The 57,428-nt window shown below is 62.2% G+C and carries 55 protein-coding genes and 1 pseudogene (2 of these 56 cut by a window edge); 22 read left to right on the forward strand and 34 right to left on the reverse strand.

Annotated elements, in window-relative coordinates; genetic code table 11:
- From hemW to Clow_RS05250, 6 genes are all read right to left on the reverse strand, one after another.
- Positions 1-365, reverse strand: the beginning of a protein-coding gene (gene hemW / locus Clow_RS05225) for a radical SAM family heme chaperone HemW (RefSeq protein ID WP_055177300.1). The gene continues 832 nt to the left of window position 1, outside the view; 365 of the gene's 1,197 nt are visible here — the first part of the coding sequence; its start codon is at positions 363-365; the stop codon falls past the left edge of the window.
- Positions 366-388: 23 nt separating this feature from the next.
- Positions 389-1,081, reverse strand: coding sequence for a hypothetical protein (locus Clow_RS05230; protein WP_055177305.1), 693 nt, complete (start codon positions 1,079-1,081; stop codon positions 389-391).
- Between the two features lie 173 nt (positions 1,082-1,254).
- Complete coding sequence (gene phnE / locus Clow_RS05235) at positions 1,255-2,079, reverse strand: phosphonate ABC transporter, permease protein PhnE (protein WP_055177308.1); 825 nt, start codon at positions 2,077-2,079, stop codon at positions 1,255-1,257.
- Entirely contained in the window at positions 2,076-2,882 is an 807-nt protein-coding gene (locus Clow_RS05240) for a phosphonate ABC transporter ATP-binding protein (RefSeq protein ID WP_069724570.1), read from the reverse strand. The genes phnE and Clow_RS05240 overlap by 4 nt, the downstream gene beginning before the upstream one ends.
- Complete coding sequence (locus Clow_RS05245) at positions 2,879-3,811, reverse strand: phosphate/phosphite/phosphonate ABC transporter substrate-binding protein (protein ID WP_211256931.1); 933 nt, start codon at positions 3,809-3,811, stop codon at positions 2,879-2,881. The genes Clow_RS05240 and Clow_RS05245 overlap by 4 nt, the downstream gene beginning before the upstream one ends.
- Positions 3,808-4,935, reverse strand: a complete 1,128-nt coding sequence (locus tag Clow_RS05250) for a TIGR03364 family FAD-dependent oxidoreductase (RefSeq protein ID WP_055177311.1) — start codon at positions 4,933-4,935, stop codon at positions 3,808-3,810. The genes Clow_RS05245 and Clow_RS05250 overlap by 4 nt, the downstream gene beginning before the upstream one ends.
- Positions 4,936-5,097: 162 nt before the next feature.
- Between Clow_RS05250 and Clow_RS05255 the strand changes: the two genes are divergently transcribed.
- Positions 5,098-5,814: a GntR family transcriptional regulator gene (locus Clow_RS05255; RefSeq protein WP_245625703.1), complete on the forward strand. Its 717-nt coding sequence runs from the start codon at positions 5,098-5,100 to the stop codon at positions 5,812-5,814.
- A gap of 17 nt (positions 5,815-5,831) precedes the next feature.
- Complete coding sequence (locus tag Clow_RS05260) at positions 5,832-6,536, forward strand: HAD family hydrolase (protein WP_055177316.1); 705 nt, start codon at positions 5,832-5,834, stop codon at positions 6,534-6,536.
- Here Clow_RS05260 and Clow_RS05265 read toward each other — a convergent pair.
- The 3 genes from Clow_RS05265 to Clow_RS05270 all read right to left on the reverse strand — a co-directional run bounded on the left by Clow_RS05265 (position 6,533) and on the right by Clow_RS05270 (position 8,909).
- Positions 6,533-8,383, reverse strand: a complete 1,851-nt coding sequence (locus Clow_RS05265; protein ID WP_055177321.1) for an AMP-dependent synthetase/ligase — start codon at positions 8,381-8,383, stop codon at positions 6,533-6,535. The two genes, Clow_RS05260 and Clow_RS05265, sit on opposite strands and share 4 nt — an antisense overlap.
- Positions 8,384-8,557: 174 nt before the next feature.
- Positions 8,558-8,698 carry a hypothetical protein gene (locus Clow_RS11895; RefSeq protein WP_169786570.1) on the reverse strand — a complete coding sequence of 47 codons (141 nt, stop codon included), beginning with the start codon at positions 8,696-8,698 and terminating at the stop codon, positions 8,558-8,560.
- Complete coding sequence (locus Clow_RS05270; RefSeq protein WP_156334655.1) at positions 8,691-8,909, reverse strand: hypothetical protein; 219 nt, start codon at positions 8,907-8,909, stop codon at positions 8,691-8,693. Before Clow_RS05270 ends, Clow_RS11895 begins: the two co-directional genes overlap by 8 nt.
- 40 nt (positions 8,910-8,949) lie before the next feature.
- Here Clow_RS05270 and Clow_RS05275 point away from each other — a divergent pair, with 40 nt between their 5' ends.
- Positions 8,950-10,281, forward strand: a complete 1,332-nt coding sequence (locus Clow_RS05275; protein WP_055177327.1) for a carboxylesterase family protein — start codon at positions 8,950-8,952, stop codon at positions 10,279-10,281.
- Between the two features lie 25 nt (positions 10,282-10,306).
- Here the strand turns inward: Clow_RS05275 and idi are convergent, their stop codons facing one another.
- The 4 genes from idi to Clow_RS05295 form a co-directional block, all read right to left on the reverse strand.
- The gene (gene idi, locus Clow_RS05280) at positions 10,307-10,870 is read right to left on the reverse strand and encodes an isopentenyl-diphosphate Delta-isomerase (protein WP_055177330.1); all 564 of its coding nucleotides are present in this window, start codon (positions 10,868-10,870) and stop codon (positions 10,307-10,309) included.
- 31 nt (positions 10,871-10,901) lie between these two features.
- Positions 10,902-12,656, reverse strand: coding sequence for a hypothetical protein (locus tag Clow_RS11720; RefSeq protein WP_156334657.1), 1,755 nt, complete (start codon positions 12,654-12,656; stop codon positions 10,902-10,904).
- Positions 12,657-12,730: 74 nt separating this feature from the next.
- Positions 12,731-13,372 (reverse strand): DUF3558 family protein, encoded by a 642-nt coding sequence (locus Clow_RS05290; RefSeq protein WP_055177341.1) that lies wholly within the window; start codon positions 13,370-13,372, stop codon positions 12,731-12,733.
- A 171-nt stretch (positions 13,373-13,543) separates the two neighbouring features.
- Positions 13,544-14,068, reverse strand: coding sequence for a hypothetical protein (locus Clow_RS05295; RefSeq protein ID WP_069724571.1), 525 nt, complete (start codon positions 14,066-14,068; stop codon positions 13,544-13,546).
- 154 nt (positions 14,069-14,222) lie between these two features.
- Here Clow_RS05295 and Clow_RS05300 point away from each other — a divergent pair, with 154 nt between their 5' ends.
- From Clow_RS05300 to Clow_RS05315, 4 genes are all read left to right on the forward strand, one after another.
- Positions 14,223-16,109, forward strand: coding sequence for an ABC transporter ATP-binding protein (locus tag Clow_RS05300; protein WP_055177347.1), 1,887 nt, complete (start codon positions 14,223-14,225; stop codon positions 16,107-16,109).
- A gap of 53 nt (positions 16,110-16,162) precedes the next feature.
- Positions 16,163-17,308 (forward strand): MalY/PatB family protein, encoded by a 1,146-nt coding sequence (locus Clow_RS05305; RefSeq protein ID WP_055177350.1) that lies wholly within the window; start codon positions 16,163-16,165, stop codon positions 17,306-17,308.
- 45 nt (positions 17,309-17,353) lie between these two features.
- Positions 17,354-18,706, forward strand: a complete 1,353-nt coding sequence (brnQ, locus tag Clow_RS05310) for a branched-chain amino acid transport system II carrier protein (RefSeq protein ID WP_245625704.1) — start codon at positions 17,354-17,356, stop codon at positions 18,704-18,706.
- 61 nt (positions 18,707-18,767) lie between these two features.
- Entirely contained in the window at positions 18,768-19,775 is a 1,008-nt protein-coding gene (locus tag Clow_RS05315; protein WP_055177356.1) for an LLM class flavin-dependent oxidoreductase, read from the forward strand.
- Here Clow_RS05315 and Clow_RS05320 read toward each other — a convergent pair.
- Positions 19,772-21,613 (reverse strand): annotated as a pseudogene (locus Clow_RS05320) (BCCT family transporter). The gene Clow_RS05315 and the pseudogene Clow_RS05320 overlap by 4 nt on opposite strands.
- A gap of 257 nt (positions 21,614-21,870) precedes the next feature.
- Between Clow_RS05320 and Clow_RS05325 the strand changes: the two are divergent.
- On the forward strand, positions 21,871-22,416 hold the full coding sequence (locus Clow_RS05325; RefSeq protein ID WP_055177359.1) for a hypothetical protein: 546 nt from the start codon (positions 21,871-21,873) through the stop codon (positions 22,414-22,416).
- A 6-nt stretch (positions 22,417-22,422) separates the two neighbouring features.
- Positions 22,423-22,725 carry a hypothetical protein gene (locus tag Clow_RS05330; protein WP_055177362.1) on the forward strand — a complete coding sequence of 101 codons (303 nt, stop codon included), beginning with the start codon at positions 22,423-22,425 and terminating at the stop codon, positions 22,723-22,725.
- A 51-nt stretch (positions 22,726-22,776) separates the two neighbouring features.
- Here the strand turns inward: Clow_RS05330 and Clow_RS05335 are convergent, their stop codons facing one another.
- Positions 22,777-23,085, reverse strand: a complete 309-nt coding sequence (locus Clow_RS05335; RefSeq protein ID WP_055177365.1) for a hypothetical protein — start codon at positions 23,083-23,085, stop codon at positions 22,777-22,779.
- Between the two features lie 136 nt (positions 23,086-23,221).
- Here Clow_RS05335 and Clow_RS05340 point away from each other — a divergent pair, with 136 nt between their 5' ends.
- From Clow_RS05340 to Clow_RS05365, 6 genes are all read left to right on the forward strand, one after another.
- On the forward strand, positions 23,222-24,793 hold the full coding sequence (locus tag Clow_RS05340) for an ABC transporter substrate-binding protein (RefSeq protein WP_055177368.1): 1,572 nt from the start codon (positions 23,222-23,224) through the stop codon (positions 24,791-24,793).
- On the forward strand, positions 24,793-25,851 hold the full coding sequence (locus tag Clow_RS05345; protein ID WP_082418535.1) for an ABC transporter permease: 1,059 nt from the start codon (positions 24,793-24,795) through the stop codon (positions 25,849-25,851). The genes Clow_RS05340 and Clow_RS05345 overlap by 1 nt, the downstream gene beginning before the upstream one ends.
- A complete protein-coding gene (locus Clow_RS05350; RefSeq protein WP_055177370.1) occupies positions 25,848-26,675 on the forward strand; it encodes an ABC transporter permease in 828 nt (275 codons plus the stop codon). Before Clow_RS05345 ends, Clow_RS05350 begins: the two co-directional genes overlap by 4 nt.
- The gene (locus Clow_RS05355) at positions 26,675-28,180 is read left to right on the forward strand and encodes a dipeptide ABC transporter ATP-binding protein (RefSeq protein ID WP_055177373.1); all 1,506 of its coding nucleotides are present in this window, start codon (positions 26,675-26,677) and stop codon (positions 28,178-28,180) included. Before Clow_RS05350 ends, Clow_RS05355 begins: the two co-directional genes overlap by 1 nt.
- Before the next feature lie 92 nt (positions 28,181-28,272).
- Positions 28,273-29,550 carry an alpha-hydroxy acid oxidase gene (locus Clow_RS05360; RefSeq protein ID WP_055177376.1) on the forward strand — a complete coding sequence of 426 codons (1,278 nt, stop codon included), beginning with the start codon at positions 28,273-28,275 and terminating at the stop codon, positions 29,548-29,550.
- Between the two features lie 243 nt (positions 29,551-29,793).
- Positions 29,794-30,702 carry a ribokinase gene (locus tag Clow_RS05365; protein ID WP_055177379.1) on the forward strand — a complete coding sequence of 303 codons (909 nt, stop codon included), beginning with the start codon at positions 29,794-29,796 and terminating at the stop codon, positions 30,700-30,702.
- A 2-nt stretch (positions 30,703-30,704) separates the two neighbouring features.
- Here Clow_RS05365 and Clow_RS05370 read toward each other — a convergent pair whose 3' ends face one another.
- The gene (locus Clow_RS05370) at positions 30,705-31,973 is read right to left on the reverse strand and encodes an ATP-binding protein (protein ID WP_156334659.1); all 1,269 of its coding nucleotides are present in this window, start codon (positions 31,971-31,973) and stop codon (positions 30,705-30,707) included.
- A 279-nt stretch (positions 31,974-32,252) separates the two neighbouring features.
- Between Clow_RS05370 and Clow_RS05375 the strand changes: the two genes are divergently transcribed.
- The gene (locus tag Clow_RS05375) at positions 32,253-33,755 is read left to right on the forward strand and encodes a metallophosphoesterase family protein (RefSeq protein ID WP_055177385.1); all 1,503 of its coding nucleotides are present in this window, start codon (positions 32,253-32,255) and stop codon (positions 33,753-33,755) included.
- Here Clow_RS05375 and uriH read toward each other — a convergent pair.
- Genes uriH through Clow_RS05385 form a run of 3 tightly spaced genes read right to left on the reverse strand, consistent with a single transcriptional unit; the run spans position 33,752 to position 36,237 of the window.
- The gene (gene uriH, locus Clow_RS05380; RefSeq protein ID WP_055177387.1) at positions 33,752-34,690 is read right to left on the reverse strand and encodes a uridine-preferring nucleoside hydrolase UriH; all 939 of its coding nucleotides are present in this window, start codon (positions 34,688-34,690) and stop codon (positions 33,752-33,754) included. The genes Clow_RS05375 and uriH overlap by 4 nt on opposite strands.
- 10 nt (positions 34,691-34,700) lie before the next feature.
- Positions 34,701-34,841, reverse strand: coding sequence for a hypothetical protein (locus tag Clow_RS11900; protein WP_169332514.1), 141 nt, complete (start codon positions 34,839-34,841; stop codon positions 34,701-34,703).
- 34 nt (positions 34,842-34,875) lie between these two features.
- Entirely contained in the window at positions 34,876-36,237 is a 1,362-nt protein-coding gene (locus Clow_RS05385; RefSeq protein WP_055177390.1) for a YeeE/YedE thiosulfate transporter family protein, read from the reverse strand.
- A gap of 295 nt (positions 36,238-36,532) precedes the next feature.
- Between Clow_RS05385 and Clow_RS05390 the strand changes: the two genes are divergently transcribed.
- From Clow_RS05390 to Clow_RS05400, 3 genes are all read left to right on the forward strand, one after another.
- The gene (locus Clow_RS05390) at positions 36,533-37,810 is read left to right on the forward strand and encodes a hypothetical protein (protein ID WP_055177392.1); all 1,278 of its coding nucleotides are present in this window, start codon (positions 36,533-36,535) and stop codon (positions 37,808-37,810) included.
- Positions 37,811-37,866: 56 nt separating this feature from the next.
- Positions 37,867-39,042, forward strand: a complete 1,176-nt coding sequence (locus Clow_RS05395; protein ID WP_055177394.1) for a heparan-alpha-glucosaminide N-acetyltransferase domain-containing protein — start codon at positions 37,867-37,869, stop codon at positions 39,040-39,042.
- A 157-nt stretch (positions 39,043-39,199) separates the two neighbouring features.
- On the forward strand, positions 39,200-40,291 hold the full coding sequence (locus Clow_RS05400; RefSeq protein WP_055177396.1) for a PTS sugar transporter subunit IIC: 1,092 nt from the start codon (positions 39,200-39,202) through the stop codon (positions 40,289-40,291).
- Positions 40,292-40,334: 43 nt separating this feature from the next.
- On the opposite strand, the gene Clow_RS05405 is transcribed toward Clow_RS05400, so the two are convergent.
- Entirely contained in the window at positions 40,335-41,936 is a 1,602-nt protein-coding gene (locus Clow_RS05405; protein ID WP_055177398.1) for a Na+/H+ antiporter, read from the reverse strand.
- 165 nt (positions 41,937-42,101) lie between these two features.
- On the opposite strand from Clow_RS05405, the gene Clow_RS05410 reads away from it, so the two are divergent.
- The gene (locus Clow_RS05410) at positions 42,102-43,202 is read left to right on the forward strand and encodes an ATP-binding protein (protein WP_069724580.1); all 1,101 of its coding nucleotides are present in this window, start codon (positions 42,102-42,104) and stop codon (positions 43,200-43,202) included.
- Here the strand turns inward: Clow_RS05410 and Clow_RS05415 are convergent, their stop codons facing one another.
- The 3 genes from Clow_RS05415 to lepA form a co-directional block, all read right to left on the reverse strand.
- Entirely contained in the window at positions 43,203-44,534 is a 1,332-nt protein-coding gene (locus Clow_RS05415) for an FAD-binding oxidoreductase (RefSeq protein WP_055177399.1), read from the reverse strand.
- A 187-nt stretch (positions 44,535-44,721) separates the two neighbouring features.
- Positions 44,722-45,060, reverse strand: a complete 339-nt coding sequence (locus Clow_RS11725) for a nuclear transport factor 2-like protein (protein WP_156334663.1) — start codon at positions 45,058-45,060, stop codon at positions 44,722-44,724.
- Between the two features lie 200 nt (positions 45,061-45,260).
- Positions 45,261-47,117, reverse strand: a complete 1,857-nt coding sequence (gene lepA / locus Clow_RS05420) for a translation elongation factor 4 (protein ID WP_055177402.1) — start codon at positions 47,115-47,117, stop codon at positions 45,261-45,263.
- Positions 47,118-47,280: 163 nt separating this feature from the next.
- Between lepA and Clow_RS05425 the strand changes: the two genes are divergently transcribed.
- Both Clow_RS05425 and rpsT read left to right on the forward strand, forming a co-directional pair.
- Positions 47,281-47,832, forward strand: a complete 552-nt coding sequence (locus Clow_RS05425; protein ID WP_055177404.1) for a type II toxin-antitoxin system PemK/MazF family toxin — start codon at positions 47,281-47,283, stop codon at positions 47,830-47,832.
- 218 nt (positions 47,833-48,050) lie between these two features.
- Positions 48,051-48,314 (forward strand): 30S ribosomal protein S20, encoded by a 264-nt coding sequence (gene rpsT, locus Clow_RS05430; protein WP_055177406.1) that lies wholly within the window; start codon positions 48,051-48,053, stop codon positions 48,312-48,314.
- Positions 48,315-48,365: 51 nt separating this feature from the next.
- Here rpsT and Clow_RS05435 read toward each other — a convergent pair whose 3' ends face one another.
- From Clow_RS05435 to Clow_RS05485, 11 genes are all read right to left on the reverse strand, one after another.
- Entirely contained in the window at positions 48,366-49,007 is a 642-nt protein-coding gene (locus tag Clow_RS05435) for a LysE family transporter (protein WP_055177408.1), read from the reverse strand.
- Positions 49,004-49,390: an ankyrin repeat domain-containing protein gene (locus tag Clow_RS05440; protein WP_055177410.1), complete on the reverse strand. Its 387-nt coding sequence runs from the start codon at positions 49,388-49,390 to the stop codon at positions 49,004-49,006. The genes Clow_RS05435 and Clow_RS05440 overlap by 4 nt, the downstream gene beginning before the upstream one ends.
- Before the next feature lie 9 nt (positions 49,391-49,399).
- Positions 49,400-50,344 (reverse strand): DNA polymerase III subunit delta, encoded by a 945-nt coding sequence (gene holA, locus Clow_RS05445; RefSeq protein ID WP_055177413.1) that lies wholly within the window; start codon positions 50,342-50,344, stop codon positions 49,400-49,402.
- Between the two features lie 20 nt (positions 50,345-50,364).
- Entirely contained in the window at positions 50,365-52,023 is a 1,659-nt protein-coding gene (locus Clow_RS05450; RefSeq protein WP_055177415.1) for a ComEC/Rec2 family competence protein, read from the reverse strand.
- Positions 52,020-52,709, reverse strand: a complete 690-nt coding sequence (locus Clow_RS05455; protein ID WP_055177417.1) for a ComEA family DNA-binding protein — start codon at positions 52,707-52,709, stop codon at positions 52,020-52,022. The genes Clow_RS05450 and Clow_RS05455 overlap by 4 nt, the downstream gene beginning before the upstream one ends.
- Positions 52,710-52,774: 65 nt before the next feature.
- Entirely contained in the window at positions 52,775-53,542 is a 768-nt protein-coding gene (locus Clow_RS05460; protein WP_055177419.1) for a DegV family protein, read from the reverse strand.
- A gap of 5 nt (positions 53,543-53,547) precedes the next feature.
- Complete coding sequence (locus tag Clow_RS05465) at positions 53,548-54,237, reverse strand: histidine phosphatase family protein (RefSeq protein WP_055177420.1); 690 nt, start codon at positions 54,235-54,237, stop codon at positions 53,548-53,550.
- Between the two features lie 7 nt (positions 54,238-54,244).
- Positions 54,245-54,712 (reverse strand): ribosome silencing factor, encoded by a 468-nt coding sequence (rsfS, locus tag Clow_RS05470; RefSeq protein WP_055177423.1) that lies wholly within the window; start codon positions 54,710-54,712, stop codon positions 54,245-54,247.
- 119 nt (positions 54,713-54,831) lie between these two features.
- On the reverse strand, positions 54,832-55,443 hold the full coding sequence (nadD, locus tag Clow_RS05475) for a nicotinate-nucleotide adenylyltransferase (RefSeq protein WP_082418537.1): 612 nt from the start codon (positions 55,441-55,443) through the stop codon (positions 54,832-54,834).
- Positions 55,430-57,160 carry a hypothetical protein gene (locus tag Clow_RS05480; protein WP_211256932.1) on the reverse strand — a complete coding sequence of 577 codons (1,731 nt, stop codon included), beginning with the start codon at positions 57,158-57,160 and terminating at the stop codon, positions 55,430-55,432. The genes nadD and Clow_RS05480 overlap by 14 nt, the downstream gene beginning before the upstream one ends.
- Before the next feature lie 7 nt (positions 57,161-57,167).
- A protein-coding gene (locus tag Clow_RS05485) for an alpha/beta hydrolase family protein (protein ID WP_156334665.1) crosses the window boundary here: on the reverse strand, positions 57,168-57,428 show its 3' end. Its footprint extends 762 nt past the window's final position; 261 of the gene's 1,023 nt are visible here — the last part of the coding sequence; its start codon lies beyond the right edge, outside the window — the gene reads right to left on this strand; the stop codon is at positions 57,168-57,170.

Raw genomic sequence — 57,428 nt, forward strand, 5'->3', positions numbered from 1 at the left:
TCGAGAAGCCCCTCGAAGAACTCCGGGGAGGTGGACTCCGGGTTCGATTCCGTGGTCACCTCCGCTCCGGGGGCCAGGCCAAAGGAGGAACGCACCGCGCCCAAGACCCGCCCCAGGCCCTCTGAACCCAGCATGGAGGGGGTACCGCCGCCCACGAATACCGTCTGTGCCGGGCGCACAATCCCGCGCTGCTCCAAATGTGCCGCCGCGAGATCCAATTCCCGCTCCAGGGCCTCCAGATAACTCTCCGGGGAGGCCGAGGTACCCAGCTCACCGGGGGTATACGTGTTGAAATCGCAGTAGCCACAGCGCGTGGCGCAAAAGGGCACGTGCACGTACACCCCAAAGGGGTCATTGTGATACATGGGCACCACCCTATCCAGGTGCCCTAACTCGCCGCGCCTGAGCCCTCCGCACCCGTTGCTTCCCGACGCCGCCGCGCCACCCTGGCCACCACGGCGTCGATACGCGCGCGCTCCGCCAGGAAAGCCGGAGGGTTGCTGCCGCGTTTAGCGCGGGCATAGGCCGGGTGCGCGCTGGCCACGCTGCCCAGCCACCCCTGCGTGACCGCTTGCACCGCGCCCTCTACCCGGCGATAAAAGTGCGGCAGGCTAAAGGCATCGAGATCATTGGCCGCCACATCGGTGCTCTCTAGAATCCACTCCACCAGTTCTTCCAGATTCCGCTGCACCGCCTCGGTGCGGGCGTCGAGGGCACCGGCCAGTTCCGCCACGATCACCGGGGAGGACTCCAAGGGGTAGGCCTCGCACAGTGCGGCGGCGTCCAGCAACTCCGGGGCCGGGCTGATCTTCGCCCGCGAGCGTGCGCTCAACCTGCCGGAACGCAGCCCGGAGGTGAGCGCCTGGCGCAGACCCATGAGTTCACCCAACACCACGCGGGAATCCACCTTGGCGTCCTCTGCGATCTCCTGAAACTCCGCGAGGCAGTCGTGCACCAGCTCGGCATCCCAATCGGCTACGGCCTGGCAAATATGCTCGATGTATTCCGCCACCTCATCCCCGATGTCATAGAGTTCCTGGGTGAGTTCCCGGTGGCGCAGCTCGGCGGCAAGACGGTGCATGGTGGCGGCGCTGCTCCTTCCCGATGACTCATGCGGTGGCACCCCTCAAGGGACACTTGAGGGTTCATGACGGGAACGACTCTATGGCACGAAGCTGCCTTTTCCCGCACGGCGCGCCGGGAGCGCGGACATGGCTTTGCCAGGGTTCACAGCCTCCGGTTTTTATAGCCCCGCTATAGCCTCCTGCGCAGCCAGGCCGAAACCTGATCCACCGCCACCACCAGAATCAGCACCAGGATGATGTAGGTGAGCATCTCATCGAACTGGAAGGTCTTGATCGAACGATTAATCAGCAGGCCGATACCGCCCGCCCCCACCAGGCCCAGCACCAGGGAACTGCGCACATTCACATCAAAGCGATAGAGCAGCAGCCCCACGAACTGCGGCAACGTGACCGGCAGCGTGGAATGAGCCAGTTGCGCCAACCGCGGCGCGCCGGTGGTGCTCAGCGCCACGAGCGGGCCCTGATCGGCCTCCTCCATCGCCTCGGCCCAGAGCTTTCCCATCACCCCGGTGTTATGCAGCATGAGAGCCATCACGCCTGCGAAGGGGCCAAGCCCCACGGCGGTCACAAAGATGAGCGCAAAAACAATATCCGGCACCGCGCGGAGGAAGGAAAGTAGCACGCGGCAGGCGTGATAGACCACGCTATCCGACGTCACCGTGCGCGCCGCGCCCAGGGCCAGCACCGCGGCCAGGGGCACCGACAACGTGGTGCCCAGCAGACCAATCCACAAGGTAGTGAGCAACCCGTTGAGGCCCGGCTTGAGCACCGTCTGCCAGCTCAGATCGGGCGGAATGGAATCCGCGAGGAACTGCACCATGTGCGGCCACCCGGCCACCAGTTTTTCCAGGTAGAACTCGGTGTTCTCAATGGCCACGGCGTGCACGGCCACCAAGGCCGCGATACCCAGCGCCCAGGCGGCGGTGCGGCGCAAGCGGGGGCGAGCGGGAATGGGGGCGGGTGATACGAGGGCAGCAGTGTTTATTGTGCTCATTGTGGCTCCTTGACGAGGGTGGCGCGGGTTGCCGGGGCGGCGTCGGAAGCAATACCCGTGGCGGTCTCCGTGGCGTAGAGGGTGGAGATGAGTTCGAGGCTGGTCTCTCCGGCGGGCAGGTTAAAGGCCACCCGGCCCTGCTTGATCCCCACGATGGTGTCGCAATAGGCCAGGGCCAGTTCCGGCTGGTGAATCACACAAATGCAGGCCACCTGGGAGGCCTTGGCGATGTCGCGCAGCAGGCCCATCACCTGATGAGCGGCCGTGGGGTCCAGGGCCGCGGTGGGCTCATCGGCCAGAATCACCTCGGGGCGCTGACATAAAGCGCGGGCCACGGCCACGCGCTGTTGCTGTCCACCGGAAAAGGAACCCACACGCTCGTGTACCCGAGCGCCCAGCCCCACCCGGTGCAGGCAACCCACGGCCTCCTTTTTGAGCTCGCCGGGAAAGGGAACGGGGCTGAGGCTGCGCCACAGCGGCACGCGGGCCAGGCCCCCGGCGCACACGTTATCCAGGGCGCTGCGGCGGCCCACCAGGTGCATCTTCTGGAAGATCACGGCGGTGCCGGTTCCACCGGGTACAGCAATCTCTCCCCGGTCGTTCTTTTCTAGGCCCGCGATGAGCCGCAATATGGTGGACTTGCCGCTGCCGTTGGCACCGAGCAGTCCGATAACCTCACCACGGTGAGCGTCCAGGGAGACGTCGTGAAGCACGTGGTGATCGCCAAAGCTCTTGGCCACGTGGGTCACGCGCACGATTCTTTCAGGGTTCTGGGGGTTTGCAGAGGTCGTTGCGGGGGTCATGGCACGTCCTTAATGCTCATGCCGAGTTCATCGGCAAGATGGTAGAGGGAGCGGTAATCGTCCTTGGTCACGGGGATGAGGCGGCCGGGTGGGTCCACATCCAGCAGTTCGGCCACCTGGGCGATGGTGGCGGGTTCTACGTCGCTCAGTGCCCGGCGCACATTATCTTTAAGCTCCTCGCTGGCATGGGCGGTGATCGTGATGGGGTCGTTGGGGATGGGCTCGGATACCCAAATCTGGCGATATGCTTGCGGGTCAAAGGTGCCCTGGGCCGTGGCCGCAGCCAGGGTTTGGGAGTTGATCTCGGCGGCCTCCACGGTGCCGTTCTTCAAGGCCAGCAGGGCCTCGGGGTGTCCCCCGGCGTAGTCGGTGGTCACCTCGTTCTCGCTCAACCCCGCCTCGGAGAGCGCCATGCGAGGCAGGGCATCACCCGAGGTAGAACCCACCGAGCCCAGGGCGAGGTCACGGCCGCGCAGGTCCTCGATGCGGTACACCGGACTCTCGGCGCGCACCCAGATTCCGGCGGTATAGGAGGAGAGTTCCCCGTTCGCCTGGGCGAAGGAAACCAGGGGCTCGGCCTGAGCGATACGATCGGCAAAAACGAAGCCCAGCGGCCCGAACTGCCCCAAGTGGAGGGAGCCATTGCGCATGGCTAATACCTCGGCGGAATAGTCCTCCACGATCATCACCTCCACCTCGCAATCGAGCGCGCGGCCTAGGTCCTCGGCAATGCTGCGGTAAGCGGGTTCGAGCTTGTCCGGGGCCTCGTAGGGCTCAATGCCGAAGGCGATCTTGCCGTTAGGGCAGGTGGGATCGTCCGGCCCTTGGCCACCGGGAGCGCAGGCCACCAGGCCGGAGGCCAAGAGCGCGGCGGCTATCGCGGTGCTGCCGGTGGTTTTCACGGCTTTCCTGGTTGTCATGGTTTTCATGGCGCCGGGGCCTCCTCGTGGTTCACGATCAGCTCCGCGATGCCAAAAGAAAGCGTCATGCCAATTCCCGAGGTCACCACGGCCACCGTGGTCGCCTCATCGGGGTGTTCCAGCACGAGGTTCGTGGAGGCGGAATCGGCGTAGCGGCCCTGCCAGCGTTGGAGCACCACCGGACACTCAATACCCAGATAGCGCGCCGCGCGACCAAGCAGGAGTTCCGATTGGGCGGCGTCGATAAAGGGCGTGGGGCTGAGCGCATACTCGTGGGAATCCCCCACCAAGATTCCGCCCGGAATGGCCGTGGCCATCACGTTGGCGATGTTGTCCACCAGTTCCGGTTCCCGCGCGGCCAGTTCCGCGCGCAGCCGCTCCGCCGCGGGCATGGCGGCGATCCCCTCGTACCTGGTCATAGACGTGGCCGTGAGCATGGCGAGATCCACCGGGGTAGTCTCCGGGCGCGCGATGAGCGCCATCGTGAGCGTGCAGGTGCGCACCCCATGCTTATCGACGACCCCCGGAAACATTTCCCCCGCTCGCTCACCGGGGCAGGCCACCACCTCGGAGGCGCGGAAGGTGCCGCGGTTGGTCTCCACCACTCCCCCGGCGGTATGCCAGGCTGCGGTGTTCCAGCTAAAGCGCACCCCCTGGTTGTGCAACCACCAGGCGAGTTCGGGGGCCGCCTGGCGGGGATTCACCCGCATGTCGCGCGGCAGGTGCGCCCCGCCGAGGACGTCGAGAGCCGGTGCCCCGAGACGCTCGCGCGTGGCCTGCGGACTGAGCAGGACGACGTCCTCGCCGCCGCGATGAGCGCGAAACTGCTCGATAACGGCCTTTTCCGTCTCCGTTTGCAGGGGGATCACCGTGCCGGGTTGCATGGCCCAGAGCCCGGCGTCGCGGGCCGCCTCCTTCCAGCCTTGAGCGGAACTGCGGGCAAGGTCTTGGAGGTCATCGGCCTGAGCGGTGAAACAGGCGTGGCCGAAGTTTTGGATGGAGGCCCCCACGGGGGAATCGGAGCGCTCTATCACGTGGACGGTTCGGCCCTGCTTGTGCGCCCGCCAGGCGGTAGCCAGGCCTAGGATTCCGGCGCCAATGACGATGAGGTCTGTGCTGTGCTGCGTGCTCATGCCGCTCATTGTGGCGGCTGCACCCCAACTTGTCCACACTTGTACATACAAGTTAACGCAGAGTTCATATACCGTACCGGTGCAGTTCACCTTTATCTTTGCGTTTTCCTGCTAGAATCTCGGAACATGCACGATGAAAGCGGGATAAACTTACACGTACAAGTGGAGAGGTACCTGCGCGGCCTCATCTCCTCCGGGGAACTCCACCCCGGCGATCCCATCCCCAGCGAGGCCGAACTCTGCCGCCTCTTCCACGCCTCCCGCAGCCCCGTGCGCCAGGCCATCGCCTCCCTGCGCACCGCAGGCCTGCTTTCCGGAGGGCAAGGCCGCCGCTCCATCGTGCAATCACAGGCGAGCACCCAGAGTTTTTCCACCCTGCTTTCCTTTACCGAATGGTGTCATTCAATGGGGGTTACCCCTGGACAAAGGACCCTCGAATTAGCCCGCCGCCCCGGCCACCCGGACATCACCGAGCAACTGGGGCTAGAACCCGGCTCCCCCGTGGTGGAGGTTCTGCGCCTGCGCAGCATGAACGGCACCCCCGCCATGCTGGAACGAGCCGCCTTCCCCCTAGAGGTGGGCCAGCATCTGCTGGCCTTTGATACCGATTCCGGCTCCATCTTTGAACACCTCAGCAAGCAGGGGGTGGAACTCTACCGGGCGGAAAACACCATCGGTGCCATCCCTGCCCCGGAGGAGGACGCCGAGCTTTTAGGCGTTGCCCCTCATTCCCCGCTGCTGCGGGTGCAGCGTCGCACCAGCGATTCCCGGGGGCGCGTGCTCGAAGTAGCCGATGACCGCTACCTGCCGGAACTCACCGAGTTCACCATCGTCAATACCCGCGCCGGCGCCGCCGGACTCACCCAACAACCACGCTGACCCCACAGGAGAACCCCATGCCCCTCATCGTGTGCGACATCGCCGGAACCACCATCGACGAACACAACATCGTGTACCAAGAATTACGCGCCTGCGTGGAAAAACGCGGCGTCGCGGTCAAACCCACCGACCTCAATGCCGTGAAGGGAACCGAAAAGCGCTCCGCCATTTCCACGCTCCTCTTCCCCCAAGGAAACCCCGATATGGCGGAGGTAGATTCCGCCTTTGCGGACTTCCTGGCCGGACTGCGCTGCGCCTACACCGAGCACCCGCCGCTGCCCCTGCCCGGTACTCAGGCGGCATTGGAAAATCTGCGTGAGCGCGGTTACCGCCTCGCGCTCACCACCGGCTTTCAGCGCGATATTGCCCAGACCGTGCTAGAAGCCTGCGGTTGGGGCGTGCGCCGGGCCACTTCCCCTTCCGGTCGCGTGGATACCATCGAGGGCGGCTTTCTCCTCGACGCCCTGGTGACCTCGGATTGCGTGGCCGCCGGGCGGCCCGCCCCCTATCTCATTCATCGGGCTATGGAAATGACCGCCACCGCCTCGGTACACGAGGTGGTGGCGGTCGGTGATACGGTGGCCGATCTCCGCGCCGCGGCCAACGCGGGGGTGCGCGGCGTGGGCGTGCTCACCGGCTCGGTGCCCCGCGAGGTGCTTGAAGCCGAACCTCACGCGGCAGTACTGGAAAGCCTCGCGGAGGTGCCGGCTTTCCTGCCCTAGCGGCGCTTGTAAATCTTCTCGATGTCCTCCGCGTAGCGTTCCGCCACCACGTTGCGCTTGACCTTCATCGTGGGGGTGAGCTCGTTGGCTTCCTCGGTGAGGTCGTGATCGAGGATGTGGAACTTCTTAATTCCCTCTGCGTGGGAGACGGTGGCGTTGGCGCTATTAATCGCGTCCTGAAGTTCCGCGCGCAGCACCGGGTCCGCAGCCACCTCCTTCACCGGGCGGGACTCCGGGATACCGCGGCCGCGCTTCCAGCGCGCCAATTCCTCTTCGTCGAGCGTAATCAGCACGCCGATGAAGGGCTTGCCGTCTCCCACCACCATCGCCTGGCTCACCAGCGGGTGAGAGCGCAGCATATCTTCCAACGGTGCGGGGGAGACATTCTTACCACCGGCGGTGACGATGAGATCCTTCTTGCGGCCAGTGATTCGGATATGCCCGCTGGGGTCCAGCTCGCCTAGATCGCCGGTGTTGTACCAGCCCTCATCGTCAAAGGCCTCCTTCGTGGCCTCCTCGTTATTCCAGTAGCCGGAAAAGAGCGCGGTACCACGGAACAAGATCTCGCCGTCATTGTTGATCTTCACCGACATACCGCCCACCGGCTTGCCCACGGTGCCGATCTTTTGGTCCTCAAAGTCCACGGCGGCCGCGGCACAGGTTTCCGTCAGGCCATAGCCCTCGTACACCGGCACACCCACGCCGCGGAAGAAGTGCAGCAGATCATGGCTCATCGGGGAACCACCCGTGATGCAGTATCCCACCTCGCCGCCGATGGCGGTCTTGATCTTGGAGTACACCAGGCGGTCGTACAAACGGCGCTGCGTATCCAGGAAGCGCGTGGGTCCCTCCGGCGTGTCCAACGCCTTGGAGTACTCGATGGCCACCTTTTCCGCACGGCGGAAGAGCGCCGTGCCCACGGGCCCCTGGGCCGCGGCCTGGCTGGCGGCGGCGTTGCGCACCTTCTCGAACACGCGCGGCACGCCGAGCAGGAGGTTCGGCCGCGCACGAGGCAGCTCCACGGTCAAGGTGGAGGGATCGGACCAATGCGACTGCGTGGCACCGGCGATGGACACCGCCAGGCATACCGCGCGAGCCAGCACGTGAGCCAGGGGCAAATAGGTGAGCACCCGACGCCCCGGCGCGGCGAAGGCGCCGATGGGGTTCGTGAGCAGGGCGCGCACCTCACTGAGCCAGGCGTAGTGACTGAGAATACAGCCCTTGGGGCGGCCCGTGGTGCCCGAGGTATATACGAGGGAGGCAAGATCACTGCTCTTGGTATTGCGGATTCGCTCCCATACCTCTTCGTCCCTGACGTCGCGCCCTTCAAAGCGCAGCGTCTCTACAGCCGAGGCGTTAATTTCCAGCACGCGGGTGAGATTCGAGGAGGAGCCCGAAAGCATCGGGTGGCCCTCCTCATCGAGCACCAGGTGGCTGAGCATTTCCGTGTGCGCCTGGGTCTCCGTGATCGCAAATACCGCACCGGAATCCTCCACGATCCATTCCACCTGGCTGACGGAGGAAGAAGGATAAATGGGTACCGAGGCCGCACCCGCGGCCCAAATCGCGTAGTCAAAGAGCGTCCACTCATAGCGCGTGTTGGAAAGAAGAATCACGCGATCGCCCTGTTGTACACCAGCGGCGATGATCCCCTTTGCCACTTCAAAGACCTGATCCACGAACTCCTTGGCGGTAACGTTGACCCACTCATAGTTCGCCGGACGGGAGAACAGGACGCTGTAGGGGCGCGATTGCGCTTGATCGATCAGGGCCGTCAGGCAGGTCTCCCCCTCTTTCACCTCGTATTTCGCGGGCTCGGTGTATTCCTTGATCGCCTGCGTTGTCATCTCACGCTCCTTGCTTTCTGCCTTCGTGTTCCCTCAAACTTACCTGGCTCACCCCCTTTCTGTAAGCGAAATCCCATATTTTGTATTTTTCTTTTGAAAATATTAGGGATCACAGAGCATGGCAGTGTGGTGATGTGCCGCACATAAGCCCTGGTAGGGACATGAGAGCACGACTCAGAACAAGGAAACCAACCAAGCGATCACCACGAGCGCCACCAGAATCCACAGGGCCTGGGTTACCCACGACGTCGGATAGCGCCTCTTCGACTTGGGCAGCTGACGATCCTGCTTGCGTAGTTCCTCGGGATTAGGCATCTAGGTTCGGCTCCTTGCTCGTGGCCTTGTTCTTCTGTGTACGCGCCAGGTGCCAAGCATCCATCCTGCCGCTCAGGGCGTCGATAGCACGCTGCATGACGAGGGCCGCAGCCGCGCAGGCGGGCAGAGCACACCCCAACACCACCACGATCTGCACAGCCAGGGGCGATGCCACCAGGCCTTGCACAATCCAGTCATAAAGCGCAGTCATGTTCACCATCGTAGAACGCCATAGTTGCTAAGGTTCAACCATGCCTACCACGCCCACCGCCGTGACCGTAAGCACCCCCGAAGGCCGCTTCCGGGGCCTCGCCTACGCTACGCACACCGAGTTCAGCTCCATCGAGTTCTGCTCCATTCCCGGGCCGTTCCATAATTCGCAACCACGGCGCGGCGAAAGCACAGAGCTTATCGACGCCACCGTGCCCCACCCCGAGCGCGTGGCCCTCAGCATCACGGCACCCCCCGGCGCGACTTTGGGCGATGACCTCCCCGTGATCGCGTATATCCACGGTGGTTCCTATGATTCCGGTACCCACGAGGATCAGGATGCCCAGGGCACAGCGATGGCCCAATCCGGCGTGATCGTCGTGCGCCTGGGATACCGCACCGGCCTGCCCGGTTTTGCTCGTTTCCCCGACGATGACCCCACCTACTACCGCGGAGTGGCCGATTGCCAATGGGGGCTTAACTGGGTGCAGCGCTGCATCGAGTACTTCGGCGGCGACCCCACCAACGTCACCCTGGTGGGGCAATCCGCCGGAGCCGGTATCGCCCTGTGGCTGACCCGGCGCGACCACTACCAAGGCACATTCCGCCGCATACTCGCCATGTCACCCGCCTACCCGCGCGTTCCCTTTTCTCAGCGCAAGGGCTCCCTGCGGCGGCTCATCTTTACCCCCGTGACGCGCCGCCACCTCACCGAACTCTTAGAAAAGAAACCAGGGGCGCTCGCCCGCGGTTATCGACGCTGGCGCACCCGATACTTCTACGACCTCGTACTCGGCCCCGCCCCCTTCGACGCCCAGGAGTTAGCCAACATCCCCATCCTCGTAACCTGCACCAGGGAGGAATGTTTTAAGTTCGTTCCCGCCGCGCGGCGCGCCGATACTAAGGGCTACGGCGGAATCGCGGCGCGCCTCATGGCCTCTGCAATGGGGTTGGAAATACCGGTTTCCTCCTACCTTGAATCCGCCCGCAAGGTATATCCCCACCGCGAGATGTCCCAGCTCATCAGCGACTCCTCCATCCGGCGCTGGGTATCCGACACCGCAGAAAACGCCCCCGCGCAGTGCTGGGTTCTCCAATACGAGGGCACCGCGGAAAAACCCATGCTGCACTGCGACGATCTCCCCTTGGTGTTCCGCCCCGACCCCACGCGCCGCACCATTCATCGCATCGTGGTGGACTTTGCTCGCGGCAACACCCCCGCGTGGCCGCGGTATCAGCGCACCGATGGGCGCCAGGTGCAGATATACGACGCCGCCCAGGGCACCCTGCACACCGCCGCCGATCCCCTCAAACCCGTGCGCTTGGCCTTCACCCACCACATTCCCTGGAAGTCCGCAGGGGCGCGCTGGTAGTTCTAGTTCGCTGTCTCCGTATGGCTTATGGAACGCTCAGGAGAGCTTGCCGCAATGCTTGATGCGCAAGCTGCTCCACCATCCAGGGCGAAAACACACAAGGGGTGGAATCTACCGCAGTGATGAGAGCCTGCGGCTCCACCCACTGCCAGGAATCCACCTCAGCGGCAGCGGGGTACAGCTCCGCTCCGGAGTCAAGCCCGATAACGAAAACCGGGCAGACCTCGTTCTCCACGACCCCAGAAGAATCGCGCGCCCAATAGCGGAAATCGGGCAGCACTTCACTGGAATCCGCAAAGAAACGATCACTGACCCCTAGTTCTTGGCCAATGCGGCGGCGCACAGCCGCCTCCGTGGCCTCTCCGGGAGCCGGATGCCCGCAGCAACTATTGGTCCACACCCCCGGCCAGGTCTTTTTCCCCAAAGCCCGGCGCGTAAGCAAAACCCTGCCGCGTTCATCCCGAAGATAGCTGGAAAAGGCCAGGTGCAACGGAGTATCGGCGGTGTGCACGGTGGCCTTGGGGGCGGTGCCAATCGGTTCGCCGCCCTCATCGCAGAGCACAACGAGTTCCCGGTCCGTGGAGGTCATGCGCCCACCCTACGCCACGGTTACCCCGGCCCTAACCTCGCGCCCAGTGACCGATCACCCCCGGCACCACCGGCGGGCGATCGCCTAACAAGGCGCGCAGATTCTCATTTTCCTCCACGGAGGAGGTGATGGTCTTAATCTTCTTATTCCGAGCCCCACCTCCCCCGGTTCCGGTCCCGGCGCCAGCCATCGGCCCCATGAAGGTATGCGACCGCGCTCCCGACGTCGCTCCGCCCGACGCCGCTGTTACAGGGCCTCCGGGACCTGACCGCCAACTAGATCCCGCCGGGACGCTATTTGCCGCGCCGCCGGAGGCAGCACCGAGGGTGGTACCGGGTGCGAGAGCGCCGCCAAAACCACCTATTCCGCCGACAGATTGCCCCGACGCCATTGAAGCGTGATGGGAAGCAGACGCGGAGGCCGGCATCGACTGAGCGGTGAGCCCCATTCCTCCCAATAGCGGCATTGATTGACCAGACCACGAAGAAGAATGAGTGGAGACCTCATCTGCCCCCAAGACAGGGGACGTCCCCGCTTGTGTATGACGAGGCAGCACAGCGCCGGTTAAGCGCTGCTGAGCACTACCTGGGGAACTATTCATTGTCCCCGGCATCCCCGACGCCAAGGGAGCCATTGAGGTATTAGCAGGGGCTCCGGAAGAAACCGGATGTATCCCCGCTGCGGGACTTCCCGCAGGAGCGGCGCTTGTACTCGCTGGTGTAGAACCGCCCGGCACCACCGGCGTAGAAGCCACTGGGGGCGAATCAGCCGTAGCCGCAGCGGCGCTTACCGTGCCAACCGATTCCGCTTGCACCCCGGTGAGTTCTTCCGTTCGAGACAAAACCTCCTGGAATGTGGCCCCCTTTTCTTCCCCCACACGCTGAGCCGCGTGAATGATTCTGCGTAAGGCGGTCTCCCCCTCTGGGCGCAGACCGGAGGCATCATGTTTATGCCCCTTCCCAGCCACGACCCCCATTCCGGTGGGAATCAAACTACCCAGGGACAAAGACAACGATGGATCAGTCAAAGACTTCACCACCGGAACTCCCGGCAAAAGCATAGGAGTATAGGCGGCCGGGAAGGCCTGTAAGAAAGCAGCCTCCGCGGCCTGCCGTTCTTGTGGTTCAGGAATAGCATTGAGCGCATTTTGCATATTAGCCACCAATTGCGCGCCCTGTTGCTGAGCCGGGCCGAGATTCGTGGTAGCCGTAACCATCAAAGCCGCATTGCGGGCAAAAGCCTTACCAGTATCGGCCACGTCCACGATTTGCTTAATAGCGGAATCAACCACATCGCCGTAATTGTGTACGCGCAAATCTGCCGCTATCGCCGCCAATCCCGCGGCCACGGCACCAATGCTGGCGGCCATCTTTCCCCATGACGCCGCCGCCTGAACTGGTTGCGCAACCTGCGTGGCTCCAAAGGCCGCCGATAATTGAGCAAGAGAAGCCGAGGGGGAAACCACCGGGAGCGGGAAAACAAAAGGCTCATAGCGTGGCGCTGGGCGCGGAGGGAAAGTGACTGCCCCGATAGAGGCCACCGCCCCTTCATCAGCACCATCGAGGCTCCTTGCAAATGCCTCATTCTGCTCGGTAATGGCCCGCACGCTGGCATTGAGTGCATCCTTCAACCACGTCACCTGTTCCGCATAAGAACTCAGCACGCTATTGGCGGAGCCCGGCCCGCCCATCAACGCAACCCCGTGGTAATTACCCATCTGATCCAGGCCCGGAACGGCGGAGAAACTGCCGTTGATGGATGGGCGGAGGGATCTACGCAATGCCATTCCAATTTGTGCAAGCATAACATCAATTTTTGAAGCCGCCGCAGAAATATTGCCTACTTGAATACTTAAAGTATTCATTTTTCCATCCCCTTCAGTAATAAATTGTGAATCTTCCGAGCATCTTCGCACTCATTTCCCAATTTCCCATCCCCCACATACGACACCTCAACACCCCACCTTCCCCGACTTGTCACCATAGAGGTAGAACACGAAGCCCCCAATCTATCTGCTTCTTCAACCAATGCAATCCCAGACTCATCGACCCCTTCAAGAATCTTAATACCTGCAACATTATATTTATCTTTAGGAACTAAATCTGAAGTAAGAATAACTAGCGTTCCCCGATGATCTCCATTTTGCAATTCGTTCAAAAAATAGCAAGAAGCAAATCCCCCTTCTTCCCTCACTGGTTCCTCTTCCGGTTCCACCAACCCCGCCCCCGCCAACACCTCCGGCGCTATGTCCGTACACGGATCAAAGAACTGAAAGTTGGGATCATTCTCATCCCACGGCCCCACATCAAAGGGCAACCCCGCCTGACGCGCTCCACCTTCTTCACTCCCCACACCGGACGCCTCCGCACCAGACGCCTTCACGGAGGAGCCCTCCGCGGCGTCGATAGTGGCTGGCGATGAACTCTCCTCGCTGGAACAAGCCCCGAGCAATCCGGCCATGATGAGCCCGAGCAAGGTTATGAGGAGTCGATTCTTCGGCATGGGACCTCCCAAGTCACGGTGGTGATGTCCGTGGGCGGCGCGAACTTCAGCACCGCCCACGTGTTACTTAGACTTCACCACTGCTCCCCCGGTTCCCGGTAGATATTTTTTCACAAAAAATATCTAAGCCCGCAGGAAAACCTGCGGGCCACACGAAGCTCAGCGCCGTACTTAGAGGCTGCCCTCGAACCTCACGTTGCCGATCTCAAAGGCTGCGTTGTAGAGGTTGCCCGGCGAGACGTCGAAGGCATAGCGCAGGTTCGTGGTGGCATGGGCGCCGAGGGGACGGTCGAGCCCATCCTGTCCAAGCACACCGGAGGCTTCCGCATCGAGGCGATCCACGATGGTGCCGCCGTTGATGGTGAGGGTTGGGTCCCCGATGGTGTCCTGCGGGATGGCTACGTCGTTGAGGTTGGTGACCTCCACGGTGATGATGGAGCCGCCCGCGTTCCCGCTCACGGTGCCTTGAAGGTGCCAGCGAACGTTGAGGCCGGTATCCACCACGGGCTCCCCTGTGTTCTCCGCCACGATGGTGTCCACATCTTGGGGTTGGTAAGCCGGGGTTTCCGAGGTGGTTACCTCGATCGAGCCCTCTGGGTCACCCACCGTGCCTTCGCCGCCCTGGGAGCAGGCCGTAAGTACGAGAGCACAGCAGGCCACTGTCCCTGCGAGGGCGGTACGTCGGTTCTTGTTCACTTCGGCCCTTGCGCCTTCCTTGACGTTGCTGCGTTGCCTTATCGACGTCCGATTGTAGCCGCGCACCCAGCGCCACTGGCAATTGATGGCATAATGGTCGCCCTGGTGCCTCCCGTACCAATTTCCCCACTCTTTTTCTCCGGAAGGCTTGTGCGTGCATTCTTTGTCCCGCATCCTGCGCAGCACTTCGGCTTTGTGGCCGTTTTACCTGGGCATTGTTCTCACCGCTATCGTTCACGCGGTTTTATCTCTCGTATTTCCCTTTATCTTGAAGCATGCCACGGATACCATCGTGGCGGCCGTCAATGGGGAGGGCGCTACCCCCACCGTGGTGCAGACGATCCTGTGGCTCTCCCTGGCTCTTTTTGCCGCGGAATTGGGCTATACGCTGATGAATAATATCGGCGGCTATATCGGTGATGTGATGGCCGCGCGGATGCGCCAAATCCTTTCCACACGATACTTTGCCAAGCTCCTGGTGATGCCGCAGAGTTATTTCGATGTGCAGTCCACCGGGGCGATCATCGCTCGGCTTGATCGCTCTATTTCTTCCATCACGCAGTTCTTGCAGTCCTTCTCTAATAACTTCTTTCCCATGCTGGTCACCGTCGTTGCGGTGCTCTCTATCTGCGGGTGGTATTACTGGCCGCTGGCGGTTTTGCTGGCTGCGCTGTTTCCTCTTTACGTGTGGCTCACCGCCCTCACCAGCACCCGCTGGCAGCGCATTGAGGGCGAAAAGAACGAGCAGGTGGATTACGCAGGTGGCCGCTTTGCCGAGGTAGTGGGGCAGGTCAAGGTGGCTAAGTCCTTTGTTTCCGAGGCACGCGAGCTCGATTCCTTTGCTCAGCGCTACGGCCATACTATTTCTCTTACGCGCCGCCAGTCACGCTTTTGGCACTCTATGGATACGCTGCGCGGCGCCACGATGAATCTGATCTTTCTGGCCATTTATGCGCTGATTTTCTACCGTACCCTGCACGGCTTGTTCTCTTTGGGCGACATGGTGATGCTTATTCAGCTCGTCAATATGGCGCGCCAGCCGGTGTACATGATGAGCTGGATTATTGATGCCGCACAACGCGCCATTGCCGGTTCCAAGGATTACTTTGCGGTCATGGAGCATACGGCGGAGGCCACGGCTAATAAAGAACTCATGGCGGCCACCCAGGCTAATGATGTTCCTGAGCTTAATACCGCTCCGGTGCGCGCCCTAGAGCCGGTACCGGGCCGCCCGATGATTGAGTTCAAGGATGTTTCCTTTGCTTATGAGGAAAATAAGCCGGTGCTTGATTCCATGTCCTTTTCCTTAGCCCCTGGCGAGCGGGTGGCCCTGGTGGGTGAATCGGGCGGCGGTAAATCCACCATCGTGAATCTGCTTTTGGGGCTCTATCGCCCCACCTCCGGCACGCTTTCGGTATGCGGGCATGAGGTGAGTGACCTCAATAGTGCGGAACTACGAGCCTCGGTGGGCGTGGTATTCCAGGAGCCCAATCTGTTTTCCGGGACGATTCGGGAAAATATCGCCTATGGGCTTCCCCAGGCCAGCGAGGAGGAAATCGTGGACGTGGCCAAGCGTGCCAATGCGCACGGCTTCATCATGGCCTTTCCCGATGGCTACGACACCGTGATTGGCGAGCGTGGCCTGCGTCTTTCCGGCGGGCAGAAGCAGCGCATCGCGGTGGCCCGCGCCATGCTCAAGGACGCTCCGGTGCTGGTTCTCGATGAGGCCACCTCGGCCCTGGATACCAAGGCCGAGCGCGCGGTGCAGGCCGGGTTGGATGAGTTGATGGAAAACCGCACCACCTTGATGATTGCGCACCGCCTTTCCACTATCGCGGACGTGGATACCATCATCACCATTGATAATGGCCGCATTGATGAGGTTGGTTCACCTGCCCAGTTGGCCGTCTCCGGTGGTATCTATAGCCAGCTGCTGGCGCTGACCTCCTCGACGTCGGAAGCAGATCGCAAGCGCCTGGAGCGCTTTGGTTTCCGCGAGCACGCACCCGGCACAGAGGAACAAGAAGAAGCAAAAGAATAAAATAGACCACTTTGTCTAGCCAGTCACGATACAACGCACTACCCTGGGCAGGCATGAATACACCAGACCTTGCTACCCTTCAGGCTCGCGGCACGCGAAAATGGACCACCTACCCCAGCGATGTGCTGCCCGCCTGGATCGCGGAATCGGACTTTGCCACCTGCCCCGAGGTGAAAGCGGCCGTCGAGGAGCGCGTGCAGGCCGAATCCTTTGGCTACACCCCGGCCTCCTCCGATCTGCCCGAGGCCCTGGCGGACTTCTCGCAGCACCGCTATGGCTGGCGGCCCGACCCCGGCAGCATCGTGGAGGTGCCCGATGTGGTGCGCGGGCTCACCCTCGCCGTGCAATTTTTTACCCGCCCCGATTCCCCCGTGGTGGTGCCGGTGCCTGCCTACCCGCCCTTCCTCAACATTCCTGCGGCCGCCGGGCGCGAAAAAATCACCGTCAGCGCCCAGTACAACCCAGAGCAAGGCGGCATGGACTTGGGCGAGATCGAGCAGGCCTTTGCCCAAGGTGCTGGTTCCATTTTGCTGTGTTCCCCGCACAACCCCCTGGGCTATACGCTCAGCGAGGAGTTCCTGCGCGGCCTCATGGAGCTTGCTCAGCGCTACAGTGCCCGCGTGCTCGTCGATGAGATTCACGCTCCCTTGGTGCTCGATGGTTCCCACATCGCAGCCGCAGGTTTAAGCCCCGAGGCCGCCGAGGTGTGCATTACCGTCACTGCCACCTCTAAGGCCTGGAATATCGCGGGGCTCAAGTGCGCGCAGATGATTTTTAGCAACCCCGCCGATGTGCGCACCTGGCGCGGCCTTAACCCCGTGGTCAAGGATGGGGTGGGCACGCTGGGCATCTTTGCCGCTATCGCCTGCTACCGCCAGGGTGAGGAGTTCCTGGATCGCCAAGTGGATTACCTGCGCGCCAACCGGGATTGGCTGGTCAAGGAATTGCCCGCGCGCGTTCCCGGCCTGCGCGTGAGCAACCCGCAGGCCACCTATCTCATGTGGTTGGACTTCCGCGAGACCGCCCTGGCCGAGGACCCCGCAGGGCTCCTACTCCAGCATGGCAAGGTGGCGCTCAACGACGGCCGTCACTTCGGCCCCGGTGGTCAGGGGCATGCCCGGCTGAACTTTGCCACCTCCCGGGAGAATCTGGAAGAAATTGTGCACCGGATTGTTTCAGGAACCCAACAGCACAGGTAGTGTGTTCTCTATTCTTTGTTCCCTGCTCAAGGCACAGGTGACCCTATGACTAGAGAAAAGTCCTCTCCGATGCTCCTCATCGTGACGGCCTTCATGCTGTTTTCCATGTTCTTCGGAGCCGGAAACCTCATTTTCCCCGCCATGTTGGGTGTGGAGGCCGGCACCAGTTTTACCCCCGCTATCCTCGGCTTCCTCGCCACGAGCGTGGTACTGCCGGTGCTGGCGATCATCGCCATCGCCATTTCTGGGCGCAATGTGCGCGACCTCGCTAACCGCGGCGGGGCCGTGTTTGGCCTGGTCTTTTCCATTCTGGCGTACCTCTCCATCGGTGCCTTCTACGCGCTGCCGCGTACCGGCGCGGTGAGCTATTCCACCGCTATCCAGCCGCTCACGGGGTGGGATTCCCTGGCTTCCTCGGCCATCTTTAATGCCATCTTCTTCGGCATTGCCCTGGCCCTGGCCTATAAGCCGGGCAAGATCGTGGATAACCTGGGCAAGTACCTCACTCCCCTGCTGCTGATTCTGCTGGTGGTGCTGGTAGCTCTCTCCCTGAGCACCTTCCACGGCGAGGAACTCGCCCCGGCAGAAAAGTACGCCTCCTCGCCCGCCACCACGGGTCTACTAGAGGGCTACCTCACGATGGACTCCATCGCGGCCCTGGCCTTTGGCATCGTGGTGATCTCCGCGTTGCGCTACAAGAACGTGGCCGAGGGCGGCCCCCTCGTGCGCGGCACCATCATCGCGGGTCTCGGCGCAGGCGCGTTGCTCGCCGCAATCTACATCGGACTGGGCCTCATCGGCCACCACATTCCCAACCCCACCTCCTATACCGATGGCGCAGGGTTGCTTTCCGACGCCGCCCGCCTCACGATGGGCACCCCCGGCCAGGTTCTCTTCGGAGCCATCGTGCTCCTGGCCTGCATGACCACCGCCGTGGGCCTCATCGCGGCCACCAGCGAGTTCTTCGAGTACCTGATGCCCAGCATTAGTTACCGCATCTGGGCCATCATCTTCGCCGTGATGTCCTTCGGCATGGCCACGATGGGTCTGGAAACGGTGCTCACCGTGGCCGCCCCCATCATCACCTTCATTTATCCTCCGGCCATCACGCTCATCTTGCTCACCCTCATTGAGCCGCTGCTGCGCCGCCGCGTACATCTGGTGCGCACCTACCTCATCGCCATCTGGGTTTCCGTGGTGTGGTCGGCACTGACCACCCTGGCGGACCTCGGCCTCAGCGGTCTTTCCCCGCTGGTGGATTGGGCCCCGCTATCCGATCAGAGCCTGGGCTGGGTGCTGCCCACCGTGGCGGGAGCACTCATCGGTGTGCTTATCGACGTCGCCAAGCCCCGCGAGGCTTTCTGGGTAGAGGACTCCCCCATTTCTACGGCGGAATGAAAAACCCGGCGCGGGTGTTGCAGGAACAGTAACCTCACTTCTTCTTGAAAAGGACGTTCCCGTGGCACCCGCGCTTCCTCTTTCCCTCATTGATTTCTGCACCGTCTTGGAGGGCGAACGCCCCGGTGCCTCCATGAAGCGCTCCGTGGAGTTGGCCCAAAAGGCCGAATCCCTGGGCTTTTATCGCATGTGGTACGCCGAGCACCACAATATGCCCGGCATTTCCTCCTCCGCCCCGGCCGTACTCATCTCGCACGTGGGCGCGCATACTTCTTCTATTCGCCTGGGTGCGGGCGGGGTCATGCTGCCCAATCATTCCCCGTACGTGATTGCCGAGCAGTTCGGCATGCTCGCAGAACTCTACCCCGATCGCATCGACCTCGGCCTGGGGCGCGCACCGGGCACCGATATGAACACCCTGGGGCGCGCGCTGCGCCGCGACGCTCACGCGGCAGAGAACTTCCCCAGCGACGTGATGGAACTAGCCGGATACCTCTCCGATGAATCCCCGCTGCCGGGAGTGCAGGCGGTACCGGGCAAGGGCACGCACGTACCCCTGTATATTCTTGGCTCCTCGATGTTTGGGGCGTCGCTCGCCGCCAAGCTGGGCCTGCCCTACGCCTTTGCCTCGCACTTCGCGCCCACGCACCTGGTGCAGGCCACCACCTATTACAAGGAGAACTTCCAGCCCTCCGAGTTCTTGAGCGAACCCTATGTGATTGCCGCCGTGAATGTGACGGCCTCCGATACCCACGAGGACGCCCAGCGCCAGAGCGACCTCGTGCGCCGAGAGCGGGTGCGCGCCCTGGCCGCGCGCGGAAACCGGGATATTAGCGATGCCAACCTCGATCAGTTGGTGAACTCCCCTGCGGGCCAGCAGATTATCGGCATGCTGCATTACAGCGCCATCGGCACCCGCGATGAGGTACGCGATTACCTCGCGGACTTTGCAGAACTAGCCAAGGCCGATGAACTGATGATCTCCGTGCAGGCCCCCACCGGGGCGGAGAATCACCGCGCGATGGAGATTCTGGCCGAGGGGTGGGGGTTGGAATCCCCGACTAATTAGGCGTGCTTATCCCACTGCTCGGCGGTCTGCGGGCGGGACTGCTCGATGACCTTAAAACCCGGCTCCGCATTGTCCGAGCCCGGTTCGTCCACCATCTCGCCCTGAACGCCCAGGTCTCCGCCGATCACCACGTTGCCCGGAAGCACGATATTGCCATCCTCATCGTGCTCTAATACCGGAGTGGGCAGGGCGTTACCCTACTCGTCGTAGCCGGGGGCCGGGCGGTTTTCATGCTCTTCCAGCTTCTCCGCGCTATCGGTGCGCTCCCAGTGGCGGGTGCGCACCTGCCGGGTAGCAGCGGCATCGTCGCTCATTCCCTTGAGCAGCGAGTACATCATTACAAACTGCATGAGGAAGAAGGGGAAGGCCACGATAATCACCACCTCTTGCAGCGAGGCGATACCCGTATCCGGGGAAATCAGCAGCAGCGCCGTACACACCGCGCCGATCATGGCCGCCCAGAAGAGCCGGTACCACGTGGGAGTTTTATCCTCTTCGCCGGTGGCAAACATGTCATTGACCAAGGCCGCGGAGTCAATCGAGGTGATAAAGAAGATCACGATGATAACCAAGGCAAAGGCGGAGACTATACCCGTGAACGGATATTGCTCTAGGAGTTTAAAGAGCGCGGCGGGCACATCGCCCTCCTCCACCACTGGAATGGTGAAGTAACCCGGATCGCTCAACTCCAATTCAATGCCCGCGCGCCCAAAGATGCTGTACCAAATGACCACGAAGATGGTGGGCAGCGCCAGCACGCCGGCGATATATTCGCGCACCGTGCGCCCCCTGGAAATGCGGGCCACGAACATGCCCACGTAGGGCGACCAGCAGATCGTCCAGGCCCAATAGAACACCGTCCACTTGCCCTGCCAACCGGGATTATCCTGGTACGAATCCGACCAGAACATGATGTCCGGCAACCATGAGGCATAAATGCCAAAGGACTCCACCGTGTTTCGCAACAGCGTGAGGGTAGGGCCGGTGAACAGGATAAAGAACATCAAGGCCACGGCTACCGCGATATTGAGGTTGGAGAGAATCTTGATTCCCTTATCCAGACCCGAGGCCACGGAAAGGCAGGCCACGGCGGTAATCACCACGATTATGAGCAACTGCACCCAACTGATAATCGGGGTATCCCAGAGCTTATTCATGCCTGCGTTAATTTGGAGCACACCCAGGCCCACCGACACCGCGATACCAAAGGTGGTACCCACAATGGCTAGTACGTCGATGAGTTTGCCTGGGGTGGAATAGATGCGCCCGCCGAGTACTGGGGCAAAAACGGAGGAAAGGCGCGGCGGGAGTTTGCGCTTATAGATGAAGTACCCCAAAGCCAGGCCGGGCAGCGCCATAATCACCCACATGTGAATACCAAAGTGATACATGGTGAAGGCAAAGGCCTCCGTGATGGCGCCGGGAGACATGCGCTCTTGATCGGCCATCGGCACGTTATAGGCGTGGTTAATTGGCTCGGCCACGCCCCAGAACATCAGCACCGCACCCACGCCACCGGCGAAGAGCATGCAAAACCACGCAATCAGGCTGTGCTCGGGTTCCTCATCGTCATCGCCCAGGCGCACCCGGCCGTAGCGAGAGGCAAAGATTCCCAGCAGGAAGATGAGCACCAGCGAGACTCCGCCAATGTACATCCATCCGAGATTTTCCAGGAGCCATCCGGCGGCCTGGGAGAAGGCCTCGCGGGCGGTTTCACCCAGGAGAATGGTGAGCACCACGAAAGAAACGATCACCCCCGCCGAGGCGAGGAAGATCACGGGGTCAGATTGCAGTCTGAATCTGCGCTTATGCGTGCTGACGGGGGCGGGTGTGGACATCGGGGTATCACCTAGATTTTCTCGATTGGCTGTGGGGCTGAGCAGGGCAAAGCCTACTAGCACTACCCCGTCCCCGACTAACCCCTCACGCAGACCTCACCACAACACTTGACCCAGATCACAGTTAGATGTTAGTTTTGTAAAAGCAACATAAAAGATGTTGCACCCTCACAAGATAAGGAGCACCCCCTTCGATAAAGCCCGCAAGGGCAATCAGTCAAACCGCACCCACCTTTCCCTAAGACAGAGGAGTTATCATGCGGAAAATCAGTTGGAAACTATGTTCGTCTACCCTCATTGCGGCGCTAGCCTTCCAGGCCGCGACCGTTCCCCATGCAACCGCAGCGCCTTCCAATGGAGCAAGCACGGAGATACAGTCTGCCGAACTGTCTGAACCTGCCAGCCTTGAGGAAACTCAGAAGATTCTCGAAGAAGAGGGTCTCAACGAGGTAGAAACAGAAACTGTCTACGTTGCTGGAGTTGGTAATGTCGAGTTCACCTACGACTACATCAACGGAACCATCACCATGGTAGACCCCGATGGCACAACCGAAGTGGTCTCCTTCCAGGAACTCGCCTCAATCTCCGAGAAAGCCGATGATCCAGTTGAACCTATCACCGGAACGCAATTCCGAAGGATCAATAAGGAAAAGGTCTGTAAAGCGCTAGCGACAGCAGTTGGAGCCGGCCATAAGAAAACATGGCAGGTTGCACTCAAGATCGCCGGAGTCAATCCGTGGGTTCGGGCAGCACTCTGGCTTGGCGAAACCGGGTTGTGGTTGTATGTCAGGAATCAGTGTTAAGAGACGATGAAACAATCCGAGAAGCCAGAAATTACCAGCGAAGAATTCTTTGAAGAGTTTTTCGAGCCCAAGGGCTGGGTTCTCTCGGGCCTGGGGCTCATCCTCTTTGGAATAGTTGTCTCCCTCTTCACCAAAGGCGGCATTGATTTCATAGAGGACGCCGACTGGTACTTAACTGGGGCCGCAATCATGTTACGCGGAATCATCTTCATATTCCTGCGGCCTCAGTTCCCCCGGCTCATCTGCTGGATTCTCACATTCAGCTCATGGACCGCGCTGGCCGTGATCTACTTCGTTCTCATACCCTAAAACAAACCCCGGCAGCGCATACTGCCGGGGTTTCCTAACGCACAAGGGCTCTTACTTGATAAAGAACTCGCCGTTCTCGCCCTTCACGATCACATCGCCGCCGTGGGCCACCTGACCATTGGGCAGCACGAGGGGACGCAGATCCTTGGTCTCACCATCGGGGGCCACGAACTCCTCGCCAGCAAACCACTTCTGGAAGGCCTCGGAGGAGGTGCTGGAACCGGAGTAGCGGTGGGCCTCGCCGCGAGCGTCCTGCTCATCGGCGTCCTGCTGGGCCACGATGGGCCGCGGAGTGATGGGTTCCTGGAATACCGGGGCGTCGAAGGTCAGTGCGGAAAGTGCCAGCGTGCTCAGCAGCATGGTGCCTCCTCATAGGCAATAGGTATGCGCGTATCAGCGGAAAACATTAAGCATGGTAACAACCTCGTCCCTGCCTGTCATTCCCTAATATTTTCTTTCCCGCCCCTGCGTCCCACCCATCTGTTACCCTGCTCTCATGTTTTCGCGGAATCCCGCCCGGCCACTGACTGCCCTCGTCCTCGCGCTCCTCCCCCTGAGCGTGGCGGCGTGCAGCGCGGGCTCTACTGCCTCGACCAGCGTGGCGTCGCAAAGCGAAAATCGCGCGCATACCGTGGTGCTTGCCGCTAATGCCGCCCCGGCCTCCCTGGACTTCACCACCACCTCCGGTGCGGCGATTCCCCAGGCGCTCATGGGCAATGTGTATGAGACGCTGGTGCGCATTGATTCCTCCGGGGATATTCAGCCCGGCCTGGCGCAGAGCTGGGAGGTTTCCGAGGACGGCACCACGTATACCTTCCACCTGCGCCCGGGGGTGCGCTTTAGCAATGGCGACGCCTTTAGCGCCCACACCGCAAAGTTCTCCCTCGATCGCGTGCTCAGCGACGCCTGGACCAATGGCCTCAAGGCACAGATGGCCCCGGTAGCCAGCACCACCGCCCTTGACGATCTCACCTTAGAGGTGCGCCTGCATCAGCGTTCTACCACCTGGCTGTGGAATATGGGAACGCTGGTGGGAGCCATGATGAGCCCGCAGGCCGTAGATGATCTTGCCGCGCACCCCGTGGGCACCGGCCCCTATGAGGTGGATACCTGGGCGGTGGGCAGCGCCCTTCGCCTGCGCACCAACCCTGATTATTGGGGCGAGTCCCCCGCCAACGAGGGCGTGGAGATTCGCTACTTCCCCGATGCCATTTCCGCCACCAATGCCCTGGAATCCGGGGACGTCGATGTGCTGTGGGGCCTACAATCCCCCGAACTTCTCGATCCCCTCCAGGCGCGCGGACAATGGAATATTGACGTCGGCACCACCAATGGTGAGGTGCTGCTCTCCATGAATAATCGCCGCGCCCCCTTTGATGATGTGGCGGTGCGCCGCGCGGTGCTGCACGCCATTGATCGCCAGGCGGTGATTGATACCGTATGGGACGGCTATGGGGTGGATACCGGCGGTATTCCAGTGCCGCCCACCGACCCCTGGTATCAGCCCTCGCAGCGCTATCCCTTCGACCCCGAGCGCGCGCGTACCCTGCTGAACGAGGCAGGTTATGCCACCGACGGCACCGATCCCCGCCTGGAGGTGACCATCACCGTCCCCGCCATGCCCTATACCCAAACCACCTCGGAACTGGTGTATTCGCAATTGCGCGATGTGGGGTTCCGCGTCACCTTGAAATCGGCGGAGTTCCCGGCGGTATGGCTGGCGCAGGTGCTCAAGAAGCACGATTACGATATGTCGCTCATCGCCCACGTGGAGGCCCGGGATATTCCCACACTCTTTGGCAATCCCGATTATTACCTGGGATACGATTCCCCTCGCACGCGGGAGCTCCTGGCCGCCGCCGATGCCGCCGCCCCGGAGGAAACCACGGAACTCATGAAGCAGGCCGTGGATTCCCTCATGGAAGAGGCCGCCGCCGATACGCTGATGAACTTCCCGAGCATCGTGGTTTCCCACCCCGGCATCGGCGGCATTGATCCCACCGCGGTGGTCGATTCCCTCCCGCTTTCCCGGATAGCCAAGTCCTCCACCGCAAAGGAGCAGCACTAATGTGGCGCACCGTGGGCAGGCATCTCCTGCGCTTTCTTCTCTTGCTCTTCCTGGGCAGCCTGGCAATCTTTGGGCTCCTGCGTATTCTTCCCGGCAACCCGGCAGAAATTGCCCTGGGTGTCACGGCCACCGAGGAGAATGTGGCCGAGCTCTCCGCTCAGTTGGGCACCGACCGCCCCCTGCACCAGCAGTATCTGGATTGGGTTTCGGGCATGTTGCGTGGCGATTTTGGCACCTCGCTGAGCAGCGGGCAGGAAATTACCCCGCTGCTGCTTGACCGCGGGGCCGTCTCTCTTATTCTCTGCCTCAGTTCCCTTTTCCTCGCCCTGCTCATCGCCGTTCCCCTGGGCATGGCTGCTACTCGACGCCGCTGGGGTACTGCCATCTCGGTGCTCAGTCAGGTAGGCATCGCGGTGCCCAGTTTCTTGGCCGCCGTGCTGCTGGTGATGGTGTTTTCCCTTCACCTGGGCTGGCTGCCCGCTAATGGGTGGATACCCCCGGGGGAGGACTTCGGGGGATTCCTTTCCCGCCTTATCCTCCCGGTGCTGGCACTGACCGTGGTGCAAGCCTCGATCCTCACCCGCTACGTGCGCTCGGCCCTGCTTGAGGTTTTAGAGCAGGACTTCATGCGCACCGCCTACGCCACCGGGCAGGGGCGCGGTGAGGCGTTGCTGAGCCATGCGCTGCGCAATGCCGCCATTCCGGTGCTCACCGTTACCGGCCTGCAATTGACCTCGCTCATCGTGGGTGCGGTGGTGATCGAGCAAGTCTTTGTTATTCCTGGCCTGGGTTCTCTGCTGCTCAGCGCCGTGAGCAGCCGCGATCTCCTCATGGTGCAGGCCATCGTGATGGTGCTGGTGTTCTTCACGCTGCTGGTCAATCTCATAGTGGACGTCACCACCACGCTCATCGACCCCCGCCTGCGCGCCGGAGACCTCCCACGCCGAAACTCGCAGACAACCCAGGCAGACCAGGCTGCACAGGCAACCACACCGGAAAGCCCGCAGAATGACGAGGGTGGCGTCGCCAAGCCCTCCGCGGAAGGAGCCCCCGCATGACCTCTGTATTGCGTCGCCTTTCCCCTACCGGATGGGTGGGGTTAGCCCTGGTGGCTGCGGTATTTTTCATCGCTGCGCTCTCTGCACTGTGGACCCCCTACGATCCGCTCGCCGTGGCTCCCGGACATCGCTTGGAGGGCTCCTCTATGCAGCACCTCTTGGGTACGGACCGCTTTGGGCGCGATGTTCTCTCCCGGATCATGGTGGGTTCCCAGATCACGCTGCTGGTGGGGGTGGTCTCGGTGGGAATCTCCGCCCTCATCGGCGTGCCCCTAGGTCTGTGGGCCGCGCTGCGCAAGGGGGGGGTGAACACCGCCATCATGCGCGGGGCTGATTTATTGCTCGCCTTCCCCGCCCTCTTGCTGGCCATTCTTTCCGGAGCGATCTTTGGGGCCTCCACGTGGTCCGCCATGTTGGCCATCGGTATCGCGGGAATCCCCGGTTTCATCCGCGTCACGCGAGCCAATGCCCTCCAGGTACTCACTCAGGATTACATCGCCGCCGCCCGTATCGGCGGACGCAGCCACACGTCCATCGCCACGGTGCACGTGCTGCCTAATATCGTCTCCACGCTGATCGTGCAGGCCTCGGTAGCCTTCGCCTTGGCGGTACTCGCGGAGGCGGCACTGAGTTTCCTGGGGTTGGGCACGCCCCCACCGGACGCCTCGTGGGGGCGCATGCTGGGCGACGCCCAGGCTTCCCTGGCCTCCGCCCCGCACGTGGCGATTTGGCCCGGCGTGGCCATTGCGCTCACGGTCTTGGGCTTTAACCTGCTCGGTGATGGCCTACGCGATGCCTTTGATCCCCGGAGGAGAACACACTGATGTCCACACACTCTGCCGTATTGAGCGTAGAAAATCTCGGTATTTCCGACCTCGTAGAGGGAGTTTCCTTCGAGCTACGCCCTGGTCAACGGGTGGGGCTCATTGGAGAATCCGGCTCCGGTAAGTCGCTCACCGCGCTGGCTCTGATGGGGCTGTGTCCCCTGCCGGTGCGCGGAAACATCCGTCTTGGAGACACCGAACTCGTGGGAGCGCGCGAAAAGAGCCTGCGCAGCATACGCGGTCAGCGCATCGCTATGGTGTTCCAGGAACCCATGACGGCGCTCAACCCCCTCATGACGGTGGGCACGCAGCTCATCAAGGCCATGAAAGCCCACGGCCGCGATCTCAGTGCGGCGCACCTCCGCGACGAAGCCGCGGCTCTCTTCCGGGACGTCGGCCTGCACGAGGAACACCTCGGGGCTTATCCCCATCAGCTTTCCGGCGGCCAACGCCAGCGCGTGCTTATCGCTATGGCACTTTCCCAATCCCCGGAGGTGCTCATCTGCGATGAGCCCACCACCGCCCTGGATGCCACCGTGCAGCGCCAGATCATCGAGGTCATCCTGCGGGTCACCGAGCAGCGCAATATCGCCCTGCTTTTTATCAGCCACGATCTTTCCCTCGTGTCCACCCTGTGCGATCACCTCTTGGTTATGGAATCCGGGCGCATCATCGAGCGCGGCTCCACCGAGGAGATTCTGCGCCAGCCCCAACAGGAGCGCACCCGCGCCCTCATCGCGGCCACGCAGCTCTCCGAGCGCTCCCCCTCCCCTGCTATCGACGCCCCCCTAGAAACCGCCATCGAGGTCACCCAGGTATCGCGCACCTTTTCCACCCGTGGCCGCACCGTGGAGGCCCTGCGCGAGGTGAGCCTTCGCGTGCCCCAGGGAACCCGGTTGGGCATCGTGGGCGGCTCCGGCTCGGGGAAAACCACGCTGCTGCGCATGATCGCAGGATTGGAGCAACCGGATTCCGGCTCCGTGCGCGTTCACGGGCGCACCCACATGGTTTTTCAGGACCCCTATTCCTCCTTCAACCCTCGTATGAAGGTGGGAACCGCCATCACGGAGGCGCTGCGGCTGCCGCGCGCCCAGCGCACCGAGCGAGCAGCCCGCCTCATGGAGCAGGTGGGGCTGAACCCTGGGGACGTCGATAAGCTCCCGCATGAGTTCTCCGGTGGGCAGCGCCAGCGGCTCTCCCTGGCCCGCGCGCTCTCCGTCGATCCCGATGTGTTGCTGGCCGATGAGGCGGTTTCCGCCCTGGACGTCACCGTGCGCGCGCGGGTGCTTGACCTCCTCGATCAGGCGGTGACCCCGGAGCGCACCCTGGTATTCGTCTCCCACGAACTTGGGGTAATCCGGCACCTCTGCACGGAGGTGGTGGTGATGCGCGCAGGGGAAATCGTAGAACGAGGGCCGGTGGAGCGGGTGTGGAAAGAGCCCGAGCACCCCTATACGCGCGAGCTGCTGGCGGCCATTACTCCGGCGCTCTCGCCGCATGTGTGATAGTTCATAGCACAGCGATATGCCTTAAACGCCCCACACTGGGATAAAATGCAAAAGGAAGATTATTCTCAACAAGGAGTGCCGGTAGCAACATGGCTCATATCCCACGGCAAGTGCCCAACCCCAGCGAGATCTTTGATCTGCTGAAGTTCAAGACCCCCGATCTGAACCTCAAGCGCGCACGACTCAGCAAAGCGCAGACCATTGACGATCTGCGCGTGATCGCTAAGCGACGCACCCCCGCCGCCGCCTTCGACTACACCGACGGCGCCGCCGATGACGAGATCTCCATGAACCGCGCCCGCCAGGCCTTCAAGGACGTGGAGTTCCACCCCTCCATTCTCAAGGACGTTTCCCAGCTGGATACCTCCACCGAGATTTTCGGCGGCCCCTCCTCCCTGCCCTTCGGCATCGCCCCCACCGGCTTTACCCGCCTCATGCAGACCGAGGGCGAGGTAGCCGGTGCTTCCGCAGCCGGGCGCGCGGGTATCCCCTTCGCCCTGTCCACCCTGGGCACCACCTCCATCGAGGACGTGAAGAAGGCCAACCCGCACGGGCGCAACATGTTCCAGCTCTATGTGATGCGCGATCGCTCCATCTCCTACGGCCTGGTGGAGCGCGCCGCCAAGGCGGGCTTTGACACCCTCTTCTTCACCGTGGATACCCCGGTGGCCGGTGCCCGCCTGCGCGATGCTCGCAATGGTTTCTCCATTCCCCCGCAGATCTCCCTGGGCACGGTGCTCAACGCCATTCCGCGCCCCTGGTGGTGGTGGGACTTCCTGACCACCCCGCCGCTGGAGTTCGCCTCCCTAACCACCACGGGTGGCACCGTGGGCGAGCTGCTCAATAACGCGATGGATCCCACCATCAAGTTCGATGACCTCGACGAGATTCGCTCCCTGTGGCCCGGCAAGCTCGTGGTCAAGGGCGTGCAGAACCTTGAGGATTCCAAGAAGCTCGCGGACCTGGGCGTGGACGGCATCATCCTGTCCAACCACGGTGGCCGCCAGCTCGACCGCGCCCCCGTGCCCTTCCACCTCCTGCCCGAGGTGGTGCGCGAAGTCGGCTCCGACCTGGACGTGGCGATGGACACCGGCATCATGCACGGTGCGGACATCGTGGCCGCCCTGGCGATGGGTGCGAAGTTCACCTTCATTGGCCGCGCCTACCTCTACGGCCTCATGGCCGGTGGCGAGGCCGGTGTGGACCGCACCATCGAGATTCTGGCCAGCCAGGTGCGCCGCACCATGCAGCTGCTCCAGGTTTCCTCCGTGGAGGAACTCGGCCCGCAGCACGTGACCCAGCTCAACCGCCTGAACCCGCGCCAGATTGACTTTGATGTGCGCGAGGATCGCGGAGGGTTTGTGTAAGTCCTCTTTGAGGTGAGCAAAAGGCTCGGTGAAGCGTTGATAAACGCCGTTCACCGAGCCTTTTCCTTCATTTCCTGGCTCCCCGCCTCATTCCCCGAGATCACCCGCCACGCTCCCCCGCTAGGCTGTGCAGGTAGTGCTGTGCTGGGTATGCCGCACGCAAACGGTGCATTGCTTGGGGCGCCGCACCCCGGGCCGTACGACGCCGCAGACCGCACACCTCCGCCAGGAAGGGAGAAGAAGTTGTCTAAGAAGGTTGTGGTGGTTGGCTCCATCAATGCCGACCTCACCGTTCACGTTCACCGCCACCCCCACCCGGGCGAAACCCTGGCGGGCAGCGGCGGCGAGATTTCCGCCGGGGGCAAGGGAGCCAATCAGGCCGTGGCCGCCGCCCTCCAAGACGCAGAGGTGGCCCTCATCGGCGCGGTGGGCGGCGATGCCTATGCTCGGCCCGCCACCGAGTACCTGCGTTCCTCCGGAGTGGACCTCGCCGCCGTAGCAGAGGTGGAGGGTCCCACGGGCCTGGCGGTGATTACCGTTTCCGCCGATGGGGAGAACTCCATCATCGTGGTGCCCGGTGCGAATGCCGCCGTGAACAGCGAGTACGTGGGCGGGCACGCCGCCACCATTAAAGAGGCCGCCGTGCTGCTGCTCCAGGGCGAGATTCCCGCCGAGGGTTTTGCCCGCGCCATCGACTCCGCAGGAGAAAACACCCGCGTGGTGGTCAATCTCGCCCCGGTGGTGCCGGTGCCGCGTGAGGCCCTGGTACAGGCCGATCCCCTGGTGGCCAATGAGCACGAGGCCGGGTTGATTCTGGAACAACTAGGCTCCCCCAGCACCTCGGAGGACCCCGCAGACCTCGCCCGCGACCTGCTGCGTGCGGGCTTTGCCAGCGTGGTGCTCACCCTGGGCGCCAAGGGCGCGCTCGTGGCCCAAGGCCAGGAGGTCACGCCCATTCCCACACCCACCATCACCCCGGTGGATACCACGGGGGCGGGCGATGCCTTTGCCGGTGCCCTTGCCGCCCGCTTGGCTCGCGGTTCCTCGCTTATCGACGCCGCCCATCACGCCGCCCGCGTGGGCGCCTACGCGGCCACGGGGCACGGGGCACAGGCCTCTTATCCGGGGATGGAGGACGAGTTGCCGGGATAGTCTCAGGGGCGCAAGCAAGCCAGGGGCACGACAAGCACACCATCATCGCGGCGGTAGGCGGCCTTTCCTCCGGTCACGACCATGAGGAAGGACGGAGCACCCATGCGAGAGGTATCCACGCGCTCAGCTAGTTTCTGTAGATTCGCAGCCGCCTCGTCCACCTGCCGCTCGCCCAGTTTGACCTCCACCGGAGCCCAGCGGCCGTCGGCAAGCACCACCACGGCATCGGCCTCCAGGCCTGTTTTATCCCGGTAATGGAAGAGACTGCCGTCCATCGCCTCGGCGTAAACGCGCAGGTCACGCACACAAAGCGATTCAAAGAGCAAACCGTATGCCTCCATATCGTGCAGTAGATTCGCCGCGGTGGCCCGCATGAGGGCGGTCCCCACGGAGGGATCCACAAAGTGCCTCGTGGGGCTGGTGCGCACGGCGGTCTTGGAGCGCAGCGCCGGATTCCACGCCTCTAGTTCATCGGTGATGTAGGCCCGAGCAAGGGCGTCGAGGTAGTCACTCACGGTGTTGGGAGACATCGCCTCATCATTGACAGCTAGGTCCGCCGCCATCGTCGCCTGCGATGCCTGCGTGGATATGTGGCGAGCGTAGGAGCGCATGAGTGCGCGGACCCGCGTGGCGTTGCGATTCACCCCATCAATGCGGGAAATATCCGATTCCACCAGGCCATCGATGTAGGCGCGGGCAAGATCAGGCGAACGATTGCTCTGCCCTGTGGTAATGGCGGCGGGCCAGCCACCCCGGCAGAGAATCTGCGCCATATCCTCCACGTCCAGGGGAGAGATACCGCCGATAGCCTCACCCGGTGCGTCGAAGAGCTCCGCTAAGGACACATCACCCGAGGATTCCTGCGATTCGTGGAGCGTCATGGGCCGCATGACAAAACTCGTGATGCGCCCCACTCCCGAGTGAGCCGGGCTGACCGTGGGGGTGCTCGATCCCGTCAGAATGAATTGGCCAGAGGTGCGCCTGCGGTCCACGGCAAAGCGCACGGCGTCCCAGAGTTGCGGGGCCATTTGCCACTCGTCAATGAGCCGTGGGGTAGCACCCTCTAAGAGTTTGGAGGGTTTCGCATCCGCCAGGGCCAAGTAGGAGGCGGAGTAATCGGGGTCTTGGAGGTAGATAACGCTGCTTGCCTGTTGCAGGGCCGTTTCCGTCTTGCCGCACCACTTAGGCCCTTTGACCTGTACCGCCCCGCTCGTGGCCAAGGCCTGGGCTAACCTGGCGTCCGCAATACGGGGTAAATAATCGTGGGTCACGCACCCTCCCTCGATAGGCTATCTCCGCTGCTCAGGATAGCATACTGAGTGGTTTGGACCGTTTCTACTGAGTCATTTGGACGGGTTTTATTGAGTGATTTGGACCGTTCTCACTGAGTGATTTGGCCGCAATCTTCACCCACTGTTCCCCTGCCATTCACCTGGGATTCTCCTATGGCTGCGATAATCTGTACCGTCCCACACCGCCCATCCCCCGGAGGTTCCCCGGTGAAACGCCGTACCGTCCTCAAAGCCGCCGCTGCGGCTGGTTGATTCCCCTTGCTCGGCAAGGCCCCGCTCTCCTCTGCCTCCGCCACTACCGACGCCACCGCAACCACACCGCAGCAGCACGTCCTCTTTAGCGAGGGCTTCGACGAAGTAACCAACCCCGCCTCCTTCACGCATCGCCTGCCCGAGGGCTGGACGAACACGGTGGAGGGAGTGACCTCCGGGGAGAAGCACTGGGAGGGTTGGACGCTGGCCACCATCAGGGATTGGACCTGGGCTGCGGGCACGGATAAAAGGCAGTGGTTCACCCGGGGTTATGAGCAGGTGGCGATCATTGATTCCAAGCAGCAGCGCCTTAATTCCACCGATTCCATGAACGCCCACCTCTTCTCCCCCGCTATTGAGGTCACAGGCCACGCGGAGGTGGTGGTGGAGTTCGATTCCCACTATCGCCAGGGTAAAAAGGGCCAGCGCGCCGTGGTGACCGCCACACTCGATGACAATGAGGAGCGCGAGATTCTGCGCTTGGAAGAAGATCGCATTTCCTCCCACGAGGCGCTGCGCCTTCCCCTTCCCACCGGGGCCACCACGCTGCGCCTGGGTTTTCATTACCTCGGCGGCAATGATGATTGGTTCTGGGCCATTGATAACGTGGCCGTCACCCTGCCGCTGGCAGAACCCGCGCACGAGCCGGTGGCCATCATTGATGTTCTCTCCGATATCCAGGGCGATATTGCCGATTATGAGGACGCCGTGCGCCAGCTCAACGCCATGCCCGAACCCGCCCAGGCGCTAGTGATTAATGGCGATGCCGTGGATAAGGGCAGCCGGGAACTCTGGGAGGAGTTCACCGCCGCCGCCCGGCGCACCCCTCATACCTCGGGAAATACCATCATGACCGCCGGAAACCACGAGATGTATGGCGATGAGGGCTCGCAAACCTATATCCAGCGCTTTTTGGATTATTCACGCAGCCAGGGGCTCTGGCAGGAGATACTGGTAAACGGTATTCCCTTGCTCACCATCAATTCCGAGTACTACTCCGATGTGGACCGCGACGGTAAAGAACCCTTCGTGCGGCTCTCCCCTGAACAACTCTCCTGGCTCGATGAACGCCTCGCCCACTGGCGCGATCAGGGCCAGCCGGTGTTGCTCTTTGCCCACTACCTGCTACCCAATACCGTCTCTATGTCTCACAGCGCGTGGTATCAGAATGACTACGAGGACCTAGAGGCCCTTTCCAATGTGCTGAGCAAGTACACCCACCAGGTGATGTTCACCTCCCACAGCCACGCCTCCCTGCTCCACCAGCACGATTGGTGGGGTATGCGCCGCTACGCGGGCACGGGTGAGGCGGGCAAGCGGGGTTTTCCGGTGGTCAATACCGGGGCAATCCTCAACGCCTATATGCCCGAGGACGATCACGACGAGACGATCCTTGACGGCCCGGCCTCCTCCGGGCTGCGGGTGCGTATTTATCACGATCGCGTGCGCGTGGAGGCCTGGGACTTCATCGAGAAGAAGCGGGTGAAAGTGCAGGACTTCCGCCGCTAAAGAACGCGCACGGCCTCCACCACCAGGTTCCAGAACCTCTCGTGGTCCAGGCGCACCGCCACGGAGGTGTGGCAGTCCTCGGGCGCGGGGGCTCGGAAATCCGCCACCGTCATGCCGGTGGTGAGCGCCCCACGCAGTTCCACATCCAGGGGCACCTTCACGGTGCTCACCACGGCGGGGTCGATGAGGTAGGCGATGGTACAGGGGTCGTGCACCGGAGGGTCGTCGAAACCCTGGGCCTGGCGGTAAGCCTCACGGAAGAAACCGCACAGGCCCACCACAAAGTCCCCGGCCTGAGTACCCAGCTGGGCAAAGCGCTCCTCCACCTCGCGGGTGGCAAGGGCCTGGTGGGTGAGGTCGAGGCCCACCATCACCACGGGCCAGGATTCGTTGAATACGATGTGCGCGGCCTCGGGGTCCACGGAGATATTGAACTCCGCCGTGGCCGTTTTATTGCCCTCGTGATAACCGCCGCCCATGAGTACCACCTCGCGCACCCGCTCCACGATGCGCGGTTCCTTGCGCGCGGCCATCGCAATGTTGGTCAGCGGACCAGTAGGCACCAGGGTGATGGTGCCCGGTTCGTGGCTCATCACCGTATCAATAATGAAGTCCACGGCATGCGCCTGCTCCACGGAAACGCGCGGGTCTGGCAATTCAAAGCCGTGAATCTCCATACCGGAATCGCCGTGGACATCGGCGGCCACCTCCACCGGGCGCACCAGGGGGCGCGTGCAACCGGCGTGCAGGGGGACGTCGATAAGCCCGGCAATGGTCATCACCTGCCGGGCGTTGAAGGTGACCTTCTCTAGGGTCTGATTGCCGCCAATGGTGGTAATACCCACCAGGTCGATAGCGGGGTTGCCTGCGGCGAGGAGGATGGCGACGGCATCGTCGTGGCCGGGGTCGCAATCGAGAATGATTTTTCGCGCCATGCTTGTGCCCCTAGCTGGAATAAATACGCGGCAGCAGGGAAAGGTCCAGCAGGTGTTCCTCCGGCACCTCGAAAATCCCCATCATCTGATCGAACTCGTGGGCTTCCGCTCCAGAGAGCAATACCTGCTCCCGATCCATCCAGGGCTCCATACCACCAGAGTGTAACCCACCCGGTGCGGGCGCACTACGTTCCCAACACCGCCCCCTTGCGCAGTGTGATGCTCCACCCAGCCTCGCCGCGCTCCTCGAAGTTCACCACCTCGTGACCGTCCTCGGCGGCCCAGCGGGGAATGGAATCGGTGGCCTGGGTGCAATCAAAGTCAATCACCAATTCCTCCCCCGATGCCAGGGCCTTCATGGCCTCCTTGGCCTCAATGAGTGGGAAGGGGCACACCGCACCAAAAGTATCCAGGCGGTAGCGTCCGGGAGCCAGCGTGGCGACGCCCCCGTAGCCCTGCTCCTGCGCCGCCCCGCCGCCCAGGGTGATGAGGCCGGACACTGCGGGGGTGGCGGCTACTGCGGTAGCCGGGGCGTCGATAGTAGAAGCGGGGCGCGGGGCAGCCGGGCGCAACCACAGCTTTGCCCCCAGCCCCACGCCGAGCGCGATGAAAAGCAGTGCCAACCAGCCCTGATAGGTAAAAAGGGAGGTTTGCACCATTCCGTTGCCCACGGTGCAGCCGCCGGCCAACGAGGCACCCACGCCCATCGCCAAGCCGCCGACGACCGCGCGGGTGGCCGCGGTGGCATCGGGCACGCGCACGCGGAACTCCCCGGTGAGCTTGGCCGCCACGAAGGCCCCGGCGAAGATACCGAGCACGAGCATCACACCCCAGTCCACGCGCTGCGTATCACCCGTGACGGCGTAACGCAGGATATTGGAGGTGGGAGTGGTGATGCCCAGGCCGTCGTTGCGACCGGTGGCCGCCGAGAGCGGCCAAGCGATCACGCCGAGCAGACCGATGAGCACGGCGGCGGTATAGAGGTGCAGGGGACGCTTCCAGCGCTCGCGGTGGAGTGCGGGCAGGGGCTTTTCCGTGGCGAGGAAGCGGCGCACCAGCACCACCGTGCCCGCGCTGAGTGCCAGGGCGAACCACCAGGGAGAAAGACCCAGGGTTTCCGGCAGGCTGCGCAGGGGCAGCGTGCGGGAATGTAAGGCCTCGTTGAAGCCGCGCAGCGCCCCGGCCTTCATTGCCGCCGCCGAGAGCGCGTAAGTGCCCAGCGCAATCCAGGACCCCACCAGGCCCTCTGCCGAGCGGTACCAGGTGCCCGAGGCGCAACCGCCCGCCAGCACAATGCCCAGGCCGAAGATGAGCCCACCGAGGATCACGGCCAGCGGGGCGAGATCGTCATACTCCGGGGCGATCACGCCCAGGCTACTCAACGCCGCCAGGCCCACCGCGTGCACGGAGATAACGATGAGCAGGCCGGTAAAGCCCCGCCAGGTGCGTTGCAGGAAAATATCGCGCAACATGCCGGTCACGCAGAAGCGTCCGCGCTGCATCACCGCGCCGAGGACGGCGCCCAGGGCTAGGCCCGTGAGAATCATGGCTGGCCTTTCTGTCCGGGTAGGAATGATCGGATTCATCATAGACGAATCTGTCTAGATAGAACATACCGTTCAGTTTTTCGATCTTTCTACGATAGCCTGGCCCCATGCCACGCGATAACAGGCTCGGAAAAGGAATCATCGCGGCACTCAGCGCCGCCGCACTCACGGGTGTAGGTGCTGGCATGGCTACCTGGGCGGTTCAGCCCCCCCGGAATACGGCCAGCAGATTAGCGTTCCCCGTGAGCAACTAGAACCTCACCAGGTATCCCTTACTATCGACGACCCGCAGGATGTGCTTAGCGCCGAGGACGAAGCTCGCATGGAAAGCGACGCCCAGCGCCTCCAGGTACCCGCCGTAGTCACCGGCTTGTACTACGTGGTCTTTGAGAACAACAAAGAAAACGTGCTGGACTCGTTAGAAAATCACGTTCGCGACCACCGCCCCGAACTTATCGCCCCCGATGATGACCACTACGCTGATGGCATCCTCATCGTGGGTGTAGGCCTTTCTCCCCGCAATGCCTTCATCGGCTGCGGCAATGATGTGTGCGATGCCCTCGACCTCTGGGGCGGGACATCCTTAGATACAGCCCTCGACGCCATGAAACCCGGCGTAGCAGACGGCAATATCCCCGCCGGGCTTTTCAACTCTGCTCAAACCGCCACCGACGTAGCCGCCCTAGAACAGCGCCTTTATGACGATGCCGTGGGAGATCGCACAGCCGCCAGTGTCGGGGCCGGGTTGGGAACCTCTGCCTTGGTAGGTGGGGTGGGCTCCGTCCTAACGGTAAGCCGCAACACCCGCAGAAAGAAATCGGAGGAGGCCCGCTCAGACCTCGACCATGTACTGAACAATTACGGGGAGATCGCCCAACGCCTCGACAGCATAGACATCCGAGCAAACTCACTAAGCAGCTCCTTTGCCGATAAGCAATTGCGCCAGCAATGGGCCGAGGTACGCGATCGCTTTCTAGCTCTTGACGAGCAAATATCCGGCGCTGGCGGGCTGAGTTCTCTTAATACCGGCGACGATAAAGTGATGGCAAAACAGCACTCCACCATCGCCACAGCCGCCACCACCGTGACACAGATAGAAACGGCCGAGGAGAATATCGACCGCCTCTTCAATCTCGAACAAGGTGATGTGACCACCCGCCAATCCGATCTAGAGGACCTGCGCGGGGACGTGCGCAAGGCCAAACTGGCGGCCAAGAGCACCGAACTTAAAAAGGAATTGGAGGCCATCGGTCAGCGTATTCAGCAGTTAGCACAACAAGTAGAAAACCCCACCTTCATGGCTGATCTGGTGCGCATTACCAACGATTATCAGGCTGCACTCGCAGAGATGAAGCGCCGCGAACTTTCCGATGTGAAGGACTATGAACCGCTGCGTCAACCCCGACTCTACGACCCTGACTATCGCTACAGCGATTTTGTGACCTACTACGCTATTTCCTCCTGGCACAGCAATAACGTGGCCACTCACCAAGCCCAGCAATCTTCGTCCAGCTCCACCAATACCTCTTATTCCTCTGGTTTTAGCGGCGGGGGCGGTTCTTCTAGCTTCTAAATACCTCTACTAAAGGGGCTAGCGCTGCCGCGCCATTCATGCCACCCTTAAGTACCATGTCCTTTCCTTCCACACGCACCCGCATTGACGGTTTTGACCTCGCCCGGGCGCTGGCCATCATCGGCATGATGACGGCGCACCTGGGTCCCGATCTCCCGTGGGTTAATGCTCTGAGCAATGGTTTCCCCTCCGCGCTCTTTGCCGTGCTCGCCGGGGTATCGCTGAGTTTGATGAATAGCAAGGCCGACGCCACCGGGGGCGCCGCTTTAGCCCAGGCCCGGCACCGCGCCATGATTCGCGGCGTGGTACTCGTGGGAATCGGCATGATTCTTTCCACCGTGCAGGTGGCCATCGCCGTGGTGCTCGGCTCTATTGGAGCGATCTACCTGGTGCTTGGCCCCTGTACCCGATGGCGCACCTGCTGGCTGATGACCGCTGCCGTGGCACTGCCTGTGCTCGGCATCGCTTTGAGCTTCTACCTCACTATAGGTGAGACGGTTATCGAAAGTCCGCTATTAGCCGGTGCTTACCCCATTCTCAATTGGCTGGCCTACGGTCTTTTTGGCATGGTGCTTTACCGCGCTTTCTCCGCTGGCGCCCGTGCCGCGGTACCCGTCACCGTGATCGGCCTGCTCGTAGGCGGCGTCGGAGTATGGCAACGCCACCTCACCGGGGAGTTGGGGCATGGGGAAAATCCCCTGGACGTGGTGTATTCCTGGGGCATGTCGGCCGGAGTCATCGGGTTGTGCCTGCTGGTTACTCGCCCGCAGATTCTCACTAAGGCCCTGTACCCGCTGCGCAGCTTGGGCATCATGGCGCTTACCGTATATGTGGCCCACGTGCTCACCGCGGCTATCCCTTTGGGTGGTTATCTCGATTTCCAGCAATCCATGAAGGACGATTCTGCCGTCTATACCGATTCGCCCGCTGACCTCTATGCCGGCGTGGACTTCGAGGAGTATCGCAACCGTGTGGCGCGTACTCATGATTGGGAGGAGTACATGAAGGTGGAATCCACCATGCTCTTCGAGCCGGGCATATCCGATCCCGGCGTTCAAAAACTCCCGAGCGGGAATGAACTCACCGCCTGGTGGCTCGGCTCCATCGGTTTCTCCCTGCTGGCCTGTTCCCTGTGGCGGGGCTGGCGCCCGCGCGGCCCGTTGGAGGAGGGGCTGCGTCGGATAGCGTATCGGGGCAGCACCTATAAAGAGGTTTCTCCTCCGAGTGCATAATCTGGGACGCATAATCTGTGCACATAATCTGAGGCGCATATTTTGAGCGCGTCACTCAGGGGCGAACTCGGCACAGAGATAATCCACCGCCTATGAGCACGCCTACGGGAACATGTATGTTCGTATGCGACTGTTAGACGTATTTCAAGGATTTTTTATGGCTGATTCCCCCTCCGCCGCCCCCGCCACGCCTGCGGTTTATGCCACCTCCGTAGGAGACTTCACGCTCAAAGTGCTCAACGGCATTTCCATCGCCGTGGTGGTATCCCTCGTGCCCCAGGCGCTACTGGGAGAGCTTTTTAAAGCGCTGCTGCCGGTATTCCCCCAGGGCATCAACATCATCAATATGGTGAGCTTTACCGCCTCCATGATGCCGCTCATCATCGGCGTGATGGTGGCCATGCAGTTCAAGCTCACCCCCATCCAAACCGCCGCCGTGGGTATTGCCGCCATTCTTGGCTCCGGGGTGGCCACCGCCGACCCCGAGGGCGGATTCCACGTCCAGGGCACCGGCCTGGTGATTAACTCCGGGCTCACCGCCGCAATGGCCGTGGGCGTGGTGGCCGTGATCGGGCACCGGCTGAAGAATTACACGATCCTGCTGCTCTCCATGATCGTGGTGCTGGTGGCCGGCGGTATCGGCTCGATGGTCACCTACCCGGCGGTGAAGGTGCTCACACAATGGCTCGGCAGCATCGTCAATGGGGCCACCGGCTTCCAGCCCGTGCTCATGGGCCTGGTGCTCGCGGTGCTCTTCTCCGTCATGATCGTCTCCCCCATCTCCACCGTGGGTATCGCCACTGCCATCTTCATGGAGGGCGTTTCCTCCGGTACGGCCAACCTCGGCGTGACGGCCGCGGGCTTTGGCCTCATGGTGGCCGGGTGGAAGGTCAACGGCTTTGGCACCTCCATCCTGCACGTTCTGGGTTCCCCCAAGGTGCAGATGGCTAACCTGTGGTCACGGCCCGTCACCATGCTGCCAATGATGTGCACGGCGGCCGTCGTGGGTGCACTCGGCGGCCTGCTGGGTATCTCCGGCACGCCCATCTCGGCGGGCTTCGGCGTCTCCGGTCTCATGGGGCCGCTGGCCGCCCTCAACTACGAGGGCTGGGGATGGAGCGCCGCCAACATCGCCATCGTTGCGGTGCTCTTCTTTGTGCTTCCCCTGGTGCTCTCCATCGTGTTCAGCAAAATCTTTGAAAAGATCGGCTGGGTGCGCCCGGAGAATTACAAGCTGGACTTCGAATAAAAGGCTTATCGACGCCCCCGGTGGTACAACCCCGCTGGGGCTACTACTCCAAGCGCATCGGGCCTTCGATACGCAACTGCTCAATATCCAAGCGGTCGGTGAGAATATTGAGCACTTCCTCATCAATCTTGCCCTCGCCGTGCATGCGCAGCAGGTTTTCCCTGGCCTGGGCATTAATCGCTAGGCGCAATTCCATTCCCGCCCGGTGATATTCCACCACGCGGCGCTCCTCTTCCGCGAGGTTTTCTCCCTCTTCTATTTGCTCCACCAACATGCGCTTGCGGTGCAGGTGAAGCTCCCGGTACACATCTTCTTCCACTTCCTTCGAGGCCCCCACCTTTTGAGCCAGGTGCGGCAATTGTTCGATGAGCGCCGTATTCGATTCCAGCCCCGCCTCCTGAGCCATGCGTACATCGCGGGCGGCCTCGGCATCGGAAAGCGCATTGGGGCGCGCCTGCACCCACTTAATGCACCAGGGCAAAAGCAAACCCTGAATGAGCAGGGAGGCAAAGACGATGAGTGCCACCACGTACACCACCACATCGCGCCCCGGTACCGATTCCGGCACCGAGAGTGCGACGGCCAGCGATACCGCTCCGCGGAAACCCGCCACGGTAATCACCATGCGCTCCGGGAGATTAGTGCGGCGCAATTTCTGTGCCGGGCGGCGATCAAGCACCCGAATAATGCGGATTATGACCTCACCAAAGAGGAAACGGGTAAGCATCATCACCGCGTACAAGGCCAGAGCCACGGCGGTGGCGTGCCAAAGCGTATCCGATTCCAGGGAACGCACAATTCCCGGCACCGCCAGGCCCGCCAAAACAAAGAGCAAGGAATTAAGAATATGCGTGAGCACTGCCCAGAAAGGACGGCCCAAAACCCTCGAACCCACGGTGATAAAGCGATGCCCCGCCTGGCCGATATACAACCCGGCCACCACCACAGCCACGATTCCCGAACCGTGAATCTCCTCCGCCAGCACATAAGTAACCAGCGGAACAATAATGCGGAAGATATTGCCCTGCATCGGATCATCCACAAACCGCGCCACTTTGGATACCAGCCAGCCCACCACCAGGCCCGCCGCAATACCGCCGCCGAAAGAAAGGGCGAAGTCCCACAGCGCCGTGCCCGCCGTGACCTCATCGGGGTTGGTGGCATACATCAGCGCTAGGGCAAAAAGCACCAGGGCCGTGCCGTCATTAATCAGCGATTCCGCCTTCAACACAATGAGCCCGCGCGGCGAAATACCCTTGGCAAAGGCGGCCACCACGGTGGCGTCGGTAGGCCCAATCGCCGCGCCGATGAGCAGCCCCACCGCCAGCGTCATGCCCAGCCAGGTGGCCGCCCCGCCCACGGTGGCGGTCACCGCGATCACCGCCACCGTGCCGTTGAGCAACACCCCGCGCAACTGACGGCGTATCCCGCACAGCGAAATATTAAGCGCTTCCCAGTAGAGCAGCAGCGGCAGGAACACCCCCAAGATCACTTCCGGCTCCACGCGCGCCTCCCCCATCACGGGGATGAAGGAGATCGCCGCGCCGCTGAGCATGAGCACCAGCGGGCCGTTGAGCGAGAATCGCTCGCTCACGTATTCCGCGACCAGAATGGTCACGGCCAAAATCAACAGAATCTCTACCACAAGGGGTAGACATTACACACGGCGTGGGAATACTTCTTGGCTTATCCGCTTAGCGACGCCGCCCGTACCCCAAGTTCGTACAGATCGTACAAGGTTGAGAGGTTCGTACAGATCGTACAGGGTGCTATAGTTCGTACAGATCGTACAAAGATTTTGGAGGCTGCCGTGCGCAATCCCTTCCGCCCCACCTTCGGTATCGTGCCCACCATCGTGGCCGGGCGCTCCAGCGTCGTCGCCCAAGTATCTCTCGCCCTCGATGAAGGCCCCGGCTCCCCCTTCCGCTTCACCCTCATCAGCGGGCCGCGCGGGACGGGTAAGACGGTGCTGCTCAACCTCCTGGAAAAGGAGGCGCAGGCGCGCGGATGGACTCCCCTGCGCGTGACGGCCTCGGCCACCATGCTCGATAAACTCACCGGGACTGACCTGCCTAAGCTGCTCACTGCGCTGCACCACGGGGATAAGCGCCCGCGCATCACCGGAGGCTCCATCGCTGGGATTGGCTCGCTCAACGTCGAACACACCACCGCGTACCCCTACCAGGAATCGCTGCACAGCCTGCTGCGGGAAACCGTGCTGGCTCTCGAAGCCCAGGGCGGCGGGCTCTTTTTATCCCTCGACGAATTACAATCCGCCTCCCCCGATAACCTGCACATTCTCACCGACGCCATTCAGGACGTGGTGCGCGATGAACTCCCCATCGCGCTCACCGTGGCCGGGCTCCCCTTCGAGATAGCCGAACTCCTCGCCCACCCCGGCACCACCTTCCTGCGCCGCGCAGTACCCATCGAACTCGGTGCTCTCGACGCCGCCGAGGTCAGCCGCACCCTGGCCGATACCGCCGAACGTGGCGGCAAGTACTTTGAGACTGCGGCCCTGCGTGAGGCCACCGACGCCGCCGCCGGATACCCCTACCTGGTGCAACTCATCGGCTCCGTGGGATGGTCGCTCAGCGAGGGCACCGAGATTAGCGCGCAGGATATTGAACGGGGTCTGCCCCTGGTCAAAGAGCGCATGGGCATGCAGGTTCACACCCCGGCGCTGCGTGAACTTCCCCCACGCGAACTCGAATACCTGCACATCATGGCGCAAAACCCTGGCCCCACCCCCACCGGCTCCGTGGCCGAACGCATGGGTATCCCCACCAACCAGCAGTCCACCTATCGACGCCGCCTCATCGAACGCGGCATTATCACCCCGGCTGGATATGGATACGTGGACTTTGCCATTCCCTATTTGGGGGAATATCTGCGTGAACGGGGTGAATGATTAGATAGCCCGCCCCGGAGAGAGGATATTACGCGGGTCCAGCGCGGCCTTGATCGCGTGCTGCGTGCGCAGCGTGGCGGCGTCGTATTGCCGGTGGAGTTCGTGCTGCTTGAGTAATCCAATTCCGTGCTCCCCGGAGATCACTCCGCCGAGGTTTACTGCTGCCTCCACGATCCGATCCACCACGCCTTGTGCTTGCTCGCGCTGGCCGGAATCTACCGCCACCATCGGGTGCAAATTACCATCACCGGCGTGAGCAACAATCCGCACCGCTCTTTGTTCTTCCTTTTCAATGCACCCAATGGCTTCAATCATGGCGGGCAATTGCGGCACCGGCACACCGACGTCCCCCATCACCCATTCTCCGTGCGCCTGCATGGCGGGTAAAGCTAAGCGGCGTGCTTCGAGCAAAGCATCGCCCTCCCCGGTATTCACCTCGGCGGCGCCTTTTTCACTGCTTATTTTCGCAGCTATTTCCACCGATTGTTGTGCCTGCGGCCCCAAGGCCTGACCGATGAGCAGGGCGGCACCGGGTTGCGGCAAACCACTAGGTCGGTATTCCTCCACCATCGCGGCAATGGTGGAATCAATGAGTTCGAGGGTTTCCAATTGCGTAGAACGCACAATCTCCACCACTGCCTGCCCAGCAGCGGAAAGGGAATCAAAGGCCGCCAAGAAAGTATGGGCCGGTCCAGGTTGAACGGGGGTGAGCCACACTGTTGCCTGCGTAATAATCCCCAGGGTTCCCTCCGAACCAACAAAAAGTTGGGTGAGATTAAGACCCGTGGAGTTCTTTACCGTGCGCGCCCCGGTGGTAATAACCTCCCCATTAGCCAAAACCACCTTTAATTCCGCCACGGCCTTAGCGGTATCTCCGTGGGCAAGGCAACGCAATCCTCCGGCATTGGTGGCAATATTGCCTCCCACGGTAGAGATTGCAGCGCTAGCGGGGTCTGGGGCAAAGAACAGTCCGTGCTCCCTGGCAGCGGTGTCAAGGTCTGCGGTGAGCACACCGGCCTCCACCGTGGCGAGCCTGGCGGCGGGGTCAATCCCAATAATCTGATTCATCTCGTGCAGGGCAATCACCAATCCGCCCGAGTAGGCCAAGGCCCCACCGGAAACCCCGCTTCCCCCAGCCCTCACCGATACTTTCACTCCGTATTCATTGGCCCAGGCCAGGGCAGCAGAAACGTCCTCGGTGGAGTGGGCAACCACCACCGCCTGCGGCATGCCCTCGGGAGCGACCTGGGAGGCATCGGCAGTATAGGGGGCCATCTCCAGCTCCGTGGTGAGGATTTTTCCGTGTGGGATACGTAGTGAACTCAGTGACATGCTCTTGCAGTGTACAGAATCATACTGGATTCCTGTCACAATTAGGCCAAGGTAGCGGTAGGGTCACAACTCCGCTCACCCTGCACTACATTCATAAATGCACCGCAGTCGAGTAATATGACCAACCATAAAACAAAAGCGGAAGCCTCACACATCCCAACCAACGCGAAACCAAGCCCCCAGTTAACTAAACATAGCCTTCGCCTAGATACTCACGCTCAACCGCAATAACATTATCTCTAATCTCAAAAACATTAACAGACCGCTTCCCCTCCATGCTTATCTCAGCATGAACCGTGGCGGCGCGCACGTCCGAACTAATTGATAGCACCTCAAATGTCTCACTTCGGCCGCGATACATGTCAATGATTGAATTAATATATTCGCCTCTTCCTGTAACATATTCATCCGTAGGAGAGGTATACGAAGTGATATTTGGATCAACCAAACGGGCCATCCCCCCCCAATCACGAGAGTTCTCGCACCGATAGAACTCACTCACGAGAGAAACTAGAGGATCATTCATATCATCCACCCTTATCCATTAGGATATGACGATTTTGGTTCCTTCAGTGACCACCATCTACATATACAGTAGAAATAAAATATCTCCTATACACAGATAAGAAATTCCGATGCAGGAACTCGGTGGTGTGCCCCTCTTAGTTTAGAAGCACGCCACGTCCCGCGTCTCGGTTTTAGCCCCCGTAGCCACCCCGGCTGCGCTTAAGCCTCATCCGTAGAAAGCGCCGCCACAAAGGCCTCCTGCGGCACGTTCACCGAGCCGATGGACTTCATGCGCTTCTTGCCTTCCTTCTGCTTTTCCAGCAACTTGCGCTTACGAGAGATGTCACCGCCATAGCACTTAGAAAGAACGTCCTTGCGCAGGGCCTTGATGTTCTCTCGGGAGATGATCTTGGCCCCAATGGCCGCCTGCACAGGCACCTCGAACTGTTGGCGAGGAATAATCTCCTTGAGCTTCTTCGTCATCTTGTTGCCGTACCACTGGGCGTTATCGCGGTGTACGATGGCACTAAAGGCGTCCACCGGGTCGCCCTGCAAGAGGATGTCCACCTTCACCAGGTCGGCCTCCTGCTCGCCGGCGTCCTCGTAGTTCAGGGAGGCGTAGCCCTTGGTACGCGATTTCAGCATGTCAAAGAAGTCAAAGATGATCTCGCCCAGGGGCATCACGTAGCGCAGTTCCACGCGATCCTCAGAGAGGTAGTCCATGTTCTTCATCTGTCCGCGGCGCGATTGGCACAGTTCCATCGTGGGTCCCACGTAATCGGAGGGCACAATGATGGTCATATCCACGATGGGCTCGTAAATCTCACGCAGTTTACCTCCCGGCCAGTCGGCGGGGTTGTGCACCACGTGTTCCTCGCCGTCCTCGGCCACCACGCGGTAGGTCACCGAAGGCGCGGTAGAGATGAGGTTAAGGTCAAACTCGCGCTCTAGGCGGGCGCGGGTGATCTCCATGTGCAGCAGGCCTAAGAAGCCGCAGCGGAAGCCGAAGCCCAGGGCCACGGAGGTTTCCGGCTCGAAGGTGAGCGAGGCGTCGTTAAGCTGCAACTTATCCAGGGCGTCGCGCAGCGCCGGGAAATCCTCCTGGGAGATGGGGAAGAGCCCGGAGTACACCATCGGGGAGGGGTCCTCGTAGCCCTGGAGGGGTTCTTCCGCGCCCTTGGTGGCCCAGGTGACGGTATCGCCCACCTTGGTTTCGCGCACGTCCTTCACGCCGGTGATGAGGTAACCCACCTCACCGGGGCCTAGGCCCTCGCACTTCTTGGGTGTGGGGGAAACGATGCCGATTTCTAGGAGTTCGTGCAGCGCCCCGGTGGACATCATGCGTACTTTTTGGCGCGGGGTGAGCGTGCCGTCCACCATGCGGATATAGGTGACCACGCCGCGGTAGGTGTCGTAGACGGAATCGAAGATCATGGCGCGCGCGGGGGCGTCGGCAGGCTTATCCGTGGTGGGCGCGGGGATCATCTCGCATACGCGGTCAAGCAGGGCTTCTACGCCCTCGCCGGTCTTGCCGGATACGCGCAGCACGTCCTCGGGCTCGCAGCCGATGATGTTGGCGATTTCCAGGGAGTACTTCTCCGGGTCCGCGGCGGGGAGGTCGATCTTGTTGAGAACCGGAATGATCTCCAGGTCCTTTTCCATCGCCAGGTAGAGGTTCGCCAGCGTCTGTGCCTCAATGCCCTGGGCGGCGTCGACAAGCAGGATCGCCCCCTCGCAGGCGGCCAGGGCGCGGGAGACCTCGTAGGTGAAGTCCACGTGGCCGGGGGTGTCGATCATTTGCAGCACGATTTCTTGGCCCTTGGCCGCGCCCGAGCGCGGTACCCACGGCAGGCGCACGTTTTGGGCCTTGATGGTGATGCCGCGCTCGCGCTCAATATCCATGTTGTCCAGGTATTGATCGCGCATGTCGCGCTCCTCAACCACCTTGGAAAGCTGCAAGATGCGGTCCGCCAGTGTGGACTTGCCGTGGTCAATGTGAGCAATGATGCAGAAGTTCCTGATCCGCTCCAGATCGGTGAACGTAGATTCCGCAAAATTACCGGGCGTACTGGGCATAAAAGTGGCGACCCCTTCCGTCGTGCTAACCCCTGACACTCTACCGAACAAGAAGGTATATTCTAAGCCATGTAACAGCGGTGACGGGTGAAGCGATCATCACTGTAAGCCAGGGTGACACGGTTCCCCCTTCACCGACGCCGCAGTTCTGGGATTGATGTGCATGAGTAAGTCCACCACAGCGCATGACCTCGCCGCCATGTTCAAAAAACTCCTGCCCGGAAGCAACGCCCCACCGCTGCAAGCCGGGCTCGAACGCATCAATTGCCGCCTGGGCTTTAGCGACGCCCCCGAGGCCGACGCGCAGCGCCTCCCCAGCACCATCAGCGTTTCCACCACCTCATCTAAGGCGCGCAGCATTTACTACGCCCCGGACATGGACGGCCAGCCCGAACCCGGCGAGGTGGTGTGGGTGTGGGCGCCTTCCGACGGCCCCGATAGGCCACGGCGCGATCGCGCCGTGCTGGTGATCGGCCACGGCCGGGATTCCGTGCTGGGCCTGCTCATCTCCCCCAACCCCAAGCACGCCAATGAGCCCGAGTGGCTCGACATCGGCTCCGGGGAATGGGACGAAAAGGGCCGCCAATGTTGGGTGCGCCTGGATCGCGTTCTGGAGATTCCCCACCTGGGGATACGCCGCCAGGGCGTGCTCTTTCCCCGACGGCGCTTTGAGCGCATCGCCTGCAAGCTGCGTAATCGCTACGGCTGGACCTAATTTGGGGAGTAATACCGCCTGCTGCTAATATTCTGCGGGTTATCCTTCGCTGGTTGCATCGAACACGGCGGGCAGGACCTTGGGTTCGCCAGAGTCGGTGCCAACGGCGGCGCCTTTTACACCGTGCCAGTTTTATCGTGTCAGCGCCGCCCCGGCCAATACCAGGCGGAGGATGAACATATCGAACTCTATTTCTTCGACATCAAGAGGTAACCATCATGGCAAACATCAAGTCCAAGAAGAAGCGCATTCTCACCAACGAGAAGAGCCGCCAGCGCAACCAGGCCGTGCGTTCCCGCGTGCGCACCGAGATCCGCAAGTTCCGCGAGCTCGTGGCCGAGGGCGACAAGGCCGCTGCCGAGCAGCAGCTGCGCGCCGCTTCCCGGATTCTGGATAAGTCCGTGTCCAAGGGTGTTCTGCACCGCAACAACGCGGCCAACAAGAAGTCCGGCATGGCCGCCATGTTCAACAAGATGGACTAAGGCTTCACGCCTTTAAAACCCTCGGTGCTCTAAAGAGCACCGAGGGTTTTTCTAGCTAAACAGTTCTATTATCCCCCGCGCCACGAGCACCACGCCGAAAAGGCAGAAAATAGCCCCGGCCGCCATATCAATAAACGGCCCGGTCTTAAGCGCCCGGCGCTGCACGGCCCGCGTGGAAAGCAGCGTGGCCATAGCAAGAAAATACGCCAAAGAACTCAGCCACAGGCAGGCGATAATGCTCAGCGCCGTGCCCCAGGAGGGATGCGCGGGCATCACCGGGGCGATGATCGAGGTTAAGAACAGCACGATCTTGGGATTCGAGAGATTCGTGAAGAGCCCCCGGCGCGCGCATTGCAGGCTGCTCGCCCGAGTGGTCACGGGGACGTCGGCAGCCCCATAGCCGCGCAGCCGCCATCCGGCGCGCGCCATCTGACTGCCCATGTACCCCAGATACACCCCACCGATGAGCTGAATCACCCCGATGAGCACGGGGTATCGCCCCAGCACAGCCGCCGCACCCAGCACCGTGAGCACCATCCACAGCAGCGCACCCGCGTGGATACCCAGCACGGTGGCATAGGCGTGGCGGCGATCCTTGGTAGCCGCGCGCATGACCAGCAGGGTATCCGGCCCCGGCGCGGCCACCCCCACGAGGTTTAAGGCGGTGATGGAAAGGAGTGCGCCCGCCGTCATCGCAGGCGTTCCAGCAGGTCCTCCCTGCCAAACATCTGAGCGGTTTCTATCGCCGTGGGCTGGCCATGCTGGGGATCGGCCTTGGCCTTAATCAACACGTCCACCACGGCCTCTTCCTTTTTAAAGATCGCCCCGGCCAGCGGGGATTGGCCGCGATCATTGAGCTTATCGACGTCCGCCCCGCGCTCCACCAGGGCTTCTACCAAGGCGGCATGACCTGCGTAGGCGGCCAGCATGAGAAAGCTATTGCCCTCCTGATTCACCATGTCCACCGCCACGCCGTGATCTACGTATTCGATCAATTGCTCATCGCCCCGGCGCGCCATATCAAAGAGCCGGGTGGCTAATTCCTGGACGTCCTGGGGTAATTCAGAAGAAGTCATGCGTGTAGTTTAACCAGCCAATCGGGCCACGCGCTGCACGGCGGATTCCACGGCATAGTCCGGGTCACCGCCCTGGCCCTTCACGGCGGCATCCAGGTCCGCCATGAGGATGACCGCTCGGCTCACCGAATCGCTCGACCAGCGCCGGGCCACCTTGGAGGTCTTTTCAATCACGAAGGGGTGCGCACCCAATTGCCCGGCCAGGCGTCTAGAATCCACCCGCCCCGTGGTGGAATACAGCCGCGCAATCATGCCTACCTTGGAACTCAACGAGGCCGCGATCACCACCGGGCTCATGCCCAATTGCAGGGCTCGGCGCGTGGCGGCCACGGCGCGGGCACCCTGGCCTGTGACCGCCCAGTCCGCGATGTCAAAGGCCGATACCTCCGCCACCCCGGAGTAGTAGGCCCGCACGGTGGCTACCGTGATGTCTCCTTCGGCATCGGCCACCAATTGACTCACCGCCGAGGCGAGTTCGCGCAAGTCAGAGCCCACACCCTCTAAGAGCGCGTGTACCACGTCCGGGGTAATACGCACCCCGTGGGAACGAAACTCCTGGGTGACCCAACTGGGCAATTCGCGCTGCTTGACCTCCTCGGCGCGGTGGGTGGTGGCGATCTTTTCCAACTTGGGCACCAGGGCCTTGGTGCGCCCGCCCCCGGAGTGCTCCACGATGAGGTAGATCCCTGGGCCTGGGTCCACGGCGGCCTGCAAGAGCAGATCGGCGGGTTCCTTGCCCGCGGTCTCCGTATTCTTTATCACCGCCACGCGATCATCCCCGAAGAGCGAGGGAGAAAGCACCTCTAAGACCTCGGAGGGGGTGAGTTCCCCGGCGTTCATGGTGGTGACGGTTACCTCCGGGCGGCCATCCTTAATCTGCTCGATGATGGCCCGGCGCTGCCGCTCCACGAGGAAGGCCTCTGTGCCGACGATGAGGTGAACCTGGGACTCCATGCGCTCTATCGTGCCACAGGCTAAAACCTCCCATCGGCGGCGTGCTGGGTGCCGTCCCGGTGCAAGGTCACCGGCCCATCGCGGTGTGGGAAGAATACGGGTACTCCCGCAGGTGTTTGGCTGGGATAATCCGCTGGGCGCCCAGAACCATCGCGCACCACAATTGCCTGGGCGTCGGGGCCGACCTTCATGGCCTCCTCCTCTGTATCCACCACCGCCACCCGGAGCTCGGAGAGTTCCACCGGGGGCGCACGGCGCTCCGGCCAGGCCGCCACGAGGGCCAGTACGGCCAAACCCACGATGGTGGTACGCCGATAACCCAGGAAGAAGAGGTAAGCCACCCAGGCATAGGAGAGCAACACCCATTGCGGGCGGGCCTCCACCGTGGCGAGGGGCAGGCTCGCGCACCACTGTGCTACTCGGTGAATCCACCAGGCGCAGGGCTCGATAACCCACAGGGCCACCACCTCACCACCGCCGGGAAGGAGCACGGCTACCACCGCCAACAAACCGATCACGGTAATAGGAGCCACCGCGGGAGCCACCAGCACATTAGCCAGCACCGATACCAGCGACATTCTCCCGCTCATCGCGGCCACCAGCGGTGTGGTGGAGAGATCAGCCGCGAGCGCCACCGCGAGGGCGCGCACGAGGACGTCAGGAAGCCTTGTTGCCGCTAATGTGCGATAAAGCAGCGGGTAGAGCAGCACGATTCCGGCTGTGGCCGCCACCGAGAGCGCGAACCCCCATTGGGTAGCCAGGGAGGAATCGTAGAGGAGCAGCACTATCACCGCCACGCTGAGACCGTGGAGAGGCGGAAAGGTGGCCGCGTGCGCCACCGCCAGGAGCCCCACCAACCCGGTGAGCGTGGCGCGCAGCACCGAGGGCTCCGGGCCTACGAGGAAGAAGAAAGCCAGCACGAAGAAACCCGCGCAGCCCACCTGCACCCTGGGTCCGAGCCCACACAGGCGGCACAGGAGAAAGGCGCAGGTGGCCACGATGGTAACGTTCGCACCGCTCACAGCGGAAAGATGCGAGAGCCCCGTGGCGATATAGAGTTCCCGTTCCCCGTCTCCCTGTGCAGTGGTATTGCCCAGCACCATGCCTGGAATGAGCCCTTGGGTAGCCTCCCCCACCTGAGCCTGCACGGCCTCGATGAAGCGTTGGTGTACCCCGGCCACCCAGGCGTGGAGCCCCTGCGGATTGCCGGCCTGCCAGTCCTCCACCGTGCCCACCCAGCGCCCCAACCCGGCGCGCTCGCTGATTTCCCATTGCACGTGAGCGCTGAGTGGAGTTCCGCGCGCCAGGTTCAGGGGTTCCTGGGATTCCACAAAGAGCGGAACCTGTGCCGGATAGCCCTCGACGTGCACCGGCAATAGCCAGGTATCCCCGGAGATGCTGCGGGGTTCACCCGCCACCTGGGCGCTCACCTGCTCCGGCAGCGGATTCTGGGCGTCTCGCCACCGCGCGTGGCTCAATATCCCGGCCACGATTCCCACGGCGGCGAGCACCATCGCCTGCCCCGCCGAGCGCGCGGCCCACGCACCCAGAACGCAGAGCGCTACCAGCCCCAGGGCAAGCAGCGGGCCGGTAGTCGGACCCGCCGAGCCTGCCAGCACCATCACCAGCGTGACCGCCCATACCAGCGCTGCGGCGGGAACAAGCCGCGCCTCTCTCACGGGACCACCTGGCTTTCCAAGGCCGCATACTTTGCCGGGCCAATACCGCGCACTTCTTGTAACTGCGCCACCTCGCTAAAGCCCCCGTGGGAATCCCGGTATTCCACGATGGCCCGCGCGGTCACCTCCCCCACTCCGTTGAGCGTGGTGAGTTCTTCCACCGTGGCCTTGTTCAGCGAGATTTTCCCCGGTTCAGCCGAGGCTGCCGGACCCGGAGAAGGCAGCGGCTCCGATACCGCACCCGGCCCTTCCCCGTGGGCGGGCACGTAAATCTGCTCGCCGTCCTCCACGCGGCGGGCCAGGTTCAGCGGCAGCGTATCGGCCTCTGGTCTGGGTCCGGCCTGGGCCAGCGCATCGGATACCCGCGCCTGCGGCGGCAAACGTACCAGGCCGGGACGATCTACCTGCCCCACCACCGCCACCACAATCTCCTGCGGTTCCTCGGTGGTGGTCGAAGGGCTCAGCGTGGGAAGGGCGGCCACACCCGAGGGCGCAAGGAAGGCGGTATCCTCTTCATCTCCGCGCGGCCATATCCACCACAGCCCCAGGAGTATCAGTGCCGCGCACGCCACGGCGATCCCCTGCCGGGGCGTAATCGCCCAGCGCGGGCGGGGATATTCCACCCGCATGAGTTCTTCCTCCCCCGTGGGGCGGGTGAGGTCTTTGAGCCTTTCTCGCACCTGCATGGGCCATAGGCTAAAAGCGTGGGGGACGCGGGACGTCGATAAGCAGAAAGAGATTGTGGATAACTTTAGTTATCCACAATGGACACCGCGATAGCCCCCGGCCCCGCGTGCGCGGCTAGCACGTCTGCTAGGGGGAGAATACGCACCTCAGAGCCCTCCGGCAGGGCCTCTTCCAGCAGGGCGGCGAGCTTGCGCGAGGCCTCCCGAGCCTCATGCTCCTGGAGGAATACGCGCACCGGCTTATCCCCGGCGGCCTGCACCGCCAATTCCGTCAGGCGCTCGAAGGCGCGGGTCTGGGTGCGGGTTTTTACCGCTAGTTCCACGCGTCCCTCGCGCACCCGCATGATCGGCTTGGAGGCCAACGCCGTGGAGATCATCATGGTACCCGCCGATACCCGGCCCGAACGCCGCAACTCATCGAGGCGGTGAGCGTAGAGGAAGGTAGCGGCGGAATCTAATACCCGAATGGCGGCCTCATAACATTCTTCGAGGTCACCGCCCTTATTCGCGGCCTGTGCGGCGGCCACGGCGGCCGCCCCCACCCCCATACCCAGGGTGGGGGTATCCACCACGCGCACGGACTCATGGAAAAGGGCGGAGGCCTCCACCGCCGCCGACCAGGTAGAAGAAAGTTCCTTGGGCACGTGCAGGGCCACCACCCCGGCGTCACCTCCGCGCTCTAGCATGCGGGCGTAGCAGGCGCACAGTTCCAGCGCGCTCAGGCCCGCGGTGCCGCCCTTGGTGAGGTGCATATTCAGCACCGCGATGCCGTATTCCTCTGCTACCTCCGGGGGCAGTCCCGCCGAGGAATCCACCACCACGCGCACCGTCACGGCTCTTAGGCCCCCATGTTCCAGGCGTCAAGGTACCACTGCGCCTGAGCCACCGAGGCGGCATCAAAGCGGGGGGTGGAACCAGGCTCGGTATCCAGGGCGTCGGTGCTGCCAGGGCTAAAGTGCGGGCGGGCCGTCAGTTGCGCCCAGTGGGCATTGTTGAGCCCGGAGATCAGCGGGTACTGATCCTGGTGCAGGCCCAAAAGGTTGCTGGTGAGCGCGGAGATCGTGCCGCCGTGAGCCACCAAAAGAACGGCGGCATCGTCCCATTCGGGGAAGCTACTCATCAGTTCCTCCACCACCGGGCGGGCGCGGCGGGCCACCTCCAAGCGGGACTCCCCCTCGGGCGGGGCCCAGGAGGCGTCGTGCCGCCAGATCGCGCGCGCACCGGGGAGTTCCCCATCGACCTCCTGGTGCGTCTTGCCCTGCCACTGGCCCAGGTGGGTTTCCCGCAGGCGAACATCGGTGCTCACCTCTAGGCCCAGGTGCTCCGCGATGATCTGGGCGGTCACCGTGGCGCGCTCTAAATCGGAGGCCACCACGCGCGTAATGCCACGGCCTTCCAGCAGGCGGGCGGCCTCGCGGGCCTGGCGTATCCCCTCCTCAGAAAGGGCGGTATCCAGCTGCCCCTGCATACGCCGGGTGGCGTTATAGACGGTCTGCCCGTGGCGGGCCATGATGAGGCGTCGCGTCATGGTGGGATCAGTACTCGTCCTCGCCCGGGGCCTCTGCCGCCAGCGGAATATCCTCGATGGATTGCACCTGGCGCAGATCCACCTCCTCGGACCACTCGCCGGGGCGCTGCGGGGTCTCCAATCCCTCTACCTCGATGAGCGGGCAGTCGCGGTACAGGCGATCCAGGCCGTAGAACTCGCGCTCCGGCTCGCGCTGCACATGCACCACCAGGGAGCCGTAATCCAGCAGCACCCAGCGGTTTTCCCGGTTCCCCTCGCGGCGCAGGGGCTCCATCTTATTGCTGGTCAGCGCATCCTCCACCTCCTCGACGATGGAGCGCACCTGGCGCTCGTTATCCGCCGAGGCGATCACAAAAACATCGCTAATAGCCATCACATTAGATACATCAATGACCGCGATATTGCTGGCCTGCTTCTCATCAGCCGCCAGGGCCGCGATGCCCGCCAGGCGGCGGGATTGCTCAGAGACAGTCACACAAATCCTTCGTTGCTCATGCAGGAGTAATACCGCTCCCATCATTCCATAACATGCAGGTCACCGGCGAACTGTGCGGCGGCACGCGCACGTGAGGCTTATCGAAGCCCCCGCGGGTCCTACTTTCCGTACAGCCCCCGTTTGGCGATGTACTGCACCACCCCCTCCGGCACCAAGTACCACAGGGGCTGCCCCTGGGCGCAGCGCTGCCGACAATCCGTGGAAGAAATAGCCATCGCCGGTACCTGAACGAGGGAGATGTGCTCCCGGTGTACCTCGGGAATGACATCCTCGTGCAATTCATATCCGGGCCGCGTGACCCCAATGAAATGCGCCAGCGAGAACATACCCTCCCAGTCTCGCCAGGTCACAATGCTGCGCATGGCGTCCGCACCGGTGATAAAGAATAATTCCGCTTGCGGGAATTGATCGCGAATATCGCGCAACGTATCCACGGTATAGGTGGGCCCACCGCGCTCTATGTCCACGCGGCTCACGGAAAACTTCTCATTCGAGGCCGTGGCGATCACCGTCATTAAATAGCGATCCTCTGCTGCCGATACCTCTTTATCCGCCTTTTGCCAGGGCTGGCCGGTGGGCACAAAGATCACGGTATCCAGGTCAAAGCGGTGGGCCACCTCGCTGGCGGCCACCAGGTGCCCATTATGAATCGGGTCAAAGGTGCCGCCCATGATGCCGATGCGGGCCGGGGCGTCGTTACGCTTCATCATGGCTGGGCACCTCCGTGTAGGGCAGGTGCGCTACCTCGCTAAGCAGCGGTACCGCCACGTTATCCACCGGGGAGTTCCACACCTCCATCTGGGAGGGCGTGACCTTCAAATACACCTGGTGGAACTGCTCGTTCTCCATATATCCCGCCAAGAAATTAGCCAGGGCGGGGTTAGCTTGGACCTGCTGCTGAGTTTCCTCGGGCACCTCAATGGCCGCCATATAATTGCGCGGTATTCCCTCCGCCAGGCCCGCCGGGCGGGAGCCAAACTCGCTTTCCACCGGGAGCATGCGCATGGATAGCGGCGTGCCCAAGCGTCCATCCACGCTGTGAAAAATAAAGCGATAGTCCTGCCCACCGATACTAAGGGTGACGTCGCGGCGCGGGGAGGCATAGGCGAACTCGCGCACATTCATGGTGACCCCGGGGGTTAATTCCCCGCGGTAATGGAAAGGCGAGGCCTCCGCCAGAGTATCCGCGCTGCGGTCCTCCTGCGGATTCGATAATTCCTTACCCTGCAAGGGCTGGCCGGTGGGCACAAACTCCCATTGCTGCCCGGTGAGTTCCTTCTTCCAGAAGCCCGTATTACCCACCTCATCGAGGCCCTCCACGCGCAACTCTCGGTTATTCGAGCCCGGCGCGGTGGAATGGATAGAAATGCGGCTGGTAATCCGGCCCGGAATCTTGGGCTGATGGTGCCAATCATCCCCCGGCAGGCCAATGGGAGCGGTGGAATCATTCAGGCGGTGTTGCGCGGCGTCCACAGCCGCCGGGCGCTCATCCTCGCCCCAGCCATAGCGGAATTGAGCGGGGTCCGAGCCATTAACGTCAAAGTCGGATAGCCGCGTGTACATATCGCCGTAACGATTAGTAATAAAAATGACAGACCCCGAGGCCGAAATAGCCTCCGCCTGGAATCGGGAGTTCCACGGAGTACCCACCTCATAGGAATAATCGCGGGCCAACCAGGGATCGAGGGAATAGATACGCGAGCCGTCCTCGCTCAGCGCCACCGCCTGAGTGACCTTAGCCAGGGAAACCGGCTGTTGCTTGCCATCGGGGGTGTCATAGACGCGATCAGTATGGGTACCAATGAGGCTCAGCGCCCAGCGCCCCGGCTGCGTGGTGGGCATCTGCATTCCCTTGCCCAACCACACCGGCCCACCCCAAGCCCTAATCCATCCCCAGCGCTGAGGGCTGGATTGCAGGTTAGAAAGCGTGTACATCCAGCCCGCCTCGTCCAGGGCCAGCAGGGCATCATCGTTGAGCGAGATACCCGTGATCTTCCCCTTCAAACATTCCGGAGTGGGTGCCTCACGCCACTGAGAATCCCCCACGCGCCGCACAAAGAGGTCACCCCCGCTCAATGCGGCCTCTATCTGTTCATTAAAGCCCTGGGTGTTATCGCGTACATCTACCCGCTCGGGTAGGTGCGCCTGGTTCCCTTGGTGCGCTTGGTCCCCTTGACGTGATTGGGCGGAGGCCAAGGGCAAATCTTCATAGCCCTCCATCCCATAATCCGGGGGTACAAGGCCTAGAGGGAACTGACCATTCCCCTTCAGTACATCGCCAAGGTAAGGCACGCACTGCTGCGGCCCCGCAGATTCGGGGATAACCGGCTGGGGCGAATCGGCGGGCACCGCCTGGGCAATTCCCTCCGGGCCATAAGCCACTAATGCAGCAGAAAGAACAGCGCCGTATATCGTGCGATACTTCATCGCCGCCCTACCTTTCTCCATTGTTGTGCGTCTGCGTGTTGTCCGCCTGCGTGCCGTGTGCCTGCGTGTCCGCCCGCACCTCATCTACCCAGCGAGCAAAAGAATCGGCCACCTGTCCCTCCGCCTCAGTGGCCCCGGCGGGATTCTCGGCGGCGTTCAGGAAGTACAGGGCGTGCGCTCCCCCGCCACCAGAAAGCGCCTTGGAGGCCGATTCCCAACCGGTATCGCACACAAAGTCATCGCGCAGGCAGTAATTCACGCGGTGTTG

The sequence above is a fragment of the Corynebacterium lowii genome (assembly GCF_001412085.1).
GTDB lineage: Bacteria > Actinomycetota > Actinomycetes > Mycobacteriales > Mycobacteriaceae > Corynebacterium > Corynebacterium lowii.

Coding starts and splice junctions, on each gene's coding strand:
- Clow_RS05360 (WP_055177376.1), top strand. CDS start 28,273: ATGGCTCATATCCCACGGCAAGTGCCCAACCCCAGCGAGATCTTTGAT.
- Clow_RS05400 (WP_055177396.1), top strand. CDS start 39,200: ATGGCTGATTCCCCCTCCGCCGCCCCCGCCACGCCTGCGGTTTATGCC.
- Clow_RS11725 (WP_156334663.1), bottom strand. CDS start 45,060: ATGAATGATCCTCTAGTTTCTCTCGTGAGTGAGTTCTATCGGTGCGAG.
- uriH (WP_055177387.1), bottom strand. CDS start 34,690: ATGGCGCGAAAAATCATTCTCGATTGCGACCCCGGCCACGACGATGCC.
- Clow_RS05395 (WP_055177394.1), top strand. CDS start 37,867: ATGTCCTTTCCTTCCACACGCACCCGCATTGACGGTTTTGACCTCGCC.
- Clow_RS05385 (WP_055177390.1), bottom strand. CDS start 36,237: ATGATTCTCACGGGCCTAGCCCTGGGCGCCGTCCTCGGCGCGGTGATG.
- Clow_RS05240 (WP_069724570.1), bottom strand. CDS start 2,882: ATGACCCCCGCAACGACCTCTGCAAACCCCCAGAACCCTGAAAGAATC.
- rpsT (WP_055177406.1), top strand. CDS start 48,051: ATGGCAAACATCAAGTCCAAGAAGAAGCGCATTCTCACCAACGAGAAG.
- holA (WP_055177413.1), bottom strand. CDS start 50,344: ATGGAGTCCCAGGTTCACCTCATCGTCGGCACAGAGGCCTTCCTCGTG.
- Clow_RS05270 (WP_156334655.1), bottom strand. CDS start 8,909: ATGACTGCGCTTTATGACTGGATTGTGCAAGGCCTGGTGGCATCGCCC.
- Clow_RS05435 (WP_055177408.1), bottom strand. CDS start 49,007: ATGACGGCGGGCGCACTCCTTTCCATCACCGCCTTAAACCTCGTGGGG.
- Clow_RS05425 (WP_055177404.1), top strand. CDS start 47,281: ATGAGTAAGTCCACCACAGCGCATGACCTCGCCGCCATGTTCAAAAAA.
- phnE (WP_055177308.1), bottom strand. CDS start 2,079: ATGAGCACAATAAACACTGCTGCCCTCGTATCACCCGCCCCCATTCCC.
- Clow_RS05245 (WP_211256931.1), bottom strand. CDS start 3,811: ATGAAAACCATGACAACCAGGAAAGCCGTGAAAACCACCGGCAGCACC.
- Clow_RS05355 (WP_055177373.1), top strand. CDS start 26,675: ATGTCCACACACTCTGCCGTATTGAGCGTAGAAAATCTCGGTATTTCC.
- Clow_RS11720 (WP_156334657.1), bottom strand. CDS start 12,656: ATGGCATTGCGTAGATCCCTCCGCCCATCCATCAACGGCAGTTTCTCC.
- Clow_RS05345 (WP_082418535.1), top strand. CDS start 24,793: ATGTGGCGCACCGTGGGCAGGCATCTCCTGCGCTTTCTTCTCTTGCTC.
- lepA (WP_055177402.1), bottom strand. CDS start 47,117: ATGCCCAGTACGCCCGGTAATTTTGCGGAATCTACGTTCACCGATCTG.
- Clow_RS05275 (WP_055177327.1), top strand. CDS start 8,950: ATGCCTACCACGCCCACCGCCGTGACCGTAAGCACCCCCGAAGGCCGC.
- Clow_RS05415 (WP_055177399.1), bottom strand. CDS start 44,534: ATGTCACTGAGTTCACTACGTATCCCACACGGAAAAATCCTCACCACG.
- brnQ (WP_245625704.1), top strand. CDS start 17,354: ATGACTAGAGAAAAGTCCTCTCCGATGCTCCTCATCGTGACGGCCTTC.
- Clow_RS05350 (WP_055177370.1), top strand. CDS start 25,848: ATGACCTCTGTATTGCGTCGCCTTTCCCCTACCGGATGGGTGGGGTTA.
- Clow_RS05480 (WP_211256932.1), bottom strand. CDS start 57,160: ATGAAGTATCGCACGATATACGGCGCTGTTCTTTCTGCTGCATTAGTG.
- Clow_RS05340 (WP_055177368.1), top strand. CDS start 23,222: ATGTTTTCGCGGAATCCCGCCCGGCCACTGACTGCCCTCGTCCTCGCG.
- Clow_RS05440 (WP_055177410.1), bottom strand. CDS start 49,390: ATGACTTCTTCTGAATTACCCCAGGACGTCCAGGAATTAGCCACCCGG.
- Clow_RS05290 (WP_055177341.1), bottom strand. CDS start 13,372: ATGCCGAAGAATCGACTCCTCATAACCTTGCTCGGGCTCATCATGGCC.
- Clow_RS05250 (WP_055177311.1), bottom strand. CDS start 4,935: ATGAGCACGCAGCACAGCACAGACCTCATCGTCATTGGCGCCGGAATC.
- Clow_RS05265 (WP_055177321.1), bottom strand. CDS start 8,383: ATGACAACGCAGGCGATCAAGGAATACACCGAGCCCGCGAAATACGAG.
- Clow_RS05465 (WP_055177420.1), bottom strand. CDS start 54,237: ATGACGCGACGCCTCATCATGGCCCGCCACGGGCAGACCGTCTATAAC.
- Clow_RS05455 (WP_055177417.1), bottom strand. CDS start 52,709: ATGCAGGTGCGAGAAAGGCTCAAAGACCTCACCCGCCCCACGGGGGAG.
- Clow_RS05335 (WP_055177365.1), bottom strand. CDS start 23,085: ATGCTGCTGAGCACGCTGGCACTTTCCGCACTGACCTTCGACGCCCCG.
- Clow_RS05325 (WP_055177359.1), top strand. CDS start 21,871: ATGCGGAAAATCAGTTGGAAACTATGTTCGTCTACCCTCATTGCGGCG.
- Clow_RS05260 (WP_055177316.1), top strand. CDS start 5,832: ATGCCCCTCATCGTGTGCGACATCGCCGGAACCACCATCGACGAACAC.
- Clow_RS05230 (WP_055177305.1), bottom strand. CDS start 1,081: ATGCACCGTCTTGCCGCCGAGCTGCGCCACCGGGAACTCACCCAGGAA.
- Clow_RS11900 (WP_169332514.1), bottom strand. CDS start 34,841: ATGGAGCCCTGGATGGATCGGGAGCAGGTATTGCTCTCTGGAGCGGAA.
- Clow_RS05305 (WP_055177350.1), top strand. CDS start 16,163: ATGAATACACCAGACCTTGCTACCCTTCAGGCTCGCGGCACGCGAAAA.
- Clow_RS05330 (WP_055177362.1), top strand. CDS start 22,423: ATGAAACAATCCGAGAAGCCAGAAATTACCAGCGAAGAATTCTTTGAA.
- nadD (WP_082418537.1), bottom strand. CDS start 55,443: ATGATGAAGCGTAACGACGCCCCGGCCCGCATCGGCATCATGGGCGGC.
- Clow_RS11895 (WP_169786570.1), bottom strand. CDS start 8,698: ATGCCTAATCCCGAGGAACTACGCAAGCAGGATCGTCAGCTGCCCAAG.
- idi (WP_055177330.1), bottom strand. CDS start 10,870: ATGACCTCCACGGACCGGGAACTCGTTGTGCTCTGCGATGAGGGCGGC.